This window comes from Fibrobacter sp. UWP2 (genome assembly GCF_900141705.1).
Taxonomy (GTDB): domain Bacteria; phylum Fibrobacterota; class Fibrobacteria; order Fibrobacterales; family Fibrobacteraceae; genus Fibrobacter.
The window spans coordinates 57,672-115,342 of the sequence record NZ_FQYM01000001.1; the positions used below are offsets into that span (position 1 = coordinate 57,672).

Here is a 57,671-nt window from a genome sequence, read left to right on the forward strand (position 1 = left end):
CCCCGGCGTGGGCACAAAAATGCACTTGGCGCCCAATACAGCCATGTCCATCACGGTGCTGTAGCCGCCTCGGCTCACCACCCAGTTGGCGCGGAGCACCGCCTGCTTGAACTCCTCGGTGGGCAGGTGGTTGTGGAATTCGATATTGCCTTCGGTCCACCTTTTTTGAGGCGCCGAGGGCTTGCCCAAAATCATCATGTGGCGGCCCGGGATGCACGCCAGGGCTTCGCGAAGCTGCCGTTCGAACTGCGTGCGTGCGGGTTCCACTCCCGAGACAATGGCGACCACGTTCAAGGGGGTTCCCGCGGGCGTGCCCACAACAGAAGTCGTCTCGGAAAAACGTGACAAAGCCCCTACAAAAGTCACCGGGCGCGGCGCTACGTCCACATGCGAAAGCGCACCCGCATAACCGGGAGCCTGCTCCAAGTCGGGCACCCACACCTCATCGAACTTCTTCATTTGCATCGCGTGCCACTTGATGCCCACGCCCTCAAAGGCGGCAAGCGCCGGCGGGAAGGCAATACGGCGCTGGTGCGTCATGTAAATGCTGTAGGCCTTGGGCGAATGGAAAGCAAAACGGTTGTCGGAGAACAGAATGTCGTAGCCGTGACGTTCCACCATCTCTTGGGCATAGCGGCGCTCGTAACGCATCACCGCGTTCAGGTGGGCGCTGTTCTTGAGCAGCCACAAACACATGTTGAACCCATGCCTGGGGTAAACCACGTTGTAGCCGGGGGCTATACGTTGGCGCAATTCCGGGAAAATTTCGCGAAACAGGCTGGCGTTCTGCTTGACCACCGCCAGTTCCACCTCGGCACCCTGCCGCAAAAACTCCCTTACCACGGGCACGCACCTGGTCGCGTGCCCCAGCCCCCAATCCAAAGGGGCTACCAGGATTTTCACCTGGCCTCCAGCCAGGCGTTAGCCCAGTCGCCGTGGTCGCAATCCTTGTCGCCACCCATCTCAATGCGGAGTTTCAAATGAATGGCTCCGTTGAGTTCCACATCCAGCTTTTGCTTTTCGGTGGAATAGAGTTTTTTGGAGCGGGCCAGTTCACGACCGTTCGCCTCAACAACAAAGTAGGCTCCGTCACCGCAGGCGCTCTCGTCATCGAGGCCCACAGTCGCGTGGAAAAAGTCATAGGCGCGAGGCAATTCGTATTCAATGATCGAGTTCGCATGGCTTCCAATACCGTAGCGGAACGGTTCTCCGTCCAGGGTCAGCTTGTGGTGTTCCACCGACTGGTCTACCTCGGGCGAACCCCAGTCCTGCGAGTAGCGGCCCATCTTGAGCGCCGAGAGAAGCGCCACCTTGTCGCCATCGATAAAGAAGTCCTTGTAAATGGGGAGCGTATCGCCGTCGGGCATGGAGCAGCTAAACAGCACGCGGTTCATGCCGTAACGAATGTCCGCCGAATCCAAATGGAGCGTATCGACCTCGTTGGACACGAGCATTTCGGCCTGGGAATCGCCGTTCAGCGTGTATTCGCAGGCAATGGACTCGGGGAAGCGCTTGTTCAACACAAAGCGACCGTCCTCCTGTTCCGAGACAATGAAATTCTGCGCGTACTGCGACACGCCCCTCTTCGAGATAATCTTGTAAATCACCAGCGGGTAGCCAAAGAGTTTGGGCTCGACAAGCACACGCTCGTTCTTGTAGCCGTCCAAAATCTGGTCAATTTGGTCAGTCGTCTTAAAGCCGACTACGCGGCTGTCGCGATTCACCTTGCCGTAGCCGTCTTGACCGCGCACCAGGTAAATGTTGCCGTTCGTCTTTTGCATCCACTCGGCAAACACCTCGGTGCTCCAGCCTTCAAAAGTGCGTTCGCTAAAAGCGCTGTGCCCCTGCGCAAGCATTTGCCAAGGCCTTGAATAAATGAACACCGAGTTTTCGGGGTAAGTCGCGAGTTCGGTATTGAGGAAGTCCTCCTCGCCCAGCAACTTGTTCTTGTAATAGAGCATGTTGTTCTTGTAACTGGGGGCGTGATACAGCATGAGGCCCAAAGACAAGCCGCAGGCGACAAACATCACAATCTTCGCCGCAGCATCGGGCTGCATCTTGGTCGCAAACTGCAGCGCGTCGTAAAGCCCCAGTGCCATGAGCATGGCAAACAGCGGGAGCGCCACCAGCACATAGCGCTGGTTGATGTCAATGGTAAAGGTCCCCGACACGTTCAGCAAAATCACAAAAATCTGGATGCAAAAGAAAATCCCCAAAATGAACCCGCGCACATAACGGCGGGAATAGAACATGCGGAACAACAGCCACGCCGTCGCCGCAAGCAAAATCACGGTAAAGGTCGTGTAGAACGGGTTCTGCATAATGCCGCCAAACGCCGAATCCTGTTCCAGGTTCATCATGACCTCGATATTCGTCTTGAGGTTGAACCACAGGTTCTCAAACGAGTGCGCCGCATGCTCGCCGCCCTGGAAGTCGTAACCGCGGTAGGCCGCCATCGTGTTGATGGAGGGCCAGCTCACCGCCACAACCGCCGTCACAAAGGCGGGCAAACGGTAGGGTTTCTCGAGAAAATAGCGGTAATAATAGAGGGCAAACGGGATAAACGCAAACACCGTCTCTTGGCGGGTCTGGGCAAAAAAGCCGAGCAGCGGCACCGTGAGCACAAAATGCTTCCACGTCACCTTGTTCGTGGGCACAAAGGCATACCACGCCATGAGCGCCGCCAAAAGGAATATGTAAAGGACCTCGGTTGAGGCCGATCGCGCCTGCAAAAGGTAAATGGGCATGCCGCCCAAAAACGCCACAGCTGCAAGCGCGATTTTGTCGCTCTTGAACCACCGCGTAAGCGCAAAGAAGAACGCGATGAGACTCAATATGTAAAACGGGTAGTTCACCAGGAGGGCGGTATCGCGATTGGGTTCCATAAAATTGAACACCAGCGAATACACAAAGCCAAGCGCCTTGCCCTTGAAGTTGTTCACTTCCGTTTTGCAGTCGAGTACGCCGTCAACCCAAACGCCCTCGTTGCAAATACCACCCGTGTGTTCAAAGTACATTTGGAGGCCCATCGACTCCCAGCTGGTCTCGTCAGAGAGCACGCGGTGGGTGTTGCCGATGTTGTCGAACATGAACACCGAAAAAACAATGAGGAGGATGGCAAGCCCGCAGAGCCCCTTGCCCCGCGGCAAATACCCGCGGAAGTTCTTCGCCACAAAAGGCATATTGATAACAACGCCTGCAATGAGCAGAACAAAGGTCAACAATATGCTGTAGTAGCCCCAGTCAATGTCCCAGCGGCGGGCATACGATACCGAGAGGTTGTTAAAGATGAGGAACGAGGCCACAAGAATCGTAAACGTGACTGCAGCCATCACCGCCTGGGGCTTGCCCAGGTGCAGCGACGCCACCCAATCTTTAACAAGTTCAACCACAGATTTCTTTGGCTGTTTCGTCTCTGCAGGCATCTCTGCCGTTTTCTTTTTATTTGAATTCTTCATACACAAAAAAGATAGATTTTAGCCTTTTTTCAATCAACTAGTTGGCGCTAATGCCAAGCCTTTCCATCGCGATTTTTTTGCCGGTCTGTACGTCGGACTTGCCGCTCCCAAGCCTCGGGAGTTCATCGACTTTCACAACCGCACCCGGCACCATCAAAGGCGGGAGGCCAATCTGGCGGAGCATGCCCTTGACCTCCTCCTCGCTCTGTTCGCCCGCATAAATGAGGACGATCTTTTCGCCCTTGGAACCGTCGGGAACCGACACAGCAAAATGGTTGATCGAATCAAAGTCCGCGTTCTCCGAAATCTTGAAGTCCACGGCGCCAAGGCTAATCATTTCGCCACCGATCTTGGCAAAGCGACTGTAGCGGTCCACAATCGTAATAAAGCCGTCTTCGTCCACATGGCCCTTGTCGCCCGTCTTGTACCAGCGTTTGCCATCGATAACCGCAATCGCTTTCTCGGTGCGTTCTGGGTCATTCAGGTAACCTCGCATAATCTGCGCGCCGCCCACCAGCAAAAGGCCGTCTTCACCCAGCGGGAGTTCTTCCATGGTATCGGGGTCCACCACGCGGAACTGGCTTCCCGGAAGCGGACGCCCTACGGTGCCCGGCTTGTTGCCCACCACGACCGTCTTGAAGTCGTCGAGCAAAAAGTCCTCGGTATTCACGGCCGAAACCGGCGTGGTTTCGGTGCAGCCAAAGCCCTCGAAAATATCGAGTTTGAACTTGGTGCGGTAAAGGTTGCGTACGTCCTCGCGAATTTTCTCGGCGCCGGCAAAAATGCTGCGCACATGCGAGAACATGAGCGGGTGAATGTAGCGGCTCGTGCCCCACATGCGAAGGAACGTGCCCGTTGCCACCATGATAGACACCTTGAACTCGGCGCAAACACGGCCAATGAGGCGGATATCGGTCGGGTCGGGGCAGGTCGCCACCGGGATGCCCTCCACCATGCAAAGCATGGTCGTGATGCTAAAGCCAAAGGCGTGGAACAGCGGTAAAAGTCCAAGGAACACGTCGTCGGGACGCACATGCAAAACGCTGCCGCACTGCTTGATATTGCCCATCAGGTTCATGTGCGTGAGTTCAACGCCTTTGGGACGCCCCTCGGAACCCGAGCTAAAGATGATCGTCGCCACATCGTCGAGCGAGACCTTCTTGAAGAATCTAAGTTCCAGGTACCAGGCCGGGAGAACAATGGCACGGAACAAGTTCAAAATCAGGGTCGGCTTCTTGACCGCCTTGGCCTCGTCCTCCATATAGTAGACCTGGTAGTTGTCCAAAAGCTGTTCCAGAGGCACGCCCTTCTGCTTGAGTTTGTCTACAAAGGCGTGCGCCGTGATGATCGTCTGGACTCCAGCCACCTTGCAACAGTAGTCCATGCTCTCGGGTGTGCTGGAGTAGTTCAGGTTGCAAACCGTTTTGCCCTTGATGAGGAGCGCTAGGTTCACCATGATGCCCGGGCCCGAAGGCGGGATAAGTACGCCCACGCACTTTTCGTTGCCCAAAAGCTTTGCAAAAACATGACTGAAGGTCAATGCCGCCGTCGCAAGCGAATAACCGGAGAAGTGCTTGCCGTCGGGGCTAAAAATCATCGGGGAGAACTTTTTGCGCTTGGCGGTACGAATCCAGGCCGAGGCCACCGGCTTTAGCCTGCGAATGTAGTTGGTCCAAGCCGTAATCGAGAGTTCCTGGATAGCGCGCATCACCTGCACATTGCTGGAATCCACCGGGAGCGGTTCCCCAAACGCCACGGAGACCACGCGGTTCCCGCCGCTGTGCACCATCTCGCGGTAACCGGCGTCGGCCATGGAGTAGCTACTCCCCCACAGGCCCTGCGTGTAAATCGGGACCAGCTTGAGGTTCGGCACGTCCTTAGTCGCCGCGCTGTAGTCCATGCGGAATTTGCAAACGTTACCCGTCTGCGTGAGGCAGTTCTCGGGGAACACCACCACCGCTTCTCCGCGCAAAAGAGCCTCGCGGGCTTCTTCCATCGCCTTTTCGGGGTGTTCCAAGTCCAGGTTAATCACGTTCATTTGCGTGAGGATCAGGCGAATGTACCACTTTTCGTAAGAACGGCGACTCAGCACAAAGCGGAGCGGTCTGGGGGACGCCATCTGGATAAGCGCCCAGTCAATATAAGAGATGTGGTTACCAACCAAAAGGACGGGACCTTCCCACGGCAGGTTCTTGACTCCGTTCACCAGGAACTTGTAGTGAAGCGAAAGCGTGGTGCGGAAAATCTGACGCAACAAGGACTGCGGCATCACACAGAGCGCCCATATGGTACCGGCCAAGCAGAGCACGCCCAAAATAAAGAACAGGTCCATCCTGTCAACGCCAAGGAAACGGATGGCTGCAATCGCCAAAATGTCGAAAGCGATAATGCAAAGGTTCTGCGTGGTGCTGTTCAACGCCAGCACGTGGCCCGCCGAACGCGGCTTGGTGTGGTACAAAAGCATCGCGAACATCGGGAGGGCGTAAATACCGCCGCAAAAACCGAGGAGTGTAAAGGCTATCGCGTTATACGGGCGCGGGATCAAGGGAATCAAGAAAATCAAGATGGCGGAACCCGCCGTGCCCATGGGAACAAGACCCGTCTCGATAAAGTTCTTGGACATGCGCATGGCGTAGACAAAGCCCAGAATGAGACCGATTGCCGTACCGATGATGGCGTAGTTCACCAGGGAGTCCTGGTGGAAAAGACTACCGGAGCCGAACTGGTCCTGGATGACAAAGACCATGAGGAAGATCATCACCCAGAACATGCTGAGGCCAATAATGGACTGGCGCAGAGCATGGTTGTTCCACGCCTTGGCTACCTTACGACGGGCAAACTTGAAGTTCCAGTAGCGGTCCCACGGGAAGTGGAGGTCCATGTCGTAGGCGCCAATCGCCGGCAAGCGAAGTGCAAAGATTAGGCCAAAGAGTTGCATAGCACCCACGACCGAAATCACGGGAATCACGAACTCCTTGAGGCTCGCAAAGGCAAGCCACGCTCCCGAGAGAACCAGGGCAACAAACGACACAATCATCAAAATGCCCGTACCGCTCGCCAAGTAGCGCACGCCCATGAGTTCCTTCATGTAGCCGTTTCGGGCAGGCCCCTGGAACGCCTGCAATACAAAGAACAACCCTATAGACGTAAAAAGGACCGGCATGTTTGCCGTATAGGCGCCAAAACCAAAGAGGCCCACCACAGGTATCGAGAGCACTGTAGTCCAAAGCAAAACGCGTTCCTTGGGGTACTTGTCCGAGAAGAATCCCGCCGGAGTCATCAAAAAGATGCAAGGCAACAGGAACAGCAGGTGAAGCAGGTAGAACTGCCAAGAATCGGTAGCCGTGAAACCCATGCGGGAAAGGGAGAGCTCCATGTAGCCCATCACAATAGTCGCAACAGCTACCTGAGTAAAGGTCAACCCGAAGAAAGAGAAAAAGCCTTTGATCTTGTTCATGTCTTTCGCTTATCCTTTTATGTTTCTTTTTAAATTAGCACTTCCACGAGCAAAACCGGGACCGATCCGGGAAAAAAAGCTGTTTTACGGCATAAAAAAGCCCGGCAGCCATCTGGCCACCGGGTTTTTCAAATTCGTTCAGCAATTACTTGCTTTCAAAGTAGTAAGTCTGGAGGGTCTTGCCATCCTGGGAGAACTGAATGATCTGCTTGCCCTTGAGGAGTTCGCCGCTGATCTTGAACAGGTTCTCGGCAATGTAGGTCACCGTCAGGTCCTTGCCGTTGTCCTTGTCGGCAAAGATACCGCGTTCGTCAGCGTCAAAGCCCTTGCAGTCCTTATGGTTGGCAACCTTGTCTTCCTTGGCCGGGAAGGTCTTGGCAACGAGCGGAGTCGTCACGGAGGCGGCGTTGCGGTAGAACACTTCGAACTTGCCTTCGATCACGCGCGGAGCCGGAAGCGGAGTCATCTTGCCAGCCGGAGCGGCAGCAGCAGCGGCGGCCTTCTTGCCCTTCTTACCCTTCTTGCCCTTCTTCTTGTCGGCCTTGGGCGGAACCTTCATGGAACCATCCTGCTGAGGGAAGGCGAGGCGGTAGCCGGCAATGGACTGGTCGCACTGCGTTGACCAGATTACCCATTCGTTCGAGATCTTCTTGGGGCCGAGGTCGCCACCGGGGACATACATGCCCGGGTCAATCTGGTCGCTATAGATGTAGAGCGTCAGCTTGGCGTTCGGGTTCTCTTCGGTCGTAGAGACCGAGTTGCGGCTCTTGATGTACTTGGAGCGGCCAGCAATAATCCTGTAGTTGCCCACAGGGACCTTTTCGAACTTGAACTGGCCCTTGCGGAGTTCCTGTTTGTACTTGTACTTTTCCTTGAGGGTGGAGAAAATCGTAGAGTCCATCCACACAGTGGGCATTTCAAGTGCTTTGTCTGTGAAAGCATCACGGACTTCACCTTCGATGGTACCGGTCTTTTCGCAAGCAGTCATGGCGAGGGCAATGAGGCCTGCGGCACACAGAGTAAGGTATTTCTTCATTTTATTTCCTCGTAGTTAAAATGCGCAAAAGCCCTCCCCGTTACGGGAGGGCCAAATTTGCAAAAATTATGCTTCTTCAGCCTTGGCGGGCACAACCTTGCGGGTCTTGCGCTTGGCGCCAGTGATGTTGCCAGCAAAACGCTTGTTGAAGCGGTCGATACGGCCTGCCGTATCCACGCGATGCTGCTTACCCGTCCAGAACGGATGGGTATCAGCCGTAATTTCCAGGGAAATTACGCTATATTCAACACCATCGATAGTCTTCTTTTCGGCGGAAGACTTCGTGGAGCGGGTGATGTATTCTTTACCCGTATTCGCATCGACGAACACGACCGGTTGATAGTTAGGGTGGATACCTTCTTTCATTTTGATAACTTCCTATTGAAGTGAGTTTGAAAGTCCCAAATTTAGACTATATTCGGCATTTTGGCAAGCGAGGGCGGCATTTTTAGTATTTTTGGGAGCATGAAACAAGCGTTTTTCGTGTTCGGAACAATCGTTTTGGCCGGGATGGCCCTGAGCCTTTGCGCCTGCAAGGGCGACGCGCCCCACGCCTCAATCATCGAGGTCGACAAAAAAATGCCCCTCCTCGAGTGGCCCGACAGCAACTACGTAGCCTCCCTCGATTCCATCTTGGCGCTGGAACCCCTCAAAAAAGACGCCAAAGACAAGCCGAACATTGCGATGAACGCCTACAAAGCACCCACCTTTTTGCTTCCCAGTTCTGTGACCGGCAAAAAGGAGCCGCCCAGGGCAGCCAAGGCTGGCCACAGGGGCAACAATGGCGCCGGTTCAGCCACGGCCGCTTCGCCAAACCGCAGCGCCGAGGAATTTATGGACAAGTTCAGCACGGCGCTCTCCGCCCTCCAGTCCGACCCGTCGAACCCGAGTCTTTACAAGGTGGTCGAAGCCCGCGAAGGCGACGACCTTTTCAAGCTGCTCAAGCGGACCTACGGTGCCGGTTCGCAGAACCTCCCCCGCTTTTACGTGCTCTCGACCCTCCAGTCGGTAAACGCCGGCGTCATGCTAGAGCACCTCAAAGCCGGCGACAAAGTGCGAGTTCCGAGGATTTAACGAAATCCTACAGCACGCCCTTGCTACTGGGCACGCCCTTCAGGTTGCGGCTCGGGGCAACAGCCATCGCCACAGAGCGGGCGAACGCCTTGAAAATGCTCTCGAGGCAGTGGTGGTTATCATTACCGTAGAACAATTCCACATGCAAGTTCATGCGGGCGTTCTCGCAGACCGTCTTAAAGAAGTGCTCGAACATGCTGGCCTCGATGCCACCCGCCATGGCGGCCGGGAGATTCACGTTCCACACAAAGCCTATGCGGTTGCTAAAGTCAATACACACACGGCTCAAAGCCTCGTCCATCGGCACAAAGTAAAAGCCGTAGCGTTCAATGCCCTTCTTGTCGCCCAGGCACTCCACAAGCGCCTGTCCAAGCACAATGCCAATGTCTTCCATGCTGTGGTGCATGTCAACGGCAGTGTCGCCCTTGCAGGTCAAGTCCAAATGGAACCCGCCGTGCACCTGGAACAAGTCCAGCATGTGGTCCAAAAAGGCGTTCCCCGAATCCACCTTGCCGCGGCTCGCCTCGTCCAGGTTCAAAGAGAGTTCAATGTCGGTCTCGCCGGTCTTTCTGGTAATTTTTGCACTGCGCATTAGTTTGTTCCTACTGGAAGAATGGCACCGTCATAAACAGTAAAGCGGGTCACGCGGCCAAACTTCATCTCGGGGAGCGGCGTTTCGACCCCGTTGAGAATCAGTTTCGAAATGGCACGCGGTTCGCCGATGACTACATACAAAGTATCACTAGAGTTGTAGACCATCTTGACGCCCGCCTTGGCAAGGTTAGCCTCTTTCAAAAAGGCGCCGTCGTCTTCGTGGCGCTTGAGGCCAACCCAGGTGCGCATTTCACCGGAGGCGATCAGTTCAAACTTCGTCTTGCCGTGGTTCGAGACAGGCTTCACTTCGGCACTGTCCTTCTTGGTCGAAGTCGACGAGATAAAAATCGTCGCCGATTCAGGAAGGTCCGACTTCTTTATCGCTTCGTCCACCTGCGCCTGCGTCACCGTGCTATCGGAAGCCTTCTTCACAGAATCCACCGCGGCAAAATCCACCTGCAGCGAATCGGCGGGAACCGCCTCGGCGCCCTCGGGCATTTCGGGAGTCTCGGCAGCAACCGGTTCTTCGACCACAGTTGCCTTGGGCTGCTCAGCAACTGCCTCGGCATTGCCCAAATCCTTCAAAAAATGAGACCCGACCACAAATGCCAGTCCAAGCACCACAATCACTATTGGCACGGCCTTGCTCTTGGGCTTCAAATCTTCGTCGTCCAGCTTTTTCACCTTCACCGGCTTGGCTGGAGTTTCGGCCAAAAGGCTCGCATACTTGGAACCGCACTCGGCACTGTACCAATCCAGCACGTGCTTCGAGTCCAAGCCAAGTTTGTTACAAATGGAATTCAAGTAACCGCGAAGGTAGGCTTCTACCTGGAAGGCCTTCCAGTCGCCGCTTTCAATAAGTACGATGTTCTTGACCGTAAGCCTGGTCAAGTTCGCCAAATCATCCACAGACAACCCACGTGCTTCGCGAGCACGCGTCAAATAAGCGCCGAGTCTTTCATCGGGCCTTTTGTCTTCTATGGGGTTCAAATTCGTCATATCTACCCTTTAAACTTTCCCAACATATCCAATGTACGGGCCACCGGGAGCCCAACCACATTGTAGTAGCACCCCTCGATTCGGCTGATGAGCCTCGCACCCTGAGTTTGGATGCCGTAAGCTCCGGCTTTGTCTAGCGGGTCCTTAGAATTTACATAATCTTTGAGCTCTTGTAATGTGTTGTTTCTAAAATATACCCTTGTTTCTTCTTGTTGAGCATCAACGACTTGCCCGTTTTTCGCAATCGCCACTCCAGTGATTACTTTGTGCGCTTTCCCGTTTAGTTTATTTAACATTTCGAGGGCGTCCGCCTCGTCCTTCGGCTTACCCAGGGGGACCCCGTCCAGGAACACCAGGGTGTCATAGCCGAGCACTACGGCACCCGGCTCCTTTTTCGAGACCGCCAGGGCCTTCGCCGCCGCATTTTCCCTAGGGAAGTCCAGGGGATTTTTGGATTTCGGGTGCTCCTCGTCGCCGCTCACCACCACGCGGAATTCAACGCCAATTTTTGTCAGTATTTCGCGGCGCCTCGGAGAACCGCTCGCCAGTATTAAATCTACCTTCATTTTCAACTATTCACCATTAATTACACATTACTCATTATTCATTGTTCATTGTCAATCCGTCTCCGTGCTGCCCATGTTCAACTTGAGATCGGGCAAGTCACGCACATAAATGGCAAAGCTCCAACCCGCAGCAGGGCCCGTCGGGGTCCACGTGAAGTCGAGCTGCCAGCAGTGCAAAGTCCTGTTGAAGGTAAAGTTGTGTGTCACGAACTTGCCTTCGTTGTAATCGTAACGGGTGCTGTAGCTCATCTCCCAGTTCACCGTGGGCTGGAACGTGGCGTTGAGTCCCGTCGAGTGGCTGATGTTGTCTTGGAACAAGTCCTTCGCCACGCGCGTGCTCGAGAACGTGTAGCGGTAATCCAGCCCGAACGACCACTTGAGCATCTCGTACTTGCCCATTTGCGAGGGGAGCCCCGCATTAAAGTTACCGCTCCAGTGGAAGCTGCGCGAGAGTTCGTAGCTGTAGTACGTGAGCTCGGGGAACTGCGCCTTGGTGGGCTCGTCAGTGAACCTGTGGTAAACGCTGTGGCGGGTATTCACCGTGAACATGTAGTCGGGCAACACCTGCAAGCCAAAGCTCGACGTGATGTCGGACCACTGGAGCGAATCGGCGGCAAAATTATACGACACGTTGTGGCGCGTCGTAAAGAGGCGGCGGTTCCCGTACTGGTCGTCCACCGCCTTCGCGGTGTCGCCCTTCGTGGTGTCGGGCTTGTACCCCCGCACCTTGAGGTACTTGATGTCGAAGTCGTTGTTCAGCCCGAGGCCGATCGTCTTCTGCTCAATCTGGTACGGCGTCTGCCCCAGCAAGGGGTGCGGCGCGAACTTTTTGACCGTATCTATCTCGGGCGCATACGTGTACGAAACGCTTGGCGAGAGCACGTGGCGAAGTCCAGTAAAGCGTCCTATCTCGGGCACCCAAATACCGTAGAGCTTGGTATCGGCGGTAATGCTGTAATTGTGGTTGTAGGCGACCTGGCCGTACTCGTCGTGCTCCGGGTCCAGGCTCATGTAACGCTTGCGGTACTTTGCAGAATCATTCGGGTTGATCCAGCCCGTCCCGGTCCAGTAGCCGGTGAACGAAGCGCGTGGCGTCAAGTTGATCACGTCAAAGAGCGAGCCCGAGTAATCCAGGGTGTAGGTTCCCGTGTAGCCCACGTACTCCGCCGTCGTGTCAATCTCGTTGATAGTGTCCTGGGCTCGGCGCGTGTAGTAGTTGAAGCGGTTCGTAAAGCTGTAATTGAACTTTTCGAGGTAAGTCTCGATGGAGCCGTCCTCGGCAGCCATCTCGTCCTCGTCGTACTCAAAGGTGAACAAGGGACCGCTCTGCCGGTACTGAATGTCGGGGATTTCGCGTTCCATGAGGTCGGTCACCAGGTTGTGCTGTTGCCTCGCCTTGACCGTGAGGCTCTTGTTGTTGCTGAACCTTCCCGAGTAGGTCAGCTGCGCGTTCGCCTGCTGGTTCAAAATCGTCTCGGCCTCGAGGGCATTGTCCTTACGCACGCTTTGGCTGCTTACAAAAGAGCCCGAGCCGCTCAACGTGTGCTTGCCGTCGGGAGTCAGGTTCTGGTTGTGCGCAAAGTTGATGTCGTAGCCGCTGTTCGCGAGGTCGAACTCCTCGAGGTAGCTCGTGTAGCTCACGTTACCGTCAAGCACGTAGCGCTTTTTGTAGCGCACCTCGCCCGTCATGGTCGAGCGCTCGAACCGCGCCTCCTCGCCCTCGATAATGTCGCCCTTGAGGGTCGCGTCCCAGTAATCGTTGGGGGCGTAATAAAAGCCCAAGTTGCTCATGTAGTAACCCTGCACCTGGTCTCCGCCGAACTTGGGCGTCAAAAGGCCCGACTTGCGCCCGCTCTTGAGTGGTGCCACAATCATGGGGAGTACTGCCACCGGCACATCGGCGATGTTCAGCACCACGGGTCGCGCCGTGATGGTCTCCTTGGGCTTAACCACCATGCGGCGGCCATAAAAATAGAAGTGCTGGTGCGTGGAATCGTTACAGGTGCTAAAATCGCCGCGGGCAATTTGCAGGCGCGTGTCGGGCAGGCGCCGCACCTCCATGCCGTTCAGCTGCTGGTTGTCTTGGTAGGTCGTCGCGTAGTAAATCTCGCCTATGCGGTTCTTCATGTTGTACTTGAGCCGCATACCCGAAAGCGAGGGGTTCTTGGTCTCGCGCAAAACCGGCTCGCCCGCCGCCACCAGCACCTCGTTCTCCTGGTCAAAGAGGATGGTGTCGGCATCGAGGGTCGCCGTGCGATACTTGAGCTGGGCACTGTTGTTCAGGTTGAAGGTGGACTTTTCCACGTCGTACACCAGGTCCACGGCACGGTACTCGATGGTATCGGTCCCCGTGGTATCGTTCATCCAGTCCACCTCGGTGGTGTCTTCTTCGACCTGTTCGCGTTCTTCGAGTTCAAAGCGGGTAAGCTCCTGTCCGTGCACGGAAGGAGCAGCGATAAGCGCCAGTAAAAACACCAAAACGGCCCACAGGAGCCTATGGGTTCTAGATAAAATCACGTGAACCGCAAGATAGAAAAATCCCCGCCTAAAAAAGCGGGGATTCTTTCAAATTTATTCAAAAACAAATGAGCGAACGGTTCTCGTAAAACGAGTGGTCGTTTTGCCTGTTTACTTCAAGATAGCAAACTTGCCGCTCACAGAGCCGTTATGGTCAATGCTCACCATATAGCGACCGCTCGGGATGTTGGAGGCGTCCCAGGCGACGGTGTTGATGCCGGCGAGGGCGCCGTCATTCACGAGCCTAGCCACCTGTTCGCCGTCGGCGTTCATGATAGTCACCACAGTCTTGCCCGGGGTCTTAACGCTGTAGCTCACCGCCTTGCGGGTAAAGCCGCGGAGGGCGATGTCGTTATTGCGCACAACGTTGTTCGTTTGCACCTTGGGTCCAAACTGTTCAGCCTTCTCCACATAAATGCCGTTGAAGTCCGCCGTCGCCACACGGGCATCTTCCTTAACGAGGCTACCCCTGTTGAGCACGGCCACCAGCTGTTTGTCGTTCACCTTGGCGCTGGCAAAGGTCTCCAGTTCCTGGGCGTTGAGCTCGGCCTTGTCGCCGTACCAGGCCGACACGTCCTTGTTGTTCAGGTCCTTCACAGTGATCTGGGCACGGCGGAGGGTGGCGGTATAGGTTTCGCCTTCGCTAATGTAAGTGATTTCGAGGGGCTTGTTGACCTGCCCACGGAGTTGGTCCTTCGAAAAATCGATGTCGTGACCGGCAAGGGCGACACCATCCACGGCGGTAATCACGTCGCCAGCCTGGAGCTTGGTCTCGGCAGCCGGAGTGCCCGGGATGACCTCGGCCACATGTACACCATCCTTGACCTGGTAAATGGTGATACCGATACCGCCGAAAGATTCATCGGCCATGAGGGGGGCGGCAAGCATCGCCGCCACAAGAGAAGCCTTCACAAGATTCTTCATAAGAACTCCTTATAAAAATCAATCCACATAAAATATATAATAAAAAATGCCGGATAGGCCGGCATTTTGACGTAATTTTTCAAGGAAAAATCAACAAACGCGCCTAATCATCGGACGCATCCGGCATGGATTCCACCAGATTGGGGCAGACAATCATGTCTATATGGCACTCGCAACCTTCCGGCAATTCCACTGATTCGCATCCTCCAAGCCTAATAGGTTCGCGAAACGGGAACACTTCGTCGCCGATGACCACAGTCCTTATACCGGCATATTCCTGCGCGACCATGAACGACAGGCCGGCTCCCGTACAGAGGCAGGTCGTTTCAACATCTGGAGCATAAACCGGCGTAACATAAAGCGTATCGCCACCCTGACGGAAGTCGACTTTCCTGACAATCTTATTGCAAGCAGCGACAACCCCATCAATCGACACCAAAACGGAATCCCCGTTTTCTTCGAGCGTGAAATTGCGGTCCGGCTGCCATTCCCTAGCCGCAGTATCGTCGGAAGCCTCTTTTTTCAAGGCGCCCTTTTTCATGTTTTCGACATAATCAAAGTAGGATTCGTCGAAATGGCATGAGCTATGCACGCTGGAGCCGTGCTCCATTTCCGACACCAGGGATTGAGATTCGTTATTCTGGGCCGAAGATCCATTCGCCTGGGTCGAAGCATCGTCCGAACAGGCGAAAAAGAACATTGCAGATGCAGCTATCGCTAAAAGTTTGTTTTTCATAACGGCCTCCTATTTTCACTTGTTCCAAATATACACCCCGCAAACTGACTACGCAAGCCATTTCACAAAAAAACATCTATTTGGCAATATTGAACGACTGGCGTCACTCTTTTTTACACGATGTCGCTACTCGAACAGGGCGCCTTCGTCCTCTTCGCCGTCATCGTAATCTTCGAGGGTCTTGCCGCTACCGGGGACAATGATGAGCCCTAGCGTCACGGGTTCGCCCTTCAAATTGACGTATGCTTCCAAATAGAGCGTGGTCGAGAGGCGGATGAGCCTAAGGTCGAGCATGGTGCCGCCCTTGTGGATGCTCTTGGGGTTCCTGTTGAAGAAGAGGAACTTCTTGTTGATGTACTCAAAGCGGTCCTGTTCGTAGTTTATTTGCCATTCAGAGTTGCCGTCGTTCTCCTGGCGGTAAGTGCAGCGGTCCTTGTCAATGTCGCACTCAAAGCTTGCGCTTTCCTGGTAACGCTTGTTCCACTCGCGGCTAAAGGCGCAGCTCTGCACGCGGCGACCACCGTTACGTTGTTTGTTCAACTGGTCGTTGATGACCACGTAGTCCATCTTTTTGTCTTTGACCTGGTTGTACACGTTCATCAAAATGATGTACGCCTCGATATTCTTAGGGCACTTGCCATCCAGTTCCACTTCCTCGTGAGCTTTTAAAAGGGTCTGTTGCAAGTCGAGGTCAATGGCGTCGGGGATCTCGCTCTCCTTGAGCTTGTCCAACACCTTCTTGGGGGGCACCACCACCACCTTGTCGCCCTGCTTAATAGCGTAACCCAGTTCGTCGCGCACGTAGTCCAGACACTGCTGCACGTGGATGTGCACCGTATTGGACCCGCCCGAAACAAAGTCCACACCAATGCGCACATTCCATGTGCCGGCATCGCTCGTGGAGCCCTTAATCAATTCGCAGAACGGCTCCTCGCGGATACCGTCAATGAACACGACCTTCGCGTTCAGCTTGGTCACCAGGGAGCCCTCCTTTTCGACGGCACCGCCCAGGCTCCAAAAGTTGGGGTTCAGGCGAAGCACCTCGGCAAAGGCCTTGTCGCCATCGAGCGCGGGGAGCAGGCTGTCGTTCCTCGCGTTCTTCTCCTTGAGGAGTTCCGAATACTCCGTCGTCACGTTCATGTTGCTAAAGCCGCTGCGCGCCTTGACCGGCACGCCCACCGTCGCCGCAAACGAGGCCTGCGCAAGCAAAAGCACCAGGGAGAAAAGCATAACAAAGGCAATGGAAAGATTCTTCATATAAAACCGTAAAAAGCTAGCACAATCCTGTCTCAGGTAAATTTAGCAAATGCGGTATGTGAAAATCCACCCAACTTGGGGCCTCCGCTTTGGGGTTCACCAAAATAGTGGTCCAGCCGCGGGCGTGGGCAGGCTCCAAGTTGCGCAGGGCATCCTCCAAAAGCACGATTTCGCGCCTGTTTTCGGGGAGTTCCCCGCGGGATTCCAGCCACTTTTCCATCTTTTGGTAGGCGCTCTCATGGGGCTTGCCTTCCCAGCCCAGCTGCTTGAGGTCAAAGACCGCGTCAATCGCGCTGTCGATTTTCATGTGAGCCAAGCCTGCCTCGCTCCAGTCGTGGCGACCGTTTGTAAATACGTACCTCGGGCCCGGTAGTTTTTGCAGGAGGGCGTACTTTTCGGGAGCCTCCTTGGGGTAAATCAAATACCTGGGCTCATGGATAAAGTCAAAAAAGTCGTCGGGGTCGGTGCCGTTCATCGCCATGAGCCCCGAGAGGGTCGTCCCAAAGCGCAGCAGGTAATCCTTGCGGATGCGGGTCGCATTCTCGAAGTCACCGCCCACGGTCTTTTGCACAAACTCGGCAATGCGCCTGTCGAGCGAATCCAGGACAAAGCGTTCCTCTTCGCCATACAGGGTCAGGTCGTAGTCAAAAAGCCAGATCAGAGCTACACTCCCATGGCAAGCCCGCCAATCTGGCGGGCCAGATAGGTCGCGTAGTTGTCCGTCATGCCGCTCACAAAGTCGAGCACCTGGTGGTAGGCCTCGGCAGCAGATACGCTCTGCCCGATTTTCGCCTGACCAATCAGGCGCACAATGCGGTCGGCGCGGTAGGAATTCTTGCCGTTCAGGCGGTAGTCGTACACGCCGTTGATGAACGCGTCGAGCACGGTGGCAAGCGTCGTGTAGCTACCCACTTCCAGTTCCGTCTTACGGCGGTCCGGATAGATGCGCTCCACGCCAAGGCGCTTCGCGATGCGGATTCCCCACATCACGTCGGACTTGGAGAGGTCTATCAGGTGCTTGGAAAGCTTGCCCTCCATGATTTCTTCGTAATGGTTCACGAATACGACCGCCACGTCGTCAATCAGGTTCTGGATAGCCTTGCCGCGGATGCTGCTGAGAAAGTCGCGAAAATTCCTCCCGTTCTCCTCGTACTCGCGATCAATATTCACCTCGGGGCCGCACAAGTAGCTGAACATGTCACGCACGTCGGCAAACGTCAAGATGCCGAGCTCGATGGCGTCCTCTACATCGAGAATGGAATAGCAAATATCGTCGGCAGCCTCTATGAGGTAGACCAGCGGGTGGCGAACCCACTTGCCGCTATCGATTTGCGGAAGCCCGAGAGTCTCCGCAGTAATGCTGTAGAGGTCGGCCTCGGTCGAAAAGAGGCTTGTCGGGCAGCCGTACTTGGCGATTTGCGGGTACTTCATCATCGAGCCGATGGTCGCGTACGTGAGGCGCATGCCACCGTCAAGGAAGTGGTATTCCAGCTTGCTCAAAATGCGGTGGCCCTGGGCGTTGCCGTCAAAATTCTCGAAATCGGCGATTTCCTTCTCGCTCAGGCCGCATAGCGGCGCGCTGGTGCGGTTCTTGCGGAACCATTCGCGTATGGCAGCCTCCCCCGCATGGCCGAACGGCGGGTTGCCTATGTCGTGCGCCAGGCAAGCCGACTGCACGATGGTGCCGAACTGGTACTCGTTAATGTACTTGGGCAAATACTGCTTGATCAGGTGGAAAATGGTGATAGCAAGGCTTCGGCCCACGCTCGAGACTTCGATGCTGTGCGTGAGGCGGCTGTGCACGTGGTCGTTCACCGAGAAGGGATGTACCTGAGTCTTACGGCCCAGGCGGCGAAAAGCGGTAGAAAAAACAATGCGGTCGTAATCGCGATGGTAATCGGAGCGGTTCGGGTCGCGATCGGCAGGATGGCCGTATCGCGTCGCCGACAAAAGAGTTTCCCAGTTGAGCATGCGGTAAATATAGCTAATTGTTTGACCACATGGTTTTTACCGGATACCCGGGAATAGTTTTGTCACTAGTTATTATTGTCAAATTTTCTGTTTGAGCCTGGCTGATTATCAAACGATCAAACGGATCCCTATGTATAAGTTCCAATGATTTAGTATGCTCAATATGTTCAGGAGTCATCCTTAATTGGACGAATCCAGCATCAGCGCACAGTTTAGCCTCTTCTACAACAGAAAAGCCCAGATCAATTTTTCCCAATTTTTGTTTAATCGCGATTTCCCATAACGAGGCAATGCTGTAAAAGCAAAGTTCCCGTTCCATTAAATCCTTAATGGAACGCGGCAACTCACTACTTCCTTGGGCATACCAAAGAATAGCACATGTATCCAGTAAAAACTGCATTACATGTAATCCGCAAAGTCAGCTACTGGCGCATTGAAGTCTGGAGCAATGTAAGTAATCTTATCTTTCATTGCCCCAAAACAGGATTTTCTGGGAGTCTTTGCCGATGCGCTATTTTTGGCGATGAGAAAATCAGCAAAATCCAACATCTCCTGCAGATACTGCAGGGGAATCTTTGAAATTTTTTCTTCCAGTAATTCGTACGGCATTATACAGCCTCTCCACTGATAAATATATAGTTCCGTACGTATTTTAGCAAGATACGTGCCACAAAAATGCGACGTTTTTATTTAAAAAACGCCTTATCTGTCTAAAAAAAGTCCAGACAGTGTTCAACTTACACATTTATGGACAGTATTTGATCGCTATTCGTCTTCGTCCTTGATGCAACGGACGGAGTGACCATCTATCTTTCCATAATGATAACCACTAATAAGCGCAGAAGATTCTCCGTACAAAAGCCATAAGTAAGCAAATTCACCATTAAATTCAGAAGCACTCCAAAAAGTAGCGTTTTCTCCAATAGCGAACGGCTCTAAACCATCATAGACTCCAGAAGGCAGCGCAGAAAAACCAAAATCATCCGAAGAATTCTTCCAATGATTGCGGAAATTCTTCGCTTGCATAGCTTTATAATCATTTCCCACATTAGAATACAATACATTCCATTCCTCATTGTTGGGCACATGCCACCCTTCGGGACAAATCCCCTTGACTGTTTGAGGCAAACCACAATTAACGTAATCATCCTCATCATCAACTTTAATATAACCACACTTTTTATTCTGTTTTGCCCAATAGATTGAATCAATAGCCGCACTCCAGGAATACAATCTTCCGTATTTTATGCAACTATCAGATTTGCTTTTATAGCACCAATTTCCATTTATCATACTCGGATAAATACTTTCATCAGCAAAATTCAAATTTTCCGCCATCCATGTCTGACTACCAATTTCAACCGTACGATAAATTTGTCCATCACGTTTATCAATCAATCTCCCATAGGAGATAGCTTCATTGCCATAAAAAAGTTTCCATTCATTTCCATAACAAAAATACGCATAATCATCATTGACGCTGCCATGGATTACTTGTCCAAATTCGAGGCACTTAATTCTTTCATTCTTTTCATAGTCATATGTATCAATTTCAATGGATGTCGCGTTTCGCCACATTTTCTTATCGGCATCATACATGTAATAGATGTCTTTATTGATTTGGCCTGTACGTATTTCTCCATCATTTTTTCCGACACCCCAAGTCGCAGTATCCTGTTCAATGTTTGTCGCTTTGCGCCAGTTCTTAGCATCGCAAATATACCAGACATTATCCTTGCCAAGTCCTACCGTATCTTGACGGTTCTTGGTACACCCGCGCAATTCAAGAGCACAATCGCTTTCAGACCCGCTGCACCAACTACTATCTTCAAATACATAGCAGTTAGACTTGACTACATCACCATTTTTTACGTCACCATCTTTTCCATCTTTCCATTTGTATGTATCTTTCTCGATATCCGTCGCCAAACGCCATTCGCGATTTTCACAGATGAAATGCGTTTCAAGGGCTTCTGCGACTTCGTTAAAGCGTTTTTCGATGCAACCACCAAGCATTCCTTCGACTTCAGTTGCCATTCGCCAAACGGTCTTGTCAAACACATAAACAACGTCTGTCACATTTCCTTTCTTAATTGATCCATCAGTAGAATCTTTCCATCCGAAAGTATCCTTTTCAATATTTATCGCTTCGCGCCAGCTCTTTGCATCGCAAATATACCAGACATTATCCTTGCCAAGTCCTACCGTATCTTGACGGTTCTTGGTACACCCGCGCAATTCAAGAGAGCAATCGCTTTCATACCCGCTTCGCCAACTACTATCCTCAAACACATAGCAGTTAGACTTGACTACATCACCATTTTTTACGTCACCATCTTTTCCATCTTTCCATTTGTATGTATCTTTCTCGATATCCGTCGCCTCACGCCATTCGCGTTTTTCACAGATGTAATGCGTTTCAAGAGCTTCTACAACTTCGTTAAAGCGTTTTTCGATGCAACCACCTATTTTTCCCTCGACTTCTGTCGCCACACGCCAAGATTTTCCATCACAATCGTATGGTTGTTCCTTATTCACGTTACCGAACACTATCTTGCCATCTTCATCACACTTCTTTTCATATGTATCATATTCCAACGCCGTCGCCTCATACCACAAATTCGACCTGCATATAAAGTACTTGTCCGCATAAACGCTTGCAGCATTCTGGTTCTTCTTCACCTCGCCTTCGCGCTCTTTATCGCATGTCCCAAGGCCGTAGTTCCGCCACCAGAAATTGTCCACATATTTTTCAAACGCCGGGACTCCGGTAGAAAGTTTCCAACCTGCGATATTATTGCGAATCAAGGCTAGCCCGCCGCTCATGCTCTGCGTAATCGCCCAGTCGGCAATCTGCGTTGCCGTTTTCGTATCGTTCCAAACACCATCGGACTCGATGTCGGCAGCATAATTCGCCAATCTTTCGCTAAAATCACCTTCAGAGAGATTTCCTTGCATAAGCACGCTTACGGCAAGGAGTGCCGCACTCTGGTCGCTTTCGCCAAAAATATTCAGGTCTTCGGCATCATCAAAATCCCCCTCTATTTCAAAGGATTTGAGCACCTCGGTTTCGGCCTGTTTTTTTGCTTCTGCCACAGAAACAGACTCTTCTTCCGTAGCCAAGTACAGCGAGCGTTCATACGACAAATGCGTAAGCAAGTTGACGTTCACCTCATCGCGCTTGGACAGGTCCGTAAGCGCATAGAGCGTCACCTGCGACCTGGATTTTTCGCCGGTAACCTCGTTCCGGTAAAAACCATTCGCCTTGAGGAGCGCATACTGCGATTCCAGCTTGTTCACCTTCACGGAGAACTCGCCCATGTCGTTCTTGATTTTGCCTTCAAAGCCAAGACCCGTTTGTGCCAGCGTTTCTCCGTTGAGTTCCTGCACAGTCACGCTGGAGCCGTTTACGAACGGTCCCTTCTGCGAGACTCCCGTAACGGTCTTGTCGGAAATCGCAATAATCTCCTGGTCTTCTACAGACCCCCCGGCATTTTTACTGTCGTCGCCGCAAGCGGCGAAAAGCAGTGCCACGCTAGATACGATCGCTAAGACATTATTCTTGGTAAAGTTTCTCATTTTTTCCTCCTCTTGGCAGAAGGTCTGTTTTGTTTAGAATTCATATCCGTCAGCGGAAAGAACTGCATGTTCAAGCGATAGACTTCGTCGGTCCTGGGCGTCATGGTCGCAATCGCATTGATGCGACGCCTGCATTCCGCAAGTTCCGCCACAACCCGGTCATAAGATTCACGAGTAATCCCGACGGTGAGTCCCGTCATATTACGCTTCTCGGGCGGTTCATTTTTCAAGGCATCTACGGCAAGCTCCGCATACTGGCGCTGTAAATCAGAAGATACCGCCTTCGCCACATGGGGATCCATACGCAAGGAGCGATTACATTCGCGATAACCGCCATCCGCCCCCTGTTCCAGGAAGCCCGCCCGCACAAGAAAATCCAGAATTTCGTGGACTTCGCTCGTCGGGATTCGGTTCCTGCTCGCCTTGGACAGCTGTTTCGCCGTAGCCTTCGGCATTGCAGAGGCCAGTTCCCTCAAAAGCGAATTCTTCCACGACTTGAAGAAATCATATTCCTTGATCCCGACAATGCGGACCTTGTGAATGCGCGCAAGCTCGCCAATCTGTTCAAGCACGGCCTTCTTTTCCGCATCCTTTTTTGCATTGGCATACGCCACCAGCAGACAGAAGTAAGTTTCTTCGTACCCGACAAGGCCCATTGCGGCAGCCACTTGAGGCGCCGACTTATCGCCTAGATTCTTTTTCCCTTCGCACACATATTGCAAAAACACCGGCGAAGCAATCCCCGCCTTTTTAGCAAAGACTCCCCATGAAAAGGGAACAGCGGAATCAGCCTTCCGTTCCCTATAAAAATCCCGGATATACCTCCGGTAATCGACATATTCCATGACGGGTTTCATCATTCATGAAATTAAATAAAAAAGTCAATTTTTGCAATATTTAGAATATAAAATTTGCTTAAATTTGCGCAAAATCACAAATTCTCAATATAAAACGTCATTTTTTGCTAAAATTCAGTATACAATCGGATAAAAAAGCCCATACATGCCAAATTGGCCGCATTCTCCACTTTCAACTTTTTCTAACTTGTCCCGCATGATTACACGCACCATCGACAGAAACTTCGCCAACATGCGCCTGGACCGCTTTTTGCGTAAAGCCTTCCCCGACGAATCGTTGTCGGTCTTTTTCGCCGTGCTCCGCAAAAAGAAGGTGCGCGTGAACGGGGTCGTCGGCAAGGCGAACCAGATGCTCGCCGAGGGCGACGTCGTCAACATCTACGAAAACTTCAAGAGCGTGGCCGAAGAGGAACGCGACGGAACCGCCCACGCAGCAAAGCCCGCAGAAACGACCGCGGCAAATCCCGGTTGGGGCAAGCCCAAGACCGAAAAAGAGAAAAACGCTGCTTGGGGCGTCTCCAAAAAACTCGACATCGTCATCCAGACCGAGGACTACGTGATTGTGAACAAGCCCTCGGGACTCGCAAGTCAACCGGGCAGCGGCACGCGCCCCGGCGAGAGCCTTGTGGAATACCTCTGGGAATGGGGTAACGAGGAAGGGCTCGACTTCCGCCCCACCATAGCCCACCGCCTGGACCAGGAAACCTCGGGGCTTTTGATTGCCGCCCTCCATGGCGACACGCTCCGTGAACTCACGCGCCTCATTCGCGAACACGAAGTCGACAAGTTCTACTACGCGCTAGTCAAGGGGAACCTCAAACGCGACAAGGGCACCATTGACGAGAGCCTCACCCGCACCGACGCCGCCAAGGGCAGCAAAATGAAGGTCGGCGAAACGGGCAAAGACGCCCAGCGCGCCATTACGCATTACCGCGTCAAGCAGCACTACGAGGGCTACGACCTCGTAAAAATCAAGCTTGAGACCGGTCGCATGCACCAGATCCGTGCCCATTTCGCAAGCATCGGCCACCCGCTCTTGGGCGACACCCGTTACGGCGACTTTGCCCTCAACCGCGAAGTCAAAAAGGAACTCGGGTTGAACCGGCTGTTTTTGCACAGTTGCCGCCTCGAATTTGTGTGGAAGGGCAACAAGATTGTGCTCGACTGCCCGCTTCCCAAGGAACTCGATGACATAATCCGGCAACTGAAGCCCATCAGGTTCAACCGGGAACGGTAAAAAATTCAGGGGTTAGCGTTTGATGAAACTTTGGGCATCGGTATTATCTTGTCTATTCTTGCTCGCCGCCTGTGACGACCATTCGTCCAGTTCCGAGGAACTCCCGCCCGAAGAGGACCTCTCGAGCAGCGTCCCCGAAAGTTCCGGCAGCATCAATTCTTCGGCACAATTCGCCTACCCCAGCGAAGCCCTCATCGGCATGAATCTCATTGACGACGCGAGCAAGGTGGCTGAACTCGAAAACAAGATGAAAGTTTCGATAGACTACGATTACTACATCGGGACCCGCGAAGTCACCTGCGGCGAATTCTTTGCCTTCATCCCCTACCCGCCAATAAAAACAGCCGTTTGTGCCGACGACAGCCTCCCAGTGGCAAACGTCTCGTTCTTTGACGCCGTGCTGTTTTTGAACGCCAAGAGCAAGGCTCACCACCTGGATACCGCCTACAGCTACACCAACATACTCTACGACACCGAAGGGCACGTGCTGAACCTCGAGAGTTTCGCCTTCCACAACGACGCCAACGGTTTCCGCCTGCCCACCGAATCCGAGTGGACCTATGTTGCCTCCAAGGGGTGGAAACCCCAAAAAAGCTGGAACGCATCCAATTCAAATTTCACTTCGCACAAGGTGTGCTCCATTGGCAACGACAGCCAAGGCTATTGCGACTTCGCCGGGAACGTGATGGAATGGGCAAATGACTGGTACAGCCCCCTCTTTGATACGACCGTCGTGAACTACACCGGAGCCCCTGACGGGGGGATTATCGGCAAACGAGTTGTCAAGGGGGGCTGCTACGCCAACAGCGAAGCCTCCATAACCCTGTTCAGCCGCAACGACATCTACACCATCACCTCGGCAACACGCTCCGCCTACATCGGCTTCCGCCTTGCCCTGGGCGCCATCCCCAACCCCACCTGGATGGACGGCAGCAAAAACACCGTCATAAGCAGGACCATCCCCCTCGCAAGCGCGAGCATCATCAAGAACATCTACAAGACCTACAACGCCAAGCTGGTGTTCCGCAACGATGTTTCGCAAAAGCTCAACCTCATCAAGTACAATGAAGACATCCCCGCCGTCATCGAGATCAACGACACGCTGAACGCCTACCACCCCGACATCTCTCCCGACGGCAAATACGTCGCGTTCTGCACGAACCTCGAAGGGGTCACCGGCAAATCCAAACTGTACGTGCGTGACTTAAACGAGACCGGAATCAAGCATGTGGAACTTGACGTCGAAAGCGCAGCCATCCCGCGGTGGCGCGTCCTGGAGAACGGCGACACCGTCATCACCTACGTGACCGACGCCGGCAACAACAAGGACAACGCGACATTCGCCGCCACCAGCACTTGGCAAGTCAAGTTCGAGAACGGCAAATTCGGCACTCCCGAAAAGCTCTTTGATGGAGCCTACCACGGCGGCATCAGCAGCGACGGCAAACTCGCCGTAACTGGAGCAAGGCTCCTCCGTGCCCGCGTGAACGGAGTCGACACCATTTGGTACAACGGCAATCAGGCGTGCAACGCAAGTCTCGCGATGGACGGCACCAAGCGCACCGTATTCCTGGACTTTGGCGGGGAAACGGGTTCCGGCTACGTAGGCAGTTCCTACACCGCCCGCGAATACGCCTTTATCGCCGACAGCACCGGCAAACTCCTCCAGGCAATCAAGGCAAAAAGCGGATACACTTACGACCATGTGGAATGGGCTTCCGACGGAATCCACTCCAACATCGTGGCGACCCTCGCCGACAACAACGGTCTCCACGGGAAAATCGTCCTTATCGACCCCAACCTGGGAACGGTCACCGACCTCGCCGAGAGCGACGACCTGTGGCACCCCTGCCTTTGGGTCAAACGGACGGATCCTGCGAACAGCTCCACCCATTTAAACCCCGACAGCGCCGGCATCTACTTTATTCCCGGCTACCCCGAAAACGTCATCCAGTGGCGCTACAAAATGGAATCGTTCTGGCAGTTCAAGGATTCCGCCACCACGGTGTTCCTCGGTTCCTCCAGGTCCCACTACGGATTGGTACCCGAGAACATCACCAGTCCCGATTTGGCAATCAACATGGCTGTGCCCTTCAACGTCAACCACGGAGTGTACTTTTTGGCAAAGAACTACGTACTGAACCTGATGCCAAAGCTAAAATACATTGTCATCGGCCTCGACATGGACCGCTTTGTGGTGCCGTCGTCATCCAGTTTTTTCCTTACCCTGTATAAGAATCTCCCCGGCTACACCTATGACGAGAACCACAAATTCTGGGCCGGTGAAGACGTCTCCGAAATGTACGAAATGACCCACGGGGCGCTTGGTCGCGAATCCTACGCCATCCACCTGCTACCACCCCGTGGCTACGACGACGGCCCAGGGCATCCTTGGCCCGCTGTACCCGAGATTGTCCGCGACACCATTTGGAGTGCCGTGGACTCGGCCTCGTACCGCGAGAACTTCAACTACATCGAAGAGACCTTGAAGCTCGCCAAGGCCAAAAACATTCGTGTCGTTGGCGTGGAACTCCCCTCGAACCCCAACTACCGCAACACAGGCGCTTATGGGAAAGAGGGAATTCAACGCAGCAAGGCGCCGGCTCTATTGCAGGAGATTGCCGACCTCAGCAAAACATACCCCAACTTCACTTTCTTTGACGCGAACCAAATGGGAAACCACGACTTTTACGGGGACGTGGCTCGCGATTCCGACCACCTTGGTCACGACGGAGCACACCGTATCACCACGAAAATTGATTCGCTGCTTAAAACCTTGCCTTGAGCAACGAATCCAGGCGAGACGTGAATTGTTTTGCGCCCTCGATACTTAAATGCACGCTGTTATTAGCCATGCGATCGCTGTAATCGTGGTTGCCGCCCTTGTTTTCGTCAAACACGTAAAAACCCATGTCCTTGGCTTTTTGGATAATCTTCTCGGCCACAGAACGGCGAGGTCCAAAAAGGCAATAACTTCCCGTACTCCTATAGTCCGGGCTTCGTGGCGTAATCGCGAGGAACACCTTGATTCCACGCTCTTCTGCTTTCCGCTTAATTGCAGCCAATGAACTAAACGAGTTTTTCAAATTTCGGTCATCCCATTCGCGGAGGGTAGTATCCACGGTCACGCTTGCCTTGTTCCAATCAATCGTGGGCAACAAGAATGTTCCCTCAATGTAGTCTGACGAAAGCAAATCCATGGAATATTCCTGAACCTGACTATACCTCGCAATGTCATCCTTGGTAGCTTCACTCAAATGATTTCTGTCATATTTCAAGCCAGGAGAGTTGCTATAAATGAAGTTCCAAAACTCCTGACGAGTCCTAAACATAAAGCCCGGATTCAACTCTATCATAATAACTTTCACGTTTTTGGCAAAGGGGAACACATAGGTATCCAACAAGAACCGGATTGCAAAAAGGTCACCAAGCGTAAATGCCATATTGAGCGGCTTATATGCGGTAATGGAATCGTCAATGACCGCATTTAAAATCATGGAGCTTCCCATGGAAATAAACTCTACTTCTTTATACACCTGCCAGAATTTCTGAATTTTAATTGCCACTTCCGCTGTTGCCGAGGAATAGCCATAAAAAACACTATACCCATAGTAAACTCCAGCGCTGTCTATGTCGACGTAATTTTCACTAGAGCCTTCACTTTTTTGAATCCACAAACTCGGGTGCCAAATTTCGTCGCCCTTGACCAGATCCATCACAGAACTGTCCTTGGGATTCAACAACACTATTTTTTCGTGAGAACCGCCTGCATTCGTCAACGTCGCCACAACAAGGTCGTCCGCCCACTCCGTATGATCAAAACTGTAGCCCGATGGAGAAGGAATCCCCTGAACCAGGTTTCCAAGGCTATCGACAATCAAGATCATCTCGTGGGTTCCATAATTCACACCAGTAAATTTCCGTCCCGGAGCGCCACCAAAATCCAAGAACAGGGTCTGTTTCCCTATTTTAGAAAGGCTCACATTGCAAGCCTGCTCCCCACTATACCACAGCGTATTGGCTCCATGGACCCTAGCCCGCAAAAGCCTGGCTCCCGTCACAGCAAGGGCACCGTCGTCGCTAACCCCTCCATGATAAGACCCGTCAAAAAGTTTTTGAGGCGTCTTGAACTCGCCATTGGCAAAAACGACCTGCCATGTGCTCGCCTTGGCAAAATCAGCGTCAGATTTGTTGTTGGCAGCACCACTCACATACACAATGGCGGTATCGCCATTTTCAAGGACTCTCCACCGCGGAATCGCCGCGCTCTCGACATCCAACCGAACCGCACGGGATCCCTTCGCCGTCAGTTCCCGTACATAGACAGAGGATTTTCCTTCGACGCCTTCAATTCCCGTACAAAAAGCCACGAGCTTTCCGTCAGGGGAAATTTCAGGATGATAGGCATCAAGGGTATCCTCTATTTCTATGGCAGACATTCCCCCAATAGAGTAATCCACATACGCCAAATTTCCCGTCGCATCATTCCTAAAGACCAGCTTGGTTTTAAATGTCCCCGTCAAGTCGTGGACTCTCACTGCATTTGCAATGGGCACAACAGGAGTTTCGCTCACCTTGCCAGTCGAAGTCAGATACGTGGGATTGGGGATTTTTCCAAACGCAAGACGGAATCCCAAGTAATAAGTCCTTGTAGTCGAGGTGATTGTATAGACATCCCCTCTAGAATAGGGCTTAAAAGTAGCGAGGTCTGTCCGGTAACTACCTCCCTTGAGGACGCGTTCACCGAGGTTCCCTCCATTGGGAGCCCCCACATAATTGGCAACAGTCGTATCTTTAAAGAGCCCAAGCCAGTCATTGACCCACTCCATGACGTTCCCCTCCATATCACAAAAGGTGGCGTCCATATTGGTCTTGCAAACTTCGTGAGTCCCTAAGTTCAAATACTCAGCGAGCCTGGTTCCGTAAAACAAAGATTTACGGGGAGACCAATCCACACTCGCCGCAAGCATCCATTCGGCCTCGGTCGGCAAACGGTAGGCGTCTACATTAGGGTTAAAAGCATAGCCTTCCAATCCCACACAATGCCCTTTGTCGTCAAAGGAGGTTCCCACATAAGTGTAGGCGGTATCAAGCCCCTCGTCCTTGCTTCTGGCATTGGCAAAAAGAACCGCATCGTAAAAAGTGACATCGGCAGCAGGACGCCCCGTGCTGGGGCAATAAACCTTGGCGTGTTTGCTCATGAACTTGTTGTATTCGCTACAGGTAACCTCATGGCGCCCTATCGAATAATCGTAACCGAATTCGGCCCTCATAGAGGGTCTTTCCTTGATAAGCCCCTCATTGGAACCCAAGGAAACGCTTTTCCCTGTCGCCAAGATACGAACCATGTCGCTCGCCAAGGAATCCGCCAAAACGTAGGAATGCGAAAGCACAAAGGAATCGTCGTCAGGCAACACGGAATTGGAGCATGCGCCCAAAAGGCTCAAACTCCAAACCAAAACCAATCTGCCGACGAATTTCATGTGCGCAAATTTACCATTTTACTGGCAACCGATCCCCGCCAATTCACAAACGGGAGCAAAAATTCCTATATTTTCGCGCGAAATTTAGCGTTCCAAGAGGAATAAAAAAATGAAAGTTTCTTTGAATTGGCTCAGGCGTCACGTTGATCTTCCGGAATCTGCGGAAGAGGTTGCAAAGGCCCTCACCTCCATTGGCCTTGAAGTCGAAGGCATGGAAGAACCGGGCAAGGTCTACGACAAGCTTATCGTAGCGAAGGTTCTCACATGCGAACCGCACCCCGATAGTGACCACCTGCATATCACCACGGTGAACGATGGAAAGGAGACGCTCCAGGTAGTTTGCGGCGCCCCGAACGTGGCCGCAGGCCAGACTGTGGTGCTCGCCCCGATTGGCGCGGAACTCCCGCTCCCCGACGGCACCAAGCTCAAGATGAAGAAATCCAAGATCCGCGGTGTCGAGAGCTTCGGCATGATTTGCGCCGAAGACGAGATTGGCCTCAGCGACGACCACGCGGGCATCATGGTCTTGGACGACAGCATCCCGGCGGGCACCCCGTTTGTTTCGCTCGGTATGTACGACGTGTGCTACGAACTGAACGTGACCCCGAACCGTCCCGACGCCCTAAGCCACCGCGGAGTCGCCCGTGAACTCGCTGCCAAGTTCAACCGCCCGCTCAAGCCCCTCCAGTACGAACTCAAGGAAGACGCCGAGGCGGCAAGTTCCGCCATCAGCCTCGAAGTAGTTCCGGGTTGCGGCTGCACCCGCTACGTGGGCCGCGTCATCAAAGACGTGAAGGTCGAAAAGTCTCCCGCCTGGCTCGCGAAACTCTTGCACGCGGTGGGCATGAACAGCATCAACAACGTGGTCGACGTCACGAACTTCATTTTGATGGACGTGGGCCAGCCGCTCCACAGCTTTGACATGGATCAGTTGAACGGGAAGACCATCAAGGTTCGCCGCGCCGTGAAGGGCGAAAAGATCGAGACCATCGACCACACCGCCCACGAACTTTTGGAAAGCGACCTCGTGATTTGCGACGGCGACCGTCCCGCCTGCGTCGCAGGTGTCATGGGTGGCGTAGAATCCGAAATCGTCGACGCGACCAAGAACGTGTTCCTCGAGAGCGCCTGGTTCAACCCGACCATCGTCCGTAAGCAAAGCAAGCGCCTTTGCATCACGACCGACTCCAGCTATCGCTTTGAACGCGAAATCGACTTCTGCACCCAGGACGAATACAGCCGTTACGCCTGCGCCATGATCCAGGAACTGGCCGGCGGTCGCATTTTGAAGGGCTCAGTCGAATACACCGGCGACGACCACAAAAAGGAACTGGACCAGGTGACGCTCCGCACCGAACGTGCAGCGAAGGTCATCGGCATGGAAGTGACGACCGAGCAAATCGAAAAGCTCCTCACGGGCATCTGCCTCGAAGTAATTACGAAGGATGCCGATTCCATCACGTTCCGCATCCCGAGTTTCCGCCCCGACCTCACCCGCGAGGTGGACCTCATCGAAGAAATCGCGCGCCTCATCGGGTTCGACAACATCCCGTACAGCCTCCCGAAATTCACCATGCAGCCGAACGAACTTCCGGCGATTGAAGTTTTGAACCGCAAAATCCGCAAGACGCTCTCGGCCATGGGACTCCACGAATGCCTCTCGCTCCGCTTTACGAGCAAGGCACGTACCGAGGCCCTGTTCGGTGCCGCAAACGACGCCGACAAGAGGAGCATGCCCGCGCTTTTGCTGAACCCGCTTAGCGAAGAACTGGGAGCCGTGCCCACAAGCCTTCTCCCGAACCTCCTCAAGGCCGTCGCCGAAAACGAAAAGAACCGCCCCGGCAACATTCGCTTGTTCGAAGTCGCCAAGGGCCAGTTCAAGCGCGACCGCAAGGACGTGCGCGACCCGGGATTCGATGAATCGAACCTCGTGGCCATCGCTGTCGCAGGCGCCTTTGACGTGGACCCGCTGAACGACAAGCCCAAGCAGATTGACTTTGCCTCCTTCAAGGGTCTCGTGGTCTCGTTCTTCAAGCGTCTGGGCTTCGTGGTCGAAATCCGCGTCCCTCAAAAGCTCGAAGTATTCCTCCACCCGGGTAAGCAGGCGGAAGTCCTCGTGAACGGCAATTCCGTTGCGACGTTCGGCGCGCTCCACCCCTCGGCCATGGCAGCAAACGAAATCACGTACGACACCTACGTGCTCGAAGCCGACATGGACAAGCTCGTGAAGGAATCGCACAAGAAGATTGTGTTCCAGCCGTTCAGCCGCCAGGTGCCCTCGAGCCGCGACATCTCGATTGAAGTCACCAAGGCAATGACGCACGAAGAAGTGCTCGCCCGCATCAAAAGCTTCAACCCGAAGAACCTCGCGAAGATCACCCTCAAGAGCATCTACGAAGGCGAAAAGATCGAGGCCGGCAAAAAGAACATGGTGTACAGCCTCGTCTACCAGGCAATGGACCGCACGCTCACCGACGACGAAGTCAACAAGGCGCACAACAAGCTCCGCGAAAAGCTCGTGCAGAACGGTGACATCGTCCTCAGGTAATTAACTACCGGTTGCCATGGCGATCCCAGCCCAGCATAAAAAAAGCTGCCATAAGGCAGCTTTTTTTACACCCGGAATTCAAAGCCCTTATTCGGCAAGGCGACTCTGGACTTCTTCAATAAAATTGCGTTCCTCGGGCGAAATCGCATCTTCGTTATCGTTCTCCTTGCTTGCCGCAGCAATGCGGACCATAGCCTCGAGCACGCGGGCCTTGCACTCAGGAGGCTCGTTCTTCAGGGCGAGGATGCAAGCGTCGGTACGGTCCTTGGCATTTTGGAAGTCGGCGTAGGCTTCGTTCAGTTCGTCCCAAGAAACGTCGGGCGTCATTTCGTCGTGAATCTTGTCAAGTTCCGCGCTTTCGGCCTCGGTCGCCGAGGTCGCGCCCGGTAGGAGCTTTTCTACTTCCTTCTCATGAAAAAGGCAGGCAACCTGCCAAGCAAGAATCAAAAGAGCCATATCTGGTTTCATAGCGTACCTCGTGGTTTTCTATACAAATAATAAAAAAGTTACCAGTTACTAGTTACTTCGCCCTTCGGGCTAGTTACTAGTTTTTGACGTTACAAGAGTTTTATTCCAAAGCAACTCTAGTAACTAGCAACTTAGAACTCGGAACTCGCATCATTTTTTACTATACTTTACGCATGGCTTACGTTGCAATGGCGCGCAAGTGGCGCCCCAAATCTTTTTCCGACATGGTCGGGCAGGAGCATATTGCCAAAACGCTCCAGAATGCGATTGAAGGAGACCGTCTCCACCGCGCATTCCTCTTTACCGGCACCCGTGGTGTGGGCAAGACCACTTCCGCCCGCATCCTAGCCCGTACCCTCAACTGCAAGGGCGGCGACCCGCTGCACCCGTGCGGCGTTTGCGACAGCTGCAAGGACATTGACGGCGGAAACCCGATGGACGTTTTGGAAATCGACGCCGCCTCCAACACAGGCGTCGACAACATCCGCGACGTGCTTGAACGCGTGCAGTACCCGCCCGTGATTGGCAAGTACAAGGTGTTCATCATCGACGAAGTCCACATGCTCTCGACCGGGGCCTTCAACGCCCTCTTAAAGACGCTCGAAGAACCGCCCGAACACGTGATTTTCATTTTTGCGACGACCGAAGTAAACAAGGTTCCGCAGACCATTTTGAGCCGCGTGCAGCGCTTTGACTTCAAACGCCTCACCATGGACCAAATCCGCAGCCGTCTCCGCTTCATTTGCGAGCAAGAGGGCATCAACGCGACCGACGAAGCCCTCGACATTTTCGCCGAAAAAGCCGACGGTTCCATGCGCGACGGTCTCACCTACTTTGACCAGGCGTACGCCTTTACCGGGAGCGAAATGACCGCCGACGCCGTTCGCAGCATTTTGGGCATCCCGCCGGTAGAGCTCTTTTTCAACCTTATCAGCGCCATCGAAGGTCACGACCTCAAGGGAGTGTTCAAGATGGTGGACGACGCCTGCACCCGCGGCATCGAGTTCACTCCGTTATTGGACGGTTTCGGCAAGTTCCTCAGAAACCTGCTGTACACGCGCATCGACGCGTTTACCGCCGACGACCTCTCCATTACCGAGGAACTTTATTCAAAATTCAAGACCACCGGTCTTGGGCTCAGCAACGGCGACCTTCTCCGCATTTCCAAGATGCTCATCGACCTGCAGTCAAGCCTCCGCTACAGCACCAACCCGCGGCTCCTTGTAGAGACGACTTTCGCCCGCATGGCGTGGCTTGACCGCTTGACGGACCTTCGACGCGCGCTCGCCGCTATCAACGACCCCAAAAGCGCCTCCGACGAGGCGTTAAAAAAAAAAAGTAGCTGAAGTTTCGGCCGCCATTGACGCAGCACAGGCTCCCAAGGCAGGCGAAGCCGCAGACTCCGCCCCCGAAATCGAGTACAACGACCCGTTTGCCGGCTATTCCGGCGTCTCGGCAGGGACGTATTCCCGCTACGAACTGGCTGCGGCCTGGCCCAGTATTTGCGCGAGTTTTGCCGACGACGGCGACCTGGTGTTCTCGGCCGCCATGGCGGGGACTGTCCTCGAGACAGGCGACACCAAGGCAAACCCCTTCCCGGTAGCCCTCACCTATGTGGGAGAGTCCGAAAACAACAATTCGTGGAACTACCAGAGTCTCATGGAACACCCGGAGTACGTCACCCGGTTGCAGACCATCCTCGAGGACAAACTCCAAACAAAAATCGAGCTTTCTGTAAAAACGCGCGCCTATACCGAAGAAGAGCGCCAGATCCGCGAAACCGCCAAAATGAGCCCCTACGAGCTGGACATGCAAAAAGAGCCCGCTCTCGCCAAACTCCAAGAAATTTTCGCTGCAGAATTGGTATATTCTGTGCCGTTGAAAAAGGCCTCGGTAGCCCCCGTAGGCGAAGAAAATGAAGAAAACGACAACTAAGAGGAATCCATTATGGACATGAGTAAAATGCTGAAGGACCTTCAAAAAATGCAGAGCAAGATGATGAAGGCCCAAAACGACCTAAAAACGCAAAGTTTTGAAGCCGAAGCCGGTGGCGGCATGGTCAAAGTCGCCATGAACGGGCACGGCGTGCTCACCATGATCAAAATCAACCCCGATGTCGTGGACAAGGACGACGTGGAAGCCCTCGAAGACCTCATCATGGCGGCTTTCAACGGGGCCATCAAAAAGAAGGATGAAGCCGCCCAGTCTAGCCTGAGCGACATCACCGGCGGTATGAAAATTCCCGGCCTGATGTAGCCCCTGGCGGCTCGCCCCCCGCAAAACCGATTTTTACAAAGCCCCGCTTGTGGCGGGGTTTTCCTTTTATCCTTTTTTTTGGTATTTCTGTCCATAAAACCGCATTTTACCCCTTATTTTAGACACCATATTTTTTTACATTTGGTCGCGTCTAATTTACAGGAGAACGAATGTCAAGGCAATTCGTCATTCTTACCTTTCTCGCCATGAGTTTTGCCATCCCCTCGTGGGCAGGCAAAACATATACCCGCGACGAGGCTATTAAAACCGCCCTCGAAAATTCCTCGGACATCAAGACCGCCGAAGAGGAACTGGTTTCCGCCAATTCCCAAGTCAAGGGAGGCTACGGCCGCGCTTATCCGTCGGTGGACCTCAGTGCCACAGTCACCCGCATTTTTGGCCTCGACGACGTCAAGAACACGACCGACATCACAGACGCCGCCACATCGATGGGGGCAGAACCCTTTGACGCAGTCGTGGCTGGTCCCGCCCTGGACGGCCTCATCAACGGCATGAAGGCCCAAGGTTACCGCTGGCAGTCCAAAGTCGACCTCACCGTGACCCAGGTACTCTACGCCGCGGGCCAGGTGGGCACGGGCATCGACATTGCCAAGTCCTACAAGCGCTTGAAAGAAGTGAACCTCGACAACACCAAGGCGACCGTCCGCTACGACGTTGAAAAGGCCTTTAACGACCTGATTGTTTTGGACTCCACGGTGGCATTCACCGAGGCGAGCGTCGCCCAAGTACAAGAACACACCAACTACGCCAAGTCCGCCTACGAGAGCGGTTTGGCAGGAGAACTGGACGTAATCCGCGCCCAGCTCGCCCTCGACGAGCTCCAGTCCAAACTGGAATCCGCCAAGAAGGGTCGCGTCCTCGCGAGGAACAACCTCCTCAACACCATGGGCATGCCCTACGATTCCGAAGTCGAGTTCCAGGGCGAACTCCGCAACCCCGAAGACAACCTGCCCTACCCCGACACATCCATGGCTAGCGTCAAAAAACGCCGCAAGGAACTGTTGATGCTCGAAGAGACCGAGAACATGATGGAAAAGAAAATCGACATCTCTTCGGCAGGCTACAAACCGACCGTCGCCTTAATCGGCGGCGTTGGTTACAAGAACAACCAGAACGAATTCTACAAGTGGGACGCCCCTGATTGGGACAAGAACATCAACAAGTACATTGCCCTGAACGTCTCCATGAACCTTTTCAACGGTATGCAGACCCGCGAAAACGTGGTGCAGTCCAAGTCTGACTTGCGCAACACCCAAATCCAGAAGGAGACCGCCGAACGCGGTTTCCGCATACAGATTGAAGCCTGCGCCAACACGCTCGCCGACGCCGAGACCCAGTTGGAACTCAAAAAGCGCTCGGTGGAACTCGCCCAAAAGAATATGGAACTGACCGAGGCCGCCTACAAGGTTGGCAAGGAAACACAGCTCAACTACCTGGACGCCACCATGAGCCTGAGAAACGCCAAGCTCGACTACATGAACGCCGTTTGCAACTGGAACAACGCCTACAACGCCTTACTGCAGGCCACCGGTGAATATTAAAAAGAAGAGGAAAGAATGAACAAGACTGTCAAAACCCTCCTGACCATCGCAGCGGCATCCATGCTTTTGGTTGCCTGCAACCCGAAAGAAGAAAAGGCCCAGACAAAGGCCACGACCATCGAAGAAATCCAGAAGGAAAAAGGCAAGCCCGCCCGCGTGGTAAAGGCTACCACCGCAAAGATTACGGACTTGCGCAAGTTCAGCGGCTCCATCGAGGGCATGCAGCAGAACAAGGTCATCTGCAAGATGGGTGACCCGCTCGCCAAGATTAACGTCCAGGTCGGCTCCTCTGTAAAGAAGGACCAGGTCGTCGCCGAATACCTCTTCACAGGCGACAACACCCAGTACCAGCAAGCCCAAGAACAGGTCGCCGTATTGGAGAAGGCCACTGAGCGCATGCGTGAAGTATTCCAGAAGGGCGGCATCAGCCAACAAGACATGGACACCCAAGAAATGCAGCTGAAGGTCGCCAAGATGAACCTCGAGGCAGCCCGCCGTGCATCGCTCATCCTCGCCCCCGAAGCGGGCGTCGTCACCGAGCTCAAGTTCCAGGTCGGGCAGACTCCGGGCCCGGGCGGCGTCCTCGCCACCATCGCGAAACTCGACAAGGTCATCCTCAAGCTGAACGTCACGAGCCAGGATATCGGCTACTTCAAGAAGGGAGCCATGGCAACCGTCACCATCGCCGGGGAACAGGTCAAGGGCAAAGTCAGCCTCATCCCGCTCGCCGCCGACCCGATGACGCGTTTCTTCCCGGTCGAAGTCACGTTTGACAACAAGAAAAAGAAACTCCTGCCGGGCATGTACGTGACCGCCGAACTCGACGCCCGCGAAGTGAACGGCATCATCATTCCAACCGAAGCCATTGTCTACCGCAATGGCGTGAACGCCGTATGGACTGTCGATAACGAAGGCAAGGCCCGCCGCAAAATCGTGAAGCTCGGCGTACAGACCAAGGATGACATCCAGATTGCCGAAGGCCTGGAAGAGAACGAAATCGTCATCGTGGAAGGCCAGTCCCGCATGAACGACGGCGACAAGGTGCTGGTTGTCGAATAAGGGAGTTTTGCTGAATGATTAAGGCCAGTATCTACAAACCGATTACCATGCTCATGGTCATATTGACCGTGGTGGTTTTCGGTCTATACACCTACTCCATGATGGTGGTCGACCTGATGCCGAAATTCGACGTCCCCGTGGTCACCGCAACCATCATCTACCAGGGTGCAAACCCCGAAGAAATCGAATCCACCATCATCAAGCCCATCGAAGACCAGGTGGAACTTGTTGACGGTATCGACTACGTGCAGTCCATATGCCTCGAGAACTACGGCATTTTGGTCGCCATGTTCAACATGGGCATCAACGTGGACGTGGCGGCAAACGACGTGCGTTCCAAGATCGACCTTGCGTCGGTGAACTTCCCCGATGCCGTGCAGGCACCGATTATCGCGAAGGTGGACATCAACGGTGCGGCCATCATGTCCATCTCGTTTACCGGACCGCTCAACTCCACGGAGCTCCGCCAGAAGGTGGAAGACGACATCGAACCGCTCTTTACGGCCGTTTCCGGTGTGGCAAGCGTTGACGTTTTCGGCGGTACCACGCGCCAGATTTCCATCGAGCTCGACAAGGACAAGATGCTCGACCGCAACGTGGACATCGCGACCATCATGGGGCTGTTCGGGCAGTCGAACATCAACTACCCGGTCGGCGAAGTCATCGGCAAGCACAAGAACACCTCCGTACGTACTTCGGGCAAGTTCCAGAGCCTCGATGAAATCCGCAACATGGACATCCCGACGGCGAGGGGCGTCATCAAGCTCTCCGAAATCGCAGTCGTCAAGGACACCATCGAGACCATCACGTCGGCCTCCCGCTTTAACGGCGTGAACTCCGTTTCGCTCGATATCAAGAAGCGTTCCGACGCGAACGTGGTGAAGGTTTCCGAAGGCGTCATCAAGCGCATGAACGAAATCCAGAAGACGCTCCCCGAAGGATTCGAGCTGCACCTGGTTTACGACAAGTCCGAAGCCGTGAACGAGTCCATCCAGAACGTTATCCAGAACATCATCATCGCCATCTGCCTTACCGCGGGCCTGTTGCTCCTGTTCCTCGGCAAGTTTTCGACCATGCTTATCGCCGCCCTCACGATGCCTATTTCCGTGATTGGCGCCTTTACGCTCATGTACTTTGCAGGCTTCGGCATCAACATGATGTCCCTGATGGCTCTTTCGTCATCGGTGGGCTTGCTCGTTACGAACTCCATCGTGGTGCTTGAAAACATCAACGAAAAGCTTAAACTCGGGCTCGACCCGAAGGATGCCGCCCTCAAGGGAACCTCCGAAATCATGGTGGCCATCATGGCATCGACGCTCACCAACGTGTGCGTGTTCGTGCCTATCGCCTTCATGAAGTCCATCGCCGGCATCTTCTTCCGCACCTTCGGCCTTACCATGGTGTTCGCCACGTTCGTGTCGCTCCTCGTGACCTTCACGCTTACCCCGCTCATGGCGGCCTACCTGTTCAAGGGCGTGAAGAAGGACGAGAACGGGAACATCATCGAAGGGCACCGCTCTATCGGCGAAAAGATTTTCGGAATATTCCCGGCTTTCCTTAACGGCGTACGTTTCGTTTACCTCAAGACACTCTCGTTCTGCCTTTCCATTCCTGGCGTGATTTTCCAGGTTGCAGCACTTGTCGGCACGATCATGTTCGTCGGATTCCTCGCGAAGAATTTCCTGACCGTGGAAATCATGCCGAAGCAGGACCAGGGCATGATCAGCGTCAAGCTCGAAATGCCCGTGGGCACCAACATCGAGACGACCGACAGCGTTGCGCGAATCATCGAAAGCCGCATCAAGGGCGTGCCCGAGATTGTGCACTACAGCATGAACGTGGGCGGTTCGAACGGCTTTACCACGGTGAACCAGGCCACGATGCGCGTGAAGCTTTTGAAGGACTGGGAAGGACGTACCCGCAGTACCGACCAGATTGTCGACTCCCTGCGTCCCTACCTCGCCGACATCCCGGACGCCTACATTTCCATCAAGTCCGCATCGGCATCCGAAATGAACAACAACTCCGCCGGCGACGTGGTGCTCGAAGTGAACGGCCTGCACGCGGACTCCGTCATCAAGGCCTCGCAGCTCGTGATGGACCGCATCAAGGACGAAATCGACGGTATCGTGGACCTCAAGACGAGCTACGAAGCGGGTAAGCCCGAAATCCGCCTTGTCCCGAACCGCCAGGCACTCGCCGACTACGGCGTGACACTCCAGACGGTCGCCACGTACAACTACATCGCGGTGAGCGGCTACGAAGCAGGCCAGTACACCGAAGACGGCGAAGAATACGACGTGTACGTGCGCATGATGGAAAAAGACCGTCAGAGCCATACCGATATCGAAAACCTGCCTATTTTGACCCCGAAGGGTTACCTGAACGCAAGTGAACTGTTCTACATCGAAGACGGTGCCGGCCCGACCCGAATCGACCGCAAGCGCAAGCGCACCCGTGTCGACGTATCCATGAACTTGCTCCCCGGCCACACGACCGGTGAAGTCATGGGCAAGGTCGGAGCCCTCGCCGAAAGCATGAAGGGCGAACTCCCCGAAGGCATCTCCTTCAGTTTCGGTGCCCAAGCCGACATGCAGAACGACATGGTGGCGGAATTCAAGACGGCCATCGTCATGGCAATCCTCCTCACCTACATCCTGCTGATTGCCCTCCTCGAAAGCTTCGCACAGCCCTTCATCATCATGACGACCATCCCGATGGGCGCCATCGGCGTGCTGCTCTCGCTCGTGTTTACGGGCAAGGCGCTCTCGATGATTGCCCTCATGGCCATCGTGATGCTTATCGGTGTGGTGGTGAACAACGCCATCCTTTTGCTCGACGAAGCGAACAGACTGTTGCGTAGCGGCAGCATGGGACGCAGATCCGCCATCATGACCGCCGCCAGGACCAAGTTCCAGCCCATCGTGCTTGCAACCGTCGCTTCCGTGGTCGCCCAGCTCCCGCTGGCATTCGCACTCGGTGGTAACGTGGCCGCCATGACCCAGCCGATGGGTATCGCCTCCGTGGGCGGTCTCATCGTTTCGGCCATCCTTACGATGTACCTGGTGCCCACGTTCTTCTGGCTCCCGAACGCCATCTTCCACAAGGCAAAGAAGGGCGTGAACAAGATCAAAGCCAAGCGTGCCGCCAAGACTCTCCAGGTTTAGGTAAATTAGACATAGAGCAAAGCCCTCGACGAACTCCCGTCGAGGGCTTTTTCGTTTGCATTTTGCCACTATTGTTTGCACGTTCGCACATTGGCGTTTTGTAGCTTGCGCCTTATGCAAAAGACTGTCTACAGCAAACAGGAGCAACACGATTCCGTTTTGCGCGTCGCCATTTCGAACATTCACGACGAACTCGTCCTCGAAAAATTGCGTGTGGAATCGGGCTGCCGCGTTGAGCCCGAATACCGTCCCGAAACCGAAATAAGGCAAATAATCCGCGCTCGCTCCCTAAACGAGTCGCAGAGCCTCCTCGAGGCCCTCACCTCGCCTATTGAAAATCTTTCTACCAAAAACACCTGGGAAGCAGAACCCGTCATCAACTTGGTGGATTCCTTAATCGACACCGCCCTCGGGCAAAAGGCTACCGACATCCACTTGGAACCGAACGGACAAGAACTGCGCGTGCGCTTTCGCAAGGACGGCCTGCTCACGCACTACCGGAGCCTCCCCGCATGGCTCTCAGAGCCGGTGCTTATCCGCCTCAAGCTGCTGGCAAACGTCGACATCACCGAGCGGAGACTCCCCCACGACGGCAGCTTTTGCTTTGACGGGGCATGCGGCAAGGCGAACGTTCGCCTCAGCACCATCCCCATCCAGACGGGGGAAGAACCCGCCGAGAAATGTGTGCTACGGCTTTTGCCAGCCACCGACAACGGAGCGACACTCGCAAGCCTCGGGTTCGGCGAGCCCCTGCTCCGTGCATTGCGCCGCACCTTCGAGTCACCGCAGGGGCTCTTCCTCATCACGGGTCCCACAGGGAGCGGGAAAACGACCACGCTCTACGCGGGACTCCGCGAAATCATCGGCCGCAAAATCAACGTGACGACCATCGAGGACCCGGTGGAGTACAAGCTCGAAGGCGCAAACCAGGTGCAGGTCAACGAAAAGTGCGGTTTCACGTTCGCCGCCGCACTCCGCTCGATTTTGCGCCAGGACCCCGACGTGATTCTCGTAGGAGAAATTCGCGACACCGAGACGGCGCAAATCGCGCTCCGCGCCGCCCAAACCGGCCACCTGGTGCTAGCCACGCTACACACGAACAGCGCCAGGGCAGCCACCGCACGCCTAGCCGATTTGGGCGTGTCGCCCGCCCTTTTGCAAGACTCCCTCCTCGGTGTCGTCGCACAACGTCTGGTCCGCAAGCGCCCTCCCACGGGCAACGCGGCAAGCAGTTCGGCGGGCGACACGGCGGGCGGCCGCACAGCCATCGCCGAATTTTTGAATTCCGACGGCAGCTACGTGGACGGGAGCCTGTTGGAACAGGCAAGTCGGCTCGTGGCCGAGGGCGTCATTGAAACAGCCGAGGTCACTCGTGTCCTCGGCTGCATCAATTAAAAAATCAACGCTTGGTACTGTCGGGCGGAGCCATCAGCTGGCGCAATGAATCCACCAAGACGCTATCCTTTTTGGGGAACATGTTCTGGTAGATTACGGCTCGGCGCTTGGCCATAAACTGGCTCTCGCGCATGTTCGGGTGGTGCTTACCCGGACTCGCGAGCATAGCCGCCAAATTGATGGCCTGGTCCACGCTCAGCTTGCTGCAGCTCTTTTTGTAGTAGGTCTTGCAGGCTTCTTGGCAGCCGAAAATATCCTTGCCCCACTGCGCGTAATTGAGGTAGAGTTCCAAAATGCGGTCCTTGCCCAACTCGTGCTCCATGAGCAACGCGTACGCCAGTTCCTTGAACTTGCGTTCCCAGCTGCGCTCGCCGCTCAAAAAGAGGTTCTTCGCCAACTGCTGCGTGATAGTGGATCCGCCGAACTTAGTCTTGCCCGACATACGGTTCGCGTTCAGCGCCTCGGCAATGGCGTTCACGTCAAAACCCGGGTGGAAGTAAAAGCCAGCGTCCTCGCTCGCGATGACCGCCTTCTGCAAATACTGGCTAATGGAATCGAGCGGCACAAAGGTGTGCTTGATTTCAACATCGGGGTTGGAGTCCCTGAGCGCCTGCATGTACTTGCTCATCTCGGGTTGGTCGTTTTTAAGCACTGCCACGCTGTCGTAGAGGTCGTACACATACACAAAGCCCTTGTACAGGGCGATGGATGCCACAATGGTAAAGGCGGCAGAATAAAGAATCAATCCAAGGATCACCACCCTAAGCAAAAAATTGATGAACCTGTATATGTAGCCTAGAATCTTCACAACAATGTTGTTGCGAAAGGCCTGCCAAAAACTTTTTACTTTCTGCCAATTCATGTGTCGAATAAAATAGATAAATTTTTGCGGTTATTTTTTACCGCCAAACCATTCGTTAATGTCCTGGCCTTCCGAAATCACGCCCTTGATGTTCTCCATGCCCTCGCCCAGCACAATAGTGCGAATTCCCGCCTGGCCAAACACCGTCTGCAGGTATTCGGTTCCTCGACGTCCCGCGTCGTCCTTGTCGAGGCACAGCACCACGCTCTTGTTCTTGAACAGCGGGAGCCACTCCACCTTGAAGCTGCTCACGCCGGGGATGCCCACTGCGTTGATTTTTTGATTCAAGAAGGTGAGCGTATCGACCGCGCCCTCGCACAGGTAAACCCAGCCGACCTTCTGGTCGAGTGCCGAGAGGTTGTAGGGGTACGGGACCGAGCCCGTCAAGTTGAGTTCCTTGGGCACCACCGTCTTGTCGATGGCGCGCGCCTGAAAATAGAAGGCTCGGCGTCCCTCATCCAGGTACGGGAAAATGAGCGGGTGCTTGTAATACTTGAGGTTCCCCTTTTCGCTAAAGAGGCCAACGTGCTTGAGAATCTCTAGCGGATACGTTTCCTTGAGCCGCCGGTTCAGTTCCCCGTAGTCCACGATGGTGCGCAACAGCATCTTGTCCCACACCGGCTTATAAATGCGGCGGCGCGCAAGCCAGGCGGCGGCGGGAGTGTCGTCGACCGGCGAGAGCATCTTGAGAAAATTGAGAATGAGTTTTTTGCGGTCGTCCTCCGGGATGAGCTCCTTCTTTGGGGACGGTTCGGGAACAGCAGCGACAGAAACCTTGGCGGTCGCCATTTTCGTGACAGCTGCCTTGCCACCGCCGGGGAGCAGGAACGGGTATGTTTCCACCAGCCAGTCCAGGGCCTCGGTAAAGCTGCAGTTCTTCACAATCTGCACCAGCGAAATCACGTCGCCGCGAACGTCGTCGCAGACCCAGCAACGAAAGCTCCCGCGCTCCTCCGAAATAGAGACCGAGGGCGTGCGGTCGCCGTGCACATGCCGCTGCGGGTAAAAGCAACGGCAGCGCCCACGAACCACCTCGACTCCGAGGGCTTGCGCCACGGCGGTAATCGAGAGCGACGCCTTGAATTGTTTGAGTTCTTCGCTGGTCATAACAATTAATCCCCACTAAATATATAAACTATATTTTTGTCATGGATTTACGCGAAAACGAAATGATGAGCGCCCATACTTCCCTCAAAGTGGGAGGCCCGTCACGTTTTTTTGCAAAAGCAGAATCCACAGCTGACCTCGCCGAAGCCAGGCGCTTTGCCCAGGAGCAAAAAATCCCCTGTTTTGTCGTTGGCAAGGGGACCAATTTACTGGTCAGCGACAAGGGGTTTCGGGGGCTTATCGTCCAGCTGGGCAGGGCCTACTCTAACCTGGAGAACCTCGAGGGCGCAAAGATCCGCGTCGGGGCGGCAACGCCACTGGCACGCCTCGCCCGCGAAACCATTAACCAGGGGTTCGCCGGCATGCACAAGCTCGCGGGCATCCCCGGGAGTCTCGGCGGCGCCATCTACATGAACGCGGGCGCCTACGGGCAAGAGATTTCGCAGACCTGCATCGAGGTCGAATCGGTCGACAGCGAAGGGATCGTTCGCACAAGGGCCGTCGCCGATTGCGACTTTGGCTACCGCCATAGCATTTTCCAGGAACTCGCCGCCGCGGGCAAGGGCGAAACCATTACCGCAGCCACGTTCCAGCTAACAGAAGCCAGCACCATGGGCAAATCTAGTGCCGACCTCGAAAGCGAAATGCAGGAGTGCATGGCAAAACGCAAGGCGAGCCAGCCGCTCAACATGCCGAACGCGGGTTCCACCTTCAAACGCCTTTCTGCAGGTGCCACCGAAACACCCACGCAAGTCGCACCCGGCTACTACATCGAGCAGGCGGGTTTAAAAGGTTACCGCATCGGAGGTGCCGAGGTCAGCACGCTGCATGCGAACTTCATTGTGAACGCAAGCGGCGCCACGGCAAAAGACATCAAGGAACTAAGCGAATTCGTTCAGGCAAAAGTCGCCGAAAAATTCGGCATCGAATTAAAACGCGAAATAATTCTGCTAGGCGAATTTTAAAACGAATGTGGGATGAGCTATCTCATTTGTCATTTTTTCCCGGTACCGGATCGTAGCGGTTCAGAATCCGCGTAATCATGGCATATACAACGCCGCCCATAAGTCCACCCGTCAAGTCGGCAACCAAGTCCAACACACTGCTGTCGCGGGTCTCCACAAAACTCTGGTGGAACTCATCGGTGCACCCGTAAGCGAGGGCGAGCCCCCCTACAATCAACACACGCAGCCACTGCCGCTTGGACCATTCGTTACGGGTCCAAATCATGGCGTAGCATCCGGCAAGCGTCGCGTATTCGCAAAAGTGCGCCAGCTTGTCCCAAACGTGAGGGAGGTCCTCCAGCTGTTCCACGGTCAGCGAGGAAATCTTGAAGATAATCGCCATGCAAAGAATGCAGGGCACGGCGCGGAAGAACGGATACTTTTGAAAAAGCGATTCAAACATCTTGGATGCAAATGTAGAAAATCGCGCCTCCTTTTTCTACATTTTACGCTATGAAAGCGATTACCCTGAAGGCCGGACGCGAGAAGTCCGCATTGCGTTACCATCCATGGATCTTTAGCGGCGCCGTCGACGAAGTTGTCGGCGACCCGGAACTTGGCGACACCGTCGAGGTGTACAGTTACCACAGCGACTTTTTGGGCCTTGCCGCCTACTCGCCCAAGTCCCAGATACGCGGGCGTTTTTGGACGTTCGGCGAGAAGGCAAATATTGACCGAGAATTCTTCAGCAATATTTTGGACCGCGCCATCGCAGCACGCAAGAGCCGCGGCTTCGACATCGCCGACAAGGAATCCGCCTTCCGCCTGATTAACGCCGAGAACGACGGCATCCCGGGCTGCATCATCGACAAGTACGGCGAAATCTACTCCGTCGAAATCCTTGCCGCGGGCGCCGAACTCCACCGCAAGGACATCTACGAATTGCTAGCCGAAAAGACCGGCTGCCGCGGCATCTACGAGCGCTGCGATTCCGACGTGCGCAAAAAGGAAGGGCTTCCGCTCCGCACGGGGACGGTCTTTGGCGAAGTGAGCGACGAGCCCGTGATTATCAACGAGAACGGCATCCTCTTCCCCATCGACGTGAAGAACGGCCACAAGACCGGCTACTACCTGGACCAGCGCGACGCCCGACGCCGCGTAGGAGAGCTCGCCAAGGGCAAAAAAGTTTTGAACTGCTTCTGCTACACGGGCGGCTTCGGCCTTTACGCCCTCCGCGGAGGCTGCGACCACGTTTACCAGGTGGACGTTTCCAAGGACGCGTTGAAGCTGGCGAAAGACGGCATCATGCGGAACAAACTCGCCACCGCAAAGGCGACCCACGTGGAAGCCGACGTGTTCCAGTACCTGCGCAAGTGCCGCGACAAGGCGGAAACATTCGACTTCATCGTGCTGGACCCGCCCAAGTTCGTCGAGAGCAAGGACAACCTGCAAAAGGGCGCCCGCGGCTACAAGGACATTAATTTACTTGCAATGAAACTCCTCGCCGAAGGCGGCATGCTCGCCACCTTCAGCTGCTCGGGCCTCATGGAAATGGATTTGTTCCAAAAGATTATCGCCGATGCCGCCGCCGATGCGCACCGCCATATGCAGATTATCGAACGCTTCGGACAGCCCGCCGACCACCCCGTGAATACAGCCTTCCCCGAAGGCCAGTACCTCAAGGGACTCTTGGTGCAAGTCTTTTAATTACCGCCCGCGGCCCTTGAGGTCGAACCGGCGCACTCCCGCGAACTCGTTGCCGAATTCCACAGTCCACTTGCCGTTTTTCATATAAACTCGTGAACTGTACGGAGCGACCGTCGCATTCAAGTGCGGCACAAAAATCGCCGTCGTCGACGAATCCTTCACAGTCGTGTCTTTCGCGGTCGTGTCCTTCGTCGGGACTTCATCGCCGAGCGAAAGCAAGCGCCACATCTGATTCCATTCCCAATCGTCGGCCCAGCTCTGCACCACGCGTTCGCCGTCTGTTGTCGAACGCAGGTACATGTTGCTGTGCTGCATCTTCATGCGCACTACGGAACCCTCGTACCCGGACTGTTTTTCCATCACCACCTTCTGGTGGGCGCCTCCATTCCAATTATAAAGTCCCATGGTCACGCCGGCGTCCGTCTTCTCGTTCGGGACTTCCACCACCACGTCGCCGAAGTTGATGCGGTAGGTGCTCGAAGAAATCGGAGTGATGGTTGCGACCGCGTTGTCGCCTGCACAGTCGCCCAGCGCAAGTGCGCCTTCATTATTTACCATGCAGGTGCCGAAGTTCATGTTCAAGATGCGCACCGTGTCGGGCTTTGCGGGCTTCGCCTGCCACACACGCACCCAGTCCGCCTCGAAATACGCCGGCTTGTCCGCGGTGATATCAATGTCGTCGCCCGCCCAGCCGCCAATGGCGAGGTTCACGATAATGTACTGCGCCGCGAGCTGCTTGATTTCGGTCGGGCGGCTGTAGCTTGCAAACTTCTTGTCGTCAAAATAGAAGCTGAGCGTCGTCTCGTCCCACTCCACACCGTAGTTGTGAAAGCCCGCCGAGCGGTCCACGTCATCGTCCTTATGCCCGCCGAAGGACGCCTCGTGGTCCCACGCCGAGCCGTGACTGCTGTACCAGCTCGGGTCCGTGTAGTGCAGGTAGTAATGGTGCTGCTTTCGGCTCGCGGGAATCTCGAGGATGTCGATTTCCGGAGGCCACCCGTCCTGGAGAGTCCAGAACGCGGGCCACGTACCCTTCTGTGACGGAGCCTTGAAGCGCCCTTCGATGTAGCCGTACTTCACCTCGAAATGGCCCTTGGTGTCAATCGCCCCAGAAGTGTAATCTACGGGAATTTCCTTGCCGTTGAACTTCGCCGTCCGCCCGCTCGCGTCGGGGTGCGTCTTCTTTTCGCCCTTGAGCTTGAGCGTACCGTCGGAGACAATCACATTCTCTTCGGCGCAGTAGGCACGGTGGTTGTGCGTGGGACCCCAGTTATACGTGGAGTTCCATTTTTTCTTGTCAAGGCTGGTGCCGTCGAAATTATCTTCGAACACCTTGTCCCAGCCGCTGAAATTCGCCGGAGGGTCCGCAAAGGCAAGCGATACCGCAGCCACTCCCGCAAGAACCAAGATTTTTCTTTTCATATCCTAATCCAACCTCATCCAAACAAGGAATTTAATATTCTCTCACTAACCAGGTACTTCACTTAGCCAAAATTTACGTATATATTTTATAAAATCAGGGATAGCGGTGTCGTCGCCCTTCGTAATATTATCCCGAATCTTGCCAAGACGACCCGACTTGTCAGCACCTCTTGCCCATTCGGCGATTTCTGTAATCTTTTCAGAATCGTCCCATATTCCATCATCAGCCATATCAGTTGATATTTCTGTCAAAAGATCCACGAACTCAGCCTCGCTCCTGTCTCCCTGAAGTAAAATGGTAAGAGCAAGTAATTTGGCATCATTTTCGCCATCCCCAAATATATACATAGATTCCGCATCATCTGTGCCGGTCGTATCTATGTGAAATTGGTTTAAAATTTCACAGAGTGCCGCACGTTTAGCCTGCTTAAACGTTTTCTTTTCTCTTGTAACAAGATAATAAACACGTTCAAGTTCCAAGTGCGTCAAAACATTCATATTCGCCTCGCTACGCTTACGCATATCCGTCATCCCAGATAAACTAATTTGTCCATCCGAAATACGTCCCGACACAGGATTTCTATAGAAGCCTCTAAAACGAAACTTCGCATATTGAGAAACCAAGTCTCTTGCCGCAAATTTGTAAAAACCGTAATCACGAGTTACCTCTCCGATCTGGACAACACCTGTCGTCTTCAAGGTTTTACCATCACTGAGTTCAAGCAACAAAACTTCTGATCCCTTCAGAAAAAATCCCTTTCCCAAGAAATCAACCGCAGCGTTTTGAGAAAGTGTATCCGGTTTTTCTGCACCTTTCAACGGAACCGTTAAGGAAACTTCCCCACAAATTAGCGTATACGCGGAATCCGTAAGATCAACAATGGAACACCCCCTGCTTTCATCGCCCTTCTCGCCAGTATCCCCTTTCTCGCCTTTTTCGCCAGTGTCGCCCTTTTCGCCCTTCGCACCATTCAACACAACACCGATGCTGTCGCCGTTGCAGACAATCTTGAGCCCGCTCTTGTCGGCAAGTTCTTCCGTAGAGCAACTATAGTCTTCGCCCTTCACATATACAGTATCCTTGCTGCCTTTTACAACAACCGTATCCTTGCCGCCCTGAACATAAACAGTATCGATTTTGCCCGAAAGAGAAATCCATTTTTCATCGGAGCAAATACGAGCAGAAGACTCGCCCTTCACAAAAGCCTGTGCACCTTCGTTCTCGGCACCGCATTCTGGCAAATCCTTTTCTGCGGAGACAACATCCATGCCGACCTGATTGACCTGCGTGATGTTTTCCGTAGTACTTTCATCGCATGCTGTATAGAAAAAGATGAACAGGAGTCCTAAAACAAGCTTTCCAAAAGACGCCATATTGTTACCTCAAAATCCATCGCATCTTAATTTATGTTATTGCATACAAAAAATCAATAGGCACTAGGCTGCAACAGCGCCAAATACGCCCCAAAAGCAAAGAATCCCGGCGTAAAGGCCGGGATATGCATATTGTATTTTACACCATTCACTATCGCGCGCGGCGCGGCAGTTCAGAAGCATGCTTTTCGAGCCACACGGCATCTTCGAGTGCACGTTCGGCCTCGGTGGCCCAGTCAGAATCGGGGAACTGCTGAACCACTTCACGGTAGCGCGTCACGGCGCTGTGGAAGTCACGCATTTCGCGGTAGATGTTGCCCATCTGGAGCATCGCGAAGTAACGCTCGTCGGGGCTGATCTCCGTATCGAGCAGGGCCTTGTACATCTGTAGGGCGGCCTCGAAGCTCCCCGCCTTAAAGAGCATGTTCGCATTGGCGATAGAGTTGCCTTCCGCCGTGGCGGCCTGCGGTTCCGCCTTCGGTGCTTCAACTACCTTGGGCGTATCTGCAACGGGGGCCGGTTCGGCTGCCGCGACTGCCTCGGCAGGGGTTGCGCTATCCTGGACCGCAGGGGCGTTGAGTTCCGCCAGGCGGTCCTCGGCGGGCTTGCGGAAACGTCCATCGGGAGCGGCCTTTTTCAGGTAGGCGGCGAGGGATTTCTTTTCCAGCTCCTTGCGGTTGGTCTTCTGGTAGACCATGGCGAGGTAGTAGTTGGCGTCGTTACCCTGTTCCGCGTAGGTCAGGCCCTTCTTCAGGTTGAACTCAGCCTTGTCGAACTCGCCCATTTCGTAACGGGTCACGCCGGCATAAAAATAGGCACCCGCATGCCCAGGCTTTTTCGAAAGCACTTCGCGCCACAGCGGGGCGGCTTCTTTGTACTTGCCCTCGGCGAGCAGCGCCTTGCCCTTTTCAAAGGGGTCCTCGCTTGCCGCGGCGGGTTCCGCTTTGGCAGGTTCGGCCTTGGGCGCCTCGGCGACCTTAGCGGGCTCTTTGACGGGCTCCACCTTGGCGGGTTCTGCAGCTTTCGCAGGCTCTGCGGCAGGAGCGGGTTCCGCTTTTTGCACTTCGGCAATCTTCTTGGTCGGCACGGCGGGCTCCGCGGCAGGTGCGGGCTCCGCAGCCTTGGCCTCGGCGACCGGCTCTGCGGCAGGAGTCGCCTCTGCAGCGACTTCCTCGGCAGGCTTGTTCTTGGGGTCCTTCATGCGTTCGGCGTCGGCCTTAGCCTTTTGCCCCAGCAGCTCGTACACCTTGGCGGCCCCCTCGTAGGCGGCGCTCATGGACGCGTTAAACTTGTATGCAAGACGGTAGTTGGCAAGGGCGCCACTGTAATCCTTCATCTTCACGCGGACTTCGGCGGCGGCAAAATAGGCGTCGGAATTCCTGGGGTCCTCCGCCAAAATGGAGCGGTATTCGCCCAGCGCCATGTCGTATTCGCCCTTCGCCTCAAATCGGGCGCCCTGCTCCAAGCGCGGGTCGGCGGCAAGCGAGCTGGAAATTCCAAAGAGACAAGCCAAAGCAATCGCAGAAATCCGAATATTCATGTTTTAAATGTAGTAAAAAGTCCAGGGAGAAATGGCGAAAAAAAACAAACCCTCGATACAATCGGGGGTTCGTTTTGGAGGATGTTTAAACGTTCCGAGCGAACGGTCTTATTACATCATGCCGCCCATGCCACCCATGGAGGGGTCCATGGCAGGCGCTGCCGGCTTGGGTTCCTTCTTCTCGGTCACCACGCAGTCGGTGGTAAGAATCATGGAAGCGATGGAGGCCGCATTCTTGAGGGCCGTACGAGCGACCTTAGCCGGGTCGATGACGCCAGCCTTGATGAGGTCTTCGTAGGTGTCGGTCTTCGCGTTGTAACCGAAGGCGTCCTTGCCTTCCTTCACCTTGTTCACCACCACAGAACCTTCGAGACCGGCGTTCTGCACAATCTGGCGGAGCGGCTCTTCGATGGCGCGGCGGATGATGGCAGCACCAGTCTTCTGGTCGGCGTTGTCGAATTTGAGAGCATCAATGGCCTTCTCGGCACGGATGAGGGCAACGCCACCACCCGGAACAATGCCTTCTTCGACGGCAGCACGGGTTGCGTGCATGGCGTCGTCGACGCGGTCCTTCTTTTCCTTCATTTCGACTTCGGTAGCAGCACCAACCTTGATCACGGCAACGCCGCCGGCAAGCTTGGCCAGGCGTTCCTGGAGCTTTTCGCGGTCGTAGTCGCTGGTGGTGGTTTCAATCTGCTTCTTGATCTGACCGATACGGCCCTTGATGGAGGCAGCATCACCGGCACCTTCCACAATCGTGGTGTTGTCCTTGGTGATGGTGATGGACTTGGCCTGGCCAAGGACGGTGACCGGAGCGTCTTCGAGCTTCGCGCCCGTGTCTTCGGAAACCAGCATACCGCCAGTGAGGATAGCGATGTCTTCGAGCATGGCCTTGCGACGGTCACCGAAGCCCGGAGCCTTGACGGCAGCGACCTTCAGGGTGCCACGCATCTTGTTCACAACCAGCGTTGCGAGAGCTTCGCCATCGACGTCTTCGGCGATGATGAGGAGAGACTTGCCCTGCTTTGCCACGTGTTCGAGCATCGGGAGCAAATCCTTCATAGTAGAAATCTTCTTGTCGTACAGCAAGATGTACGGATTCTCGAGGGAGACTTCCATGCTGTCGGTGTTGGTGACAAAGTACGGAGAGAGGTAGCCGCGGTCGAACTGCATACCTTCCACCACGTCGAGCACCGTGTCGGCGGTCTTGGATTCTTCGATGGTAATCACACCGTCGTTGCCGACCTTTTCCATGGCGTTGGCCAAGAGGTCGCCGATTTCGGAATCGTTGTTGGCGGAGATCGTCGCCACCTGGGCGATGTGCTCCTTGCCGTTAATCTTCACGGCCATCTTGCCGATTTCGTCGATGACGGCGTCAACGGCGGCGTCCATACCGCGCTTGATGTCCATGGGGTTTGCACCGGCGGCCACGTTCTTGAGACCTTCGCGGGTAATCGCCTGAGCGAGGACCGTTGCGGTAGTGGTACCGTCACCAGCGGCGTCGTTCGTCTTGTTCGCGACTTCCTTCGCCATCTGGGCGCCGAGGTTCTCGTAAGCGTCCTCGAGTTCAATTTCCTTGGCGACGGTGACACCGTCCTTCGTCACGTTCGGGGCGCCAAAGGACCTGCCGAGCATAACGTTGCGGCCCTTGGGGCCGAGGGTGACCTTGACTGCGTTAGCGAGCTTGTCTACGCCCTTCATGAGGGCTTCACGTGCTGCCACATCAAACTTCAATTGCTTTGCCATTTTGTTTTTCCTCTTTTTTATAAACTTTTTTGATTAGAGCGTCGCGATGACGTCCGGTTCCTTCACGATGAGGTAGTTTTCGCCATCGACGGTGACTTCGGTGCCGCTGTACTTGCCGTAGAGCACCACGTCGCCCACCTTGACTTCCATCGGGACAATTTCGCCCTTGTCGTTCTTGCGGCCCGGGCCCACGGCCACGACCTTACCCTGCATGGGCTTTTCCTTGGCGTTATCCGGAATGAAGAGTCCCGAGGAGGTCTTCTGTTCGGCTTCGGCCGGCTTGACAACGATTCGATCTGCTAAAGGCTTGATCATTTTTTTACCTCTTGTTTGCGGGCTTTTGGGTATTTTGCCCTTTGTTTAAACTTTGGTCCAAATTGGACTGCCTTGTTTTCGCCGCTAAAACAGCAAAAGCCGTGCCAAACCAGTATTATGGCGAATATTGGCAAGGTTTTTGCACTAGGGCAGGTAGAGAGACGCCGAAAAAACACCGCCTTTGTTTCATTTTGAAACAAAGATGCCGCTCACGTTTCAAAACGGAACCATTCTACAGTATCAGCAGAAATACGACCGCAGAGTCATCCCTACAGCACCCACAACACACTATCCTCCCCACGAGAACAAACTACCTGAAGCGTTTAGGCCGTCCGCGACGACCTCGCCCAGTCTTTTTTATGTACTCCGAGGGATTTGACGGTTCCGCCGCCAGCCGGTCCAATTTTTGACTTTCTGCTATGTATATCGAATCGAATTTCTCCGACATCATGGCGGGTGAAAGTCCCATGCCCCTGGCTAAAGAACAGAAGTTTTCGAAAGACGGACAACGATGACCGGACTCCAGCATCGATATGAACTGACGGGTCAAACCCGACTGTAGCGATAGTTGCTTTTGTGTAATCAACGTTTCCTGCCTTACGCGCAAGACCAACTGTTGGAAAGCCTTGCAGAACAAGTCATGATCGTAAGTCATGGAGGAAATTTTAACTATAGAGTTGTCGCGACCGTGCAATCAGTTGTTTGCAAAATTGTAAGCGTTTTGTAATATTTTGTTTTTCAACTTTTAGAAACAATAATTTCTCATATAAAAAGCTGGACGAGCTAGTCACCTCGCCCTATCGTCAGTATAAAAGAAGAGCCCCCCCCTTTACGAGGGGAGCTCTTCTTTCTGCGGGTGCCAGGACTCGAACCTGGAGCGGGTTTTAGACCGCACGAGCCTTAAAGCCAACTTGAACGTCACGTTGGGCTCGTGCTCTCGCCACCACGACTCGTTAATACGAGTCGCTTGCGGCTCACGGCGATGACCGCACGGGCCTAATTTCTTAAAAATACGCCGGTTATAGGCTCGTGCTCTCGCAACCGCCCCTGTTTAATAACAGGGGCTTTGTTGCTCACAAAGGCCCCAGTTCCTCGTCCTAAATTCGGTATTACACAAAAAGCCCCTCTCTTATCGAGAGGGGCCTTTTCTGCGGGTGCCAGGATTCGAACCTGGAGCGGGTTTTAGACCGCACGAGCCTTAAAGCCAACTTGAACGTCACGTTGGGCTCGTGCTCTCGCCACCACGACTCGTTAATACGAGTCGCTTGCGGCTCACGGCGATGACCGCACGGGCCTAATTTCTTAAAAATACGCCGGTTATAGGCTCGTGCTCTCGCAACCGCCCCTGTTTAATAACAGGGGCTTTGTTGCTCACAAAGGCCCCAGTTCCTCGTCCTAAATTCGGTATTATACAAAAAGCCCCTCTCTTATCGAGAGGGGCCTTTTCTGCGGGTGCCAGGACTCGAACCTGGAGCCTTTTGGTTCGTAGCCAAACGCTCTATCCAGTTGGGCTACATCCGCGAATTGACCCAAATATAGCATTATTGGGGGTATTGTCAAGGGGAAAGGGAAAAATTTTCGCCATTTATTTTCTAAATTTGCGACATTGTTATTCAGCCCTATATTATAAGATGGACAAGCTAAAAAAATACTTATTTATTTGCCTTGACTACCTCAAGGGTATTTTCACCGACAAAAAAGTGATCAAGTGGCTCATCATCTTCGCGATCCCCGTGGTCGCGGGAATCACCGCCGTGGTCGTCACCTACATCCACTTTTCGCCGGAGCTGCCGTCCCTCTCGCAGCTCGAACAAATCAACCCGAAACTCGTGACGAACATCTACGACATGAACGGAAAGATTGCCCACGAGTACTACGTGGAACGCCGCGAATGGACGCCGTTCGACTCCATCCCGCTTGACGCGATTCACGCGGTGATGGCGACCGAAGACCGCGCCTTTTTCAATCACTGGGGCATGAACGTCTGGGCGATCCCGAGCGCCATCATGGAAAGCATCTCCAGCGGCAAAAAACTCCGTGGCGCCTCCACCCTCACCCAGCAGTTGACCAAGCTTTTGTTCCTCACCCCAGAACGTTCCATCTCGCGTAAGATCAAAGAGGCGATGACCGCCATCCGCATCGAGCAAACCTACACCAAAGAAGAGATCTTGGAGTTCTACATGAACGAGGTGTACCTCTCGGGCGGCAACTACGGCTTCCAGGCCGCAGGCAAGTTCTACTTTGGCCACTCGCTCGACAGCCTCACCATCCCGCAGTTCGCGGTGCTCGCTGGCATGCTGCAACGCCCCGAGGCCTACCGCCCGGATCGCCACCCCGAGGCTAGCCTGGAACGCCGCAACACAGTGCTCTACGCCATGTACGACGCGGGCTACATCACCAAGGAACAGTACCACGAGTACGTTAACACGCCCATCACCCTCGCCGAAAAGGAAGAGGACACAGGATCGGGCCTCTACTTTTACGAAGAAATCCGCAAGTACATGGAGAAAAAATACGGCGAGAACTCCCTCTATGCCGACGGCGTCTCCATCAACTCGACCATCGATCCCGACATTCAGGAGTTCGCCGACAGCGTCGCCCGCGTGCAGGTCGAAAAGGTGCGCCGCCGTGTGAAGTACCGCGCCACCCGCAGGCTCCAGCTCACCAAAAAATACAACATGAAAGAGGACAGCGTCGTCGCCCACTTTGACAGCATCTACGCTGACTTCAAGAAAAACTACCTCGCCAAGGACACGAACCCAGACCTGACCAAGCGCAGGTTCCCCGACAGTATCCAGTACCACCATCCCGAAATTGCCGCCATCATCATAGAGAACCAAACGGGCGCCATCCGCGCCATGGTGGGCGGGAGCGACTTCAACAAGTCCCGCTGGAACCGCGCCGTGCAGTCTTTGCGCCAGCCGGGATCCAGTTTCAAGCCCATTGTTTACGCAACAGCCATGGACAACGGAGCCTCCCCCTGCGACTCGGTGAACGATCAGCCGGTGACGATTCCCGACCCCGACGACAAGAACCCGAACAAAGTCTGGCGCCCGGGCAACTTCGAACACGACTTCGAAGGCATGATGACGCTCCGTCGCGCCCTCTACCGTTCCAAAAACCTCCCCGCCATTTTGACCGGTATGAAGTACGGTTTGAACAACGTTGTCAACTATGCGCGCAAGTTCGGCATTGTGAGGGCACCGTTGCTCCCGGTGCCTAGCCTCGCCCTGGGTTCCGTAGGCGCGACGCTCATGGAAATGACTTCTGCCTACACGGTGTTCCCCAACGGAGGGAACCGCATTGAACCATACATGATCGAGTCGATTGTGGACCGCAACGGCGAAGTCATCGAAAAGAACACGAAGGTCGAGCACGAAGTGCTCCGCCCGGCATCGGCCTACATCATGGTCGACATGCTCAAGGACGTGAACATCCGCGGTACGGCGGCTCGCGTTTGGGCGAGCGGGTTTACGCACCCGAGCGGCGGCAAGACCGGAACCACCAACGATTACACCGACTGCTGGTACATCGGCTTCACCAAGCAATACACCATGGGCGTGTGGGTCGGTTCCGACAGCCCGGGCACCCTGGGCGCGGGCCACACCGGCACCGAGGACGCCCTCCCCGTTTGGATGGCTGTGATGAAGGAACTCCACAAAGACTTGCCCCGCAAGCCGTTCCCGGTGCCAGGCGGCGTCGTGAGCCGCGGCATTTGCAACCACACAGGCAAACTCGCCGGGGAATTCTGCTCCGAAAAAACGTACTGCCTCTACACGGCGGGTTACGCCCCCGAAGAGACCTGCGATGGCAACCACTTTGAAGTGCGCACCAAATCCGCCGACGACGCCACCCTGTTCAGCAACAAGGGCGCAAGCGAAAGCAAGAGCACGGGCGGTTCCGGCGGAGCTGCCAAAAAGACCCGCAAAATGTTCTAGCGTTTAATTCCGCTATAAAAAAGACCTCCACCACGAGGTCTTTTTTTATGCCTAAAAAACGCGTCAACCCCTTTATTTTAAACGAATTAGGGCATATTTATGCCCTTAACAAAAACATATTTTTTTGCTATCTTTACGCCCATTATGGATTGGCCGCGCAACATAAAAACACTCACGACGGACGAGCTCAAAGCTTGGCTCCGTGAAGTGGGCGAAAAAACCTACCGTGCCGACCAAATCCAAAAATGGCTTTTTTGCCAGCAGGTGCGAACCTGGGACGAGATGTTGAACGTCCCCCCCGCTCTCCGTGAAAAATTGGCAGCCCAGTTCAGCATGCGAGCCCTTACCGAGAACCAAAAATCGGTGAGTGTCGACGGCACCATCAAATGGCTATTCGAGACCTGGGACGGGCATCACATTGAAACGGTGATGATCCCCGCCAACGGCAGGTTCTCGGTCTGCGTATCGACCCAGGTGGGCTGCGCCATGAACTGCGCCTTTTGTCGCACCGCCAAG

44 protein-coding genes and 1 tRNA gene (2 of these 45 cut by a window edge) are annotated in these 57,671 nt (G+C 54.3%); 15 read left to right on the top strand and 30 right to left on the bottom strand.

The annotated features are described in order from the left end of the window. The 5 genes from BUB55_RS00260 to BUB55_RS00280 all read right to left on the bottom strand — a co-directional run. Positions 1 to 903, bottom strand: the 5' portion of a protein-coding gene (locus BUB55_RS00260) for a glycosyltransferase (RefSeq protein ID WP_073187174.1). The gene continues 186 nt to the left of window position 1, outside the view; 903 of the gene's 1,089 nt are visible here — the first part of the coding sequence; it begins with the start codon at positions 901 to 903; the stop codon falls past the left edge of the window. Then, complete coding sequence (locus BUB55_RS00265; RefSeq protein ID WP_234971730.1) at positions 900 to 3,458, bottom strand: NPCBM/NEW2 domain-containing protein; 2,559 nt, start codon at positions 3,456 to 3,458, stop codon at positions 900 to 902. The genes BUB55_RS00260 and BUB55_RS00265 overlap by 4 nt, the downstream gene beginning before the upstream one ends. A gap of 37 nt (positions 3,459 to 3,495) precedes the next feature. After that, the gene (locus BUB55_RS00270; RefSeq protein ID WP_073187176.1) at positions 3,496 to 6,915 is read right to left on the bottom strand and encodes an MFS transporter; all 3,420 of its coding nucleotides are present in this window, start codon (positions 6,913 to 6,915) and stop codon (positions 3,496 to 3,498) included. Positions 6,916 to 7,060: 145 nt separating this feature from the next. Further along, positions 7,061 to 7,951: a hypothetical protein gene (locus BUB55_RS00275; protein WP_073187178.1), complete on the bottom strand. Its 891-nt coding sequence runs from the start codon at positions 7,949 to 7,951 to the stop codon at positions 7,061 to 7,063. Between the two features lie 66 nt (positions 7,952 to 8,017). After that, positions 8,018 to 8,317 (bottom strand): type B 50S ribosomal protein L31, encoded by a 300-nt coding sequence (locus BUB55_RS00280; RefSeq protein WP_073187179.1) that lies wholly within the window; start codon positions 8,315 to 8,317, stop codon positions 8,018 to 8,020. A gap of 99 nt (positions 8,318 to 8,416) precedes the next feature. Here BUB55_RS00280 and BUB55_RS00285 point away from each other — a divergent pair, with 99 nt between their 5' ends. Beyond that, complete coding sequence (locus BUB55_RS00285; RefSeq protein WP_073187694.1) at positions 8,417 to 9,025, top strand: hypothetical protein; 609 nt, start codon at positions 8,417 to 8,419, stop codon at positions 9,023 to 9,025. Between the two features lie 7 nt (positions 9,026 to 9,032). Here BUB55_RS00285 and hisB read toward each other — a convergent pair whose 3' ends face one another. The 13 genes from hisB to BUB55_RS00350 all read right to left on the bottom strand — a co-directional run bounded on the left by hisB (position 9,033) and on the right by BUB55_RS00350 (position 23,028). Then, the gene (gene hisB / locus BUB55_RS00290; RefSeq protein ID WP_073187181.1) at positions 9,033 to 9,617 is read right to left on the bottom strand and encodes an imidazoleglycerol-phosphate dehydratase HisB; all 585 of its coding nucleotides are present in this window, start codon (positions 9,615 to 9,617) and stop codon (positions 9,033 to 9,035) included. Then, positions 9,617 to 10,618 carry a helix-turn-helix domain-containing protein gene (locus tag BUB55_RS00295; protein WP_234971731.1) on the bottom strand — a complete coding sequence of 334 codons (1,002 nt, stop codon included), beginning with the start codon at positions 10,616 to 10,618 and terminating at the stop codon, positions 9,617 to 9,619. Before BUB55_RS00295 ends, hisB begins: the two co-directional genes overlap by 1 nt. A 2-nt stretch (positions 10,619 to 10,620) precedes the next feature. Then, positions 10,621 to 11,184, bottom strand: coding sequence for a Maf family protein (locus tag BUB55_RS00300; RefSeq protein ID WP_073187183.1), 564 nt, complete (start codon positions 11,182 to 11,184; stop codon positions 10,621 to 10,623). A 51-nt stretch (positions 11,185 to 11,235) separates the two neighbouring features. Continuing rightward, the gene (locus BUB55_RS00305; protein WP_234971732.1) at positions 11,236 to 13,701 is read right to left on the bottom strand and encodes a putative LPS assembly protein LptD; all 2,466 of its coding nucleotides are present in this window, start codon (positions 13,699 to 13,701) and stop codon (positions 11,236 to 11,238) included. Positions 13,702 to 13,812: 111 nt separating this feature from the next. Beyond that, positions 13,813 to 14,625, bottom strand: a complete 813-nt coding sequence (locus tag BUB55_RS00310) for a S41 family peptidase (RefSeq protein ID WP_073187185.1) — start codon at positions 14,623 to 14,625, stop codon at positions 13,813 to 13,815. Between the two features lie 103 nt (positions 14,626 to 14,728). After that, on the bottom strand, positions 14,729 to 15,361 hold the full coding sequence (locus BUB55_RS00315; protein WP_143152818.1) for a hypothetical protein: 633 nt from the start codon (positions 15,359 to 15,361) through the stop codon (positions 14,729 to 14,731). Positions 15,362 to 15,487: 126 nt separating this feature from the next. Beyond that, the gene (locus BUB55_RS00320; RefSeq protein WP_234971733.1) at positions 15,488 to 16,618 is read right to left on the bottom strand and encodes a hypothetical protein; all 1,131 of its coding nucleotides are present in this window, start codon (positions 16,616 to 16,618) and stop codon (positions 15,488 to 15,490) included. 16 nt (positions 16,619 to 16,634) lie between these two features. Then, positions 16,635 to 17,189: an HAD family hydrolase gene (locus BUB55_RS00325; protein WP_234971734.1), complete on the bottom strand. Its 555-nt coding sequence runs from the start codon at positions 17,187 to 17,189 to the stop codon at positions 16,635 to 16,637. A 92-nt stretch (positions 17,190 to 17,281) separates the two neighbouring features. Continuing rightward, complete coding sequence (locus BUB55_RS00330; protein WP_073187190.1) at positions 17,282 to 18,589, bottom strand: deoxyguanosinetriphosphate triphosphohydrolase; 1,308 nt, start codon at positions 18,587 to 18,589, stop codon at positions 17,282 to 17,284. Between the two features lie 13 nt (positions 18,590 to 18,602). After that, entirely contained in the window at positions 18,603 to 18,989 is a 387-nt protein-coding gene (locus BUB55_RS00335; protein WP_073187192.1) for a type II toxin-antitoxin system VapC family toxin, read from the bottom strand. Next, a complete protein-coding gene (locus tag BUB55_RS00340; protein ID WP_073187193.1) occupies positions 18,989 to 19,198 on the bottom strand; it encodes a type II toxin-antitoxin system VapB family antitoxin in 210 nt (69 codons plus the stop codon). Before BUB55_RS00340 ends, BUB55_RS00335 begins: the two co-directional genes overlap by 1 nt. Positions 19,199 to 19,354: 156 nt before the next feature. Further along, a complete protein-coding gene (locus tag BUB55_RS00345) occupies positions 19,355 to 22,168 on the bottom strand; it encodes a fibrobacter succinogenes major paralogous domain-containing protein (RefSeq protein ID WP_073187195.1) in 2,814 nt (937 codons plus the stop codon). After that, positions 22,165 to 23,028, bottom strand: a complete 864-nt coding sequence (locus BUB55_RS00350; protein WP_083596796.1) for a TIGR02147 family protein — start codon at positions 23,026 to 23,028, stop codon at positions 22,165 to 22,167. The genes BUB55_RS00345 and BUB55_RS00350 overlap by 4 nt, the downstream gene beginning before the upstream one ends. Positions 23,029 to 23,221: 193 nt before the next feature. Between BUB55_RS00350 and BUB55_RS00355 the strand changes: the two genes are divergently transcribed. Both BUB55_RS00355 and BUB55_RS00360 read left to right on the top strand, forming a co-directional pair. Continuing rightward, the gene (locus BUB55_RS00355) at positions 23,222 to 24,262 is read left to right on the top strand and encodes an RluA family pseudouridine synthase (RefSeq protein WP_073187707.1); all 1,041 of its coding nucleotides are present in this window, start codon (positions 23,222 to 23,224) and stop codon (positions 24,260 to 24,262) included. Between the two features lie 22 nt (positions 24,263 to 24,284). Further along, complete coding sequence (locus tag BUB55_RS00360; RefSeq protein WP_073187197.1) at positions 24,285 to 27,047, top strand: TIGR02171 family lipoprotein; 2,763 nt, start codon at positions 24,285 to 24,287, stop codon at positions 27,045 to 27,047. Here BUB55_RS00360 and BUB55_RS00365 read toward each other — a convergent pair. Beyond that, positions 27,031 to 29,745 carry a TIGR02171 family lipoprotein gene (locus BUB55_RS00365; RefSeq protein WP_073187198.1) on the bottom strand — a complete coding sequence of 905 codons (2,715 nt, stop codon included), beginning with the start codon at positions 29,743 to 29,745 and terminating at the stop codon, positions 27,031 to 27,033. The genes BUB55_RS00360 and BUB55_RS00365 overlap by 17 nt on opposite strands. Positions 29,746 to 29,854: 109 nt before the next feature. Between BUB55_RS00365 and pheT the strand changes: the two genes are divergently transcribed. Then, a complete protein-coding gene (gene pheT / locus BUB55_RS00370; RefSeq protein WP_073187200.1) occupies positions 29,855 to 32,293 on the top strand; it encodes a phenylalanine--tRNA ligase subunit beta in 2,439 nt (812 codons plus the stop codon). 87 nt (positions 32,294 to 32,380) lie between these two features. On the opposite strand, the gene BUB55_RS00375 is transcribed toward pheT, so the two are convergent. Further along, entirely contained in the window at positions 32,381 to 32,761 is a 381-nt protein-coding gene (locus BUB55_RS00375; RefSeq protein WP_073187201.1) for a hypothetical protein, read from the bottom strand. Positions 32,762 to 32,934: 173 nt separating this feature from the next. Here BUB55_RS00375 and dnaX point away from each other — a divergent pair, with 173 nt between their 5' ends. From dnaX to BUB55_RS00405, 7 genes are all read left to right on the top strand, one after another. Next, the gene (gene dnaX / locus BUB55_RS00380) at positions 32,935 to 34,107 is read left to right on the top strand and encodes a DNA polymerase III subunit gamma/tau (RefSeq protein WP_234971735.1); all 1,173 of its coding nucleotides are present in this window, start codon (positions 32,935 to 32,937) and stop codon (positions 34,105 to 34,107) included. A 187-nt stretch (positions 34,108 to 34,294) separates the two neighbouring features. Next, positions 34,295 to 34,696, top strand: a complete 402-nt coding sequence (locus BUB55_RS14520; protein ID WP_234971736.1) for a hypothetical protein — start codon at positions 34,295 to 34,297, stop codon at positions 34,694 to 34,696. A gap of 12 nt (positions 34,697 to 34,708) precedes the next feature. Next, on the top strand, positions 34,709 to 35,017 hold the full coding sequence (locus tag BUB55_RS00385) for a YbaB/EbfC family nucleoid-associated protein (protein WP_073187203.1): 309 nt from the start codon (positions 34,709 to 34,711) through the stop codon (positions 35,015 to 35,017). 206 nt (positions 35,018 to 35,223) lie between these two features. Beyond that, positions 35,224 to 36,579 carry a TolC family protein gene (locus tag BUB55_RS00390; protein ID WP_234971737.1) on the top strand — a complete coding sequence of 452 codons (1,356 nt, stop codon included), beginning with the start codon at positions 35,224 to 35,226 and terminating at the stop codon, positions 36,577 to 36,579. Between the two features lie 15 nt (positions 36,580 to 36,594). Then, the gene (locus tag BUB55_RS00395) at positions 36,595 to 37,638 is read left to right on the top strand and encodes an efflux RND transporter periplasmic adaptor subunit (RefSeq protein WP_073187206.1); all 1,044 of its coding nucleotides are present in this window, start codon (positions 36,595 to 36,597) and stop codon (positions 37,636 to 37,638) included. Positions 37,639 to 37,652: 14 nt separating this feature from the next. Then, positions 37,653 to 40,805 carry an efflux RND transporter permease subunit gene (locus BUB55_RS00400; RefSeq protein ID WP_073187208.1) on the top strand — a complete coding sequence of 1,051 codons (3,153 nt, stop codon included), beginning with the start codon at positions 37,653 to 37,655 and terminating at the stop codon, positions 40,803 to 40,805. 114 nt (positions 40,806 to 40,919) lie between these two features. After that, entirely contained in the window at positions 40,920 to 42,200 is a 1,281-nt protein-coding gene (locus tag BUB55_RS00405) for a GspE/PulE family protein (protein ID WP_083596797.1), read from the top strand. Between the two features lie 4 nt (positions 42,201 to 42,204). On the opposite strand, the gene mtgA is transcribed toward BUB55_RS00405, so the two are convergent. Both mtgA and BUB55_RS00415 read right to left on the bottom strand, forming a co-directional pair. Next, positions 42,205 to 43,062 (bottom strand): monofunctional biosynthetic peptidoglycan transglycosylase, encoded by an 858-nt coding sequence (gene mtgA / locus BUB55_RS00410; protein WP_073187211.1) that lies wholly within the window; start codon positions 43,060 to 43,062, stop codon positions 42,205 to 42,207. Positions 43,063 to 43,092: 30 nt separating this feature from the next. Then, a complete protein-coding gene (locus BUB55_RS00415; RefSeq protein WP_073187213.1) occupies positions 43,093 to 44,169 on the bottom strand; it encodes a toprim domain-containing protein in 1,077 nt (358 codons plus the stop codon). Between the two features lie 41 nt (positions 44,170 to 44,210). Between BUB55_RS00415 and murB the strand changes: the two genes are divergently transcribed. After that, the gene (murB, locus tag BUB55_RS00420) at positions 44,211 to 45,134 is read left to right on the top strand and encodes a UDP-N-acetylmuramate dehydrogenase (protein WP_073187215.1); all 924 of its coding nucleotides are present in this window, start codon (positions 44,211 to 44,213) and stop codon (positions 45,132 to 45,134) included. Between the two features lie 22 nt (positions 45,135 to 45,156). On the opposite strand, the gene BUB55_RS00425 is transcribed toward murB, so the two are convergent. After that, complete coding sequence (locus BUB55_RS00425) at positions 45,157 to 45,576, bottom strand: VanZ family protein (RefSeq protein WP_073187216.1); 420 nt, start codon at positions 45,574 to 45,576, stop codon at positions 45,157 to 45,159. 50 nt (positions 45,577 to 45,626) lie between these two features. On the opposite strand from BUB55_RS00425, the gene BUB55_RS00430 reads away from it, so the two are divergent. Beyond that, positions 45,627 to 46,820 (top strand): class I SAM-dependent rRNA methyltransferase, encoded by a 1,194-nt coding sequence (locus BUB55_RS00430; protein ID WP_073187218.1) that lies wholly within the window; start codon positions 45,627 to 45,629, stop codon positions 46,818 to 46,820. On the opposite strand, the gene BUB55_RS00435 is transcribed toward BUB55_RS00430, so the two are convergent. From BUB55_RS00435 to BUB55_RS00465, 7 genes are all read right to left on the bottom strand, one after another. Beyond that, entirely contained in the window at positions 46,821 to 48,242 is a 1,422-nt protein-coding gene (locus tag BUB55_RS00435) for a family 16 glycosylhydrolase (protein WP_073187219.1), read from the bottom strand. Between the two features lie 45 nt (positions 48,243 to 48,287). Continuing rightward, positions 48,288 to 49,616: a hypothetical protein gene (locus tag BUB55_RS00440; protein WP_073187221.1), complete on the bottom strand. Its 1,329-nt coding sequence runs from the start codon at positions 49,614 to 49,616 to the stop codon at positions 48,288 to 48,290. 151 nt (positions 49,617 to 49,767) lie between these two features. After that, the gene (locus BUB55_RS00445) at positions 49,768 to 51,156 is read right to left on the bottom strand and encodes a tetratricopeptide repeat protein (protein ID WP_073187222.1); all 1,389 of its coding nucleotides are present in this window, start codon (positions 51,154 to 51,156) and stop codon (positions 49,768 to 49,770) included. 111 nt (positions 51,157 to 51,267) lie between these two features. Continuing rightward, on the bottom strand, positions 51,268 to 52,902 hold the full coding sequence (groL, locus tag BUB55_RS00450; RefSeq protein WP_073187224.1) for a chaperonin GroEL: 1,635 nt from the start codon (positions 52,900 to 52,902) through the stop codon (positions 51,268 to 51,270). Between the two features lie 33 nt (positions 52,903 to 52,935). Continuing rightward, positions 52,936 to 53,217, bottom strand: coding sequence for a co-chaperone GroES (groES, locus tag BUB55_RS00455; RefSeq protein WP_072809723.1), 282 nt, complete (start codon positions 53,215 to 53,217; stop codon positions 52,936 to 52,938). Positions 53,218 to 53,527: 310 nt separating this feature from the next. Then, positions 53,528 to 53,872: a helix-turn-helix domain-containing protein gene (locus BUB55_RS14710; RefSeq protein WP_143152819.1), complete on the bottom strand. Its 345-nt coding sequence runs from the start codon at positions 53,870 to 53,872 to the stop codon at positions 53,528 to 53,530. Between the two features lie 792 nt (positions 53,873 to 54,664). Beyond that, positions 54,665 to 54,738: transfer RNA gene (locus BUB55_RS00465), tRNA-Arg, on the bottom strand. Between the two features lie 110 nt (positions 54,739 to 54,848). Here BUB55_RS00465 and BUB55_RS00470 point away from each other — a divergent pair. Both BUB55_RS00470 and rlmN read left to right on the top strand, forming a co-directional pair. Then, the gene (locus BUB55_RS00470; protein ID WP_083596798.1) at positions 54,849 to 57,155 is read left to right on the top strand and encodes a penicillin-binding protein 1A; all 2,307 of its coding nucleotides are present in this window, start codon (positions 54,849 to 54,851) and stop codon (positions 57,153 to 57,155) included. 144 nt (positions 57,156 to 57,299) lie between these two features. After that, on the top strand, positions 57,300 to 57,671 hold the start of the coding sequence (rlmN, locus tag BUB55_RS00475; protein ID WP_073187227.1) for a dual-specificity RNA methyltransferase RlmN. Its footprint extends 702 nt past the window's final position; 372 of the gene's 1,074 nt are visible here — the first part of the coding sequence; it begins with the start codon at positions 57,300 to 57,302; the stop codon falls past the right edge of the window.

Bases quoted from the DNA above. Each gene is read 5' to 3' on its own strand.
- BUB55_RS00265 (WP_234971730.1), bottom strand. From the start codon at position 3,458: ATGAAGAATTCAAATAAAAAGAAAACGGCAGAGATGCCTGCAGAGACG.
- BUB55_RS00270 (WP_073187176.1), bottom strand. From the start codon at position 6,915: ATGAACAAGATCAAAGGCTTTTTCTCTTTCTTCGGGTTGACCTTTACT.
- BUB55_RS00275 (WP_073187178.1), bottom strand. From the start codon at position 7,951: ATGAAGAAATACCTTACTCTGTGTGCCGCAGGCCTCATTGCCCTCGCC.
- BUB55_RS00280 (WP_073187179.1), bottom strand. From the start codon at position 8,317: ATGAAAGAAGGTATCCACCCTAACTATCAACCGGTCGTGTTCGTCGAT.
- BUB55_RS00285 (WP_073187694.1), top strand. From the start codon at position 8,417: ATGAAACAAGCGTTTTTCGTGTTCGGAACAATCGTTTTGGCCGGGATG.
- hisB (WP_073187181.1), bottom strand. From the start codon at position 9,617: ATGCGCAGTGCAAAAATTACCAGAAAGACCGGCGAGACCGACATTGAA.
- BUB55_RS00295 (WP_234971731.1), bottom strand. From the start codon at position 10,618: ATGACGAATTTGAACCCCATAGAAGACAAAAGGCCCGATGAAAGACTC.
- BUB55_RS00300 (WP_073187183.1), bottom strand. From the start codon at position 11,184: ATGAAGGTAGATTTAATACTGGCGAGCGGTTCTCCGAGGCGCCGCGAA.
- BUB55_RS00310 (WP_073187185.1), bottom strand. From the start codon at position 14,625: ATGAAGAATCTTGTGAAGGCTTCTCTTGTGGCGGCGATGCTTGCCGCC.
- BUB55_RS00315 (WP_143152818.1), bottom strand. From the start codon at position 15,361: ATGAAAAACAAACTTTTAGCGATAGCTGCATCTGCAATGTTCTTTTTC.
- BUB55_RS00320 (WP_234971733.1), bottom strand. From the start codon at position 16,618: ATGAAGAATCTTTCCATTGCCTTTGTTATGCTTTTCTCCCTGGTGCTT.
- BUB55_RS00330 (WP_073187190.1), bottom strand. From the start codon at position 18,589: ATGCTCAACTGGGAAACTCTTTTGTCGGCGACGCGATACGGCCATCCT.
- BUB55_RS00335 (WP_073187192.1), bottom strand. From the start codon at position 18,989: ATGCAGTTTTTACTGGATACATGTGCTATTCTTTGGTATGCCCAAGGA.
- BUB55_RS00340 (WP_073187193.1), bottom strand. From the start codon at position 19,198: ATGCCGTACGAATTACTGGAAGAAAAAATTTCAAAGATTCCCCTGCAG.
- BUB55_RS00345 (WP_073187195.1), bottom strand. From the start codon at position 22,168: ATGAGAAACTTTACCAAGAATAATGTCTTAGCGATCGTATCTAGCGTG.
- BUB55_RS00350 (WP_083596796.1), bottom strand. From the start codon at position 23,028: ATGATGAAACCCGTCATGGAATATGTCGATTACCGGAGGTATATCCGG.
- BUB55_RS00355 (WP_073187707.1), top strand. From the start codon at position 23,222: ATGATTACACGCACCATCGACAGAAACTTCGCCAACATGCGCCTGGAC.
- BUB55_RS00360 (WP_073187197.1), top strand. From the start codon at position 24,285: ATGAAACTTTGGGCATCGGTATTATCTTGTCTATTCTTGCTCGCCGCC.
- BUB55_RS00365 (WP_073187198.1), bottom strand. From the start codon at position 29,745: ATGAAATTCGTCGGCAGATTGGTTTTGGTTTGGAGTTTGAGCCTTTTG.
- pheT (WP_073187200.1), top strand. From the start codon at position 29,855: ATGAAAGTTTCTTTGAATTGGCTCAGGCGTCACGTTGATCTTCCGGAA.
- BUB55_RS00375 (WP_073187201.1), bottom strand. From the start codon at position 32,761: ATGAAACCAGATATGGCTCTTTTGATTCTTGCTTGGCAGGTTGCCTGC.
- dnaX (WP_234971735.1), top strand. From the start codon at position 32,935: ATGGCTTACGTTGCAATGGCGCGCAAGTGGCGCCCCAAATCTTTTTCC.
- BUB55_RS00385 (WP_073187203.1), top strand. From the start codon at position 34,709: ATGGACATGAGTAAAATGCTGAAGGACCTTCAAAAAATGCAGAGCAAG.
- BUB55_RS00390 (WP_234971737.1), top strand. From the start codon at position 35,224: ATGAGTTTTGCCATCCCCTCGTGGGCAGGCAAAACATATACCCGCGAC.
- BUB55_RS00395 (WP_073187206.1), top strand. From the start codon at position 36,595: ATGAACAAGACTGTCAAAACCCTCCTGACCATCGCAGCGGCATCCATG.
- BUB55_RS00400 (WP_073187208.1), top strand. From the start codon at position 37,653: ATGATTAAGGCCAGTATCTACAAACCGATTACCATGCTCATGGTCATA.
- BUB55_RS00405 (WP_083596797.1), top strand. From the start codon at position 40,920: ATGCAAAAGACTGTCTACAGCAAACAGGAGCAACACGATTCCGTTTTG.
- mtgA (WP_073187211.1), bottom strand. From the start codon at position 43,062: ATGAATTGGCAGAAAGTAAAAAGTTTTTGGCAGGCCTTTCGCAACAAC.
- BUB55_RS00415 (WP_073187213.1), bottom strand. From the start codon at position 44,169: ATGACCAGCGAAGAACTCAAACAATTCAAGGCGTCGCTCTCGATTACC.
- murB (WP_073187215.1), top strand. From the start codon at position 44,211: ATGGATTTACGCGAAAACGAAATGATGAGCGCCCATACTTCCCTCAAA.
- BUB55_RS00425 (WP_073187216.1), bottom strand. From the start codon at position 45,576: ATGTTTGAATCGCTTTTTCAAAAGTATCCGTTCTTCCGCGCCGTGCCC.
- BUB55_RS00430 (WP_073187218.1), top strand. From the start codon at position 45,627: ATGAAAGCGATTACCCTGAAGGCCGGACGCGAGAAGTCCGCATTGCGT.
- BUB55_RS00435 (WP_073187219.1), bottom strand. From the start codon at position 48,242: ATGAAAAGAAAAATCTTGGTTCTTGCGGGAGTGGCTGCGGTATCGCTT.
- BUB55_RS00440 (WP_073187221.1), bottom strand. From the start codon at position 49,616: ATGGCGTCTTTTGGAAAGCTTGTTTTAGGACTCCTGTTCATCTTTTTC.
- BUB55_RS00445 (WP_073187222.1), bottom strand. From the start codon at position 51,156: ATGAATATTCGGATTTCTGCGATTGCTTTGGCTTGTCTCTTTGGAATT.
- groL (WP_073187224.1), bottom strand. From the start codon at position 52,902: ATGGCAAAGCAATTGAAGTTTGATGTGGCAGCACGTGAAGCCCTCATG.
- groES (WP_072809723.1), bottom strand. From the start codon at position 53,217: ATGATCAAGCCTTTAGCAGATCGAATCGTTGTCAAGCCGGCCGAAGCC.
- BUB55_RS14710 (WP_143152819.1), bottom strand. From the start codon at position 53,872: ATGACTTACGATCATGACTTGTTCTGCAAGGCTTTCCAACAGTTGGTC.
- BUB55_RS00470 (WP_083596798.1), top strand. From the start codon at position 54,849: ATGGACAAGCTAAAAAAATACTTATTTATTTGCCTTGACTACCTCAAG.